Consider the following 54,066-nt stretch of genomic DNA (forward strand, 5'->3'; position numbering starts at 1 on the left):
GCCCAAGGTGACGCTCTTTAAAGAAGCTAAACGCAGGGTCCGCTGGCTGACACCCGAACAAGCCCGGAAGCTGTTGGAGTTGTTGCAACCCCATGCGCGTGAGTTAGTGCTGTTCTCACTGGCAACAGGGTTGCGCCAGTCCAACGTGCTGAAGCTGGAGTGGGCGCAGGTGGATTTGGAGCGCCGCGTTGTTTGGTTTCATGGCGATCAGATGAAGAACAAGGCTGATCATCATGTGAGCTTGAATGATACGGCCTACGAGGTGTTACTGCGCCAACGGGACAAGCATCCAGTTCGAGTGTTCACTTGCAACGGCAAACCCGTAGCTAACGCCAATACCCGAGCATGGCGAAAGGCGCTCCAGGAAGCCGGCATCGAGAACTTCCGTTGGCACGATCTGCGCCACTGCTGGGCATCGTGGCTGGTGCAGAACGGCACACCGTTGTATGTGGTGCAGGAAATGGGCGGGTGGAAGTCGGTGCAGATGGTGCAGCGTTATGCGCATCTGAGTCCAGCGAATCTGGCTGACCATGCGCGGACCATTGACGTGGTGATGGGGCTCGGCACAAATACGCCACAAGCCTGAAACGGAAAAGGGGTTAGCCGAAGCTAACCCCTTGTAATCCTTGGTGGCGAATCAGGGACTCGAACCCCGGACCTGCGGATTATGATTCCGTCGCTCTAACCGACTGAGCTAATTCGCCGTACTTGCTGCGCTTGGCGCTGCGAAGTGGAGCGAACTATACGTAGCGGGCTTCTCGCTGTCAACACCCCGTGCCGAAAAATTTTCATTTCAGCGAAATGTCATGGTGCTACAGGGTGTGGCAGCGGTCGCCTTGGGTGAAGCCGACCCAGTCGATCGGCACGCCGCGGCCGAAGCCGATCGCCTTGAACAGCTCACCCATCTCGGCCGGGTTGGTCAGCTTCTGCACCGCGCTGGCGGTGGGCAGGTAGCGGGCGTGGTCGTTCGGGTCGAGCGCGGCGAGTTCGGCGGCGAGGCCGGCGTTGACCAGGAACTGCGCCTGGGTGGTGTAGCCGATCAGGTCGAGGCCGGCGTCGAGGCCGGCTTCGGCGACGGCGGTGAAGTCGACGTGGCAGGTCAGGTCCATCAGGCCGGGCAGGTAGAACGGGTCGTCGATGGTGTGATGGCGGTAGTGGCCGATCAGCGTGCCCATGTGGCGCTGCGGGTGGTAGTACTCGCGCGCCGGGAAGCCGTAATCGAACAACAGGATCGCGCCGCGGGTGAGCCGTTCGGCCAGCGCGCCGATGAAGCCGCGGTTGGCCAGGCTGATTTCGGACACGTAGCCCGGCAGCGGCGGCAGCAGCGCGTCGGCCAATGCCTGGAGCGCCGCGTCGGCGATCGGCTGGTCTTCCCAGGCGAAGGCGCCGTCGCGCACGGTGACACCGCGCTGCAGCGGCGCGTCGTCCCAATGCAGCAACTCGCACGGCATCGCGTCGAGCACCTCGTTGCCGATCACCACGCCGTCGAGCTCGGCCGGCAGCTCGGCCAGCCACTCGACCCGGTCCAGCCAGTGCGGCACCCGTTCGGCCAACGTCTGCTGCTGGCGTTCAATCAGCTCGGGCGACAGGTCGACGATGCAGTAGCGCGTCGGCGGCACGCCGAGCTCTTCGAGCGCGGCCAACAGGTCGGCCGCCAGCGCGCCGGTGCCGGCGCCGAACTCGTAGACGGTGCCGGCGGTGTGCGGCAGCAGTTCGGCGAGCTGGCGCGCGACGGTACGGGCGAACAGCGGGGTCATTTCCGGCGCGGTGACGAAGTCGCCGGCGCCGCCGAATTTGCGGCTGCCGCCGGCATAGTAGCCGAGGCCCGGCGCGTACAGCGCCAGTTCCATATAGCGCGAGAATGGCAGCCAGCCGTCGTGGGCGGCGATCTGGTCGGCGATGTGTTGTGCCAGCGCCTGGCTGGCGGCGAGGGCGTCGGCGGACGGGGCGGGAAGCGTGCTCATTGGGGGTAAACCGTTATACTCTGGCGCGATTGTCGGTGAATTTGTCGAGGATGAGAAGAAAATGAAGAAAATGCATCGTGTCCTGTTGGCGGGGGCCGCGCTATTGGCGGGTGCCGCGCACGCTGCCGATTGGCAGGTCAGTTCGCCGTACGCCGACAATCCGCTTAAAACGGCCTGGCTCAAGTCGGACAGCACCGAGGTGATCTGGTCGTGCCGGCCGGACGCCGGCCTGCCGAACCTGGCGCTGGAAGTGCCGGCCAAGTCGGGCAGCTTCAAGCTCGGTGCCTTCGAAGGGCCGGGCGCGGCCGGCGAGAAGAGCAAGCTCGCCGCGATCGGCATCGACGGCAAGTTCACCGCGATCAACGTCAGCGGCTGGCACGTCGACGGGGATCGTTTCCACTGGGTAGTGACGTTGCCGCCCGAGCTGCTGAAGGCGGCGATCAAGGCGCGGGCGCTCGGCCTCTCGGTGCGCGCCGCCGACGGCAAGGGAGCGCGCTACCGGCTGTGGATCAACCTGCCGGCCAAGCACGGCACGCTGCTCGAAGTATTGCAGCCCTGCCTCGACGCGAACAGCTAACCCACGATAAAGATCGCCCATGCACGACAAGGTGGTTCTGATTACCGGCGCGGCCCGCCGCGTCGGCGCCGGCATCGCCCGGCACCTGCACCAGCACGGCTGGCGCTTGGCGCTGCACTGCCGCGGCTCGCGTACCGAGGCCGAAACGTTGGCCGAACAGCTCAACGCGCAGCGCGGCGGCTCGGCGGTGGTGCTGCAGGCCGACCTGCTCGACACCGAGCGCTTGCTGGCGCTGGTCGACGCCAGTTTGGCGGCGTTCGGCCGGCTCGACGCGCTGGTCAACAATGCGTCGAGCTTCTTCCCGACCGAGGTCGGCGAGGTCAGCGAGGCGGCCTGGCACGACCTGATGGGCTCGAACCTGAAGGCGCCGCTGTTCCTCGCCCAGGCGGCCGCGCCGCACCTGAAGGCGAACGGTGGCGCGATCGTCGGCATCGTCGACATCCACGCCGAGCGGCCGATGAAGTCGCACCTGGTCTACAACCTCGCCAAGGCCGGCCACGCGCAGCTGATCCGCGCGCTGGCGATCGAGCTGGCGCCGCAGGTACGGGTCAACGGCGTGGCACCGGGCAGCAACGTCTGGCCGGAGGGCGATTCGTTCTTCGACCCGGTGCGCCGCGCGCAGATCGAGGCAAGCATACCGCTGGCGCGCACCGGCACGCCGGACGACATCGCCCGCACCGTGCGCTTCCTGCTCGACGACGCTCCGTACATCACCGGCCAGATCATCGCGGTGGACGGCGGGCGCAGCGTGGTGTTGTAACCGCCGCTTCGGCCAGGCTTGCTAGATGCGCCGCCCGTGCTTCACCGCCGGGCGGCGCTTTTGCGTGCAAGGCGCTGAAATCGACGCCGCTTTGCGCTAAAATCGCCTGTTTTTCAAATTCTTAGCCGCACCCCATGCACGATACCGACCAAGGCCTTGATCCCAAGGCCAAAAAGGAACTCTTCGAGGCGAACAAGCTCGCCAAGCGGCTGCGCCACCATGTCGGCGACGCCATCAACGATTTCAATATGATCGAGCAGGGCGACCGCATCATGGTCTGCCTGTCCGGCGGCAAGGACAGCTACGCCTTGCTCGACATCCTGCTCGGCCTGCAGAAGTCCGCGCCGATCGACTTCTCGATCGTGGCGGTGAACCTGGACCAGAAGCAGCCGGGCTTCCCCGAGCATGTGCTGCCGACCTATTTGACCGAGCTGGGCGTCGAGTACCGCATCGTCGAGGAAGACACCTACAGCATCGTCAAGCGCGTGGTGCAGGAGGGCAAGACCACCTGCGCGCTGTGCTCGCGGCTGCGTCGCGGCATCCTGTACCGCGTCGCCGACGAGCTCGGCGCGACCAAGATCGCGCTCGGCCACCACCGCGACGACATCCTGCAGACGCTGTTCCTGAACATGTTCTACGGCGGCAAGCTCAAGGGCATGCCGCCGAAGCTGGTGTCGGACGACGGCCGGCATATGGTGATCCGTCCGCTCGCCTACTGCCGCGAGAAAGACCTGGAAAAATATGCGGTCCTGAAGCAGTTCCCGATCATCCCGTGCAATCTGTGCGGCTCGCAGCCGAACCTGCAGCGCCAGGTGATCAAGGAGATGATCAACGATTGGGACAAGCGCTTCCCGGGCCGGGTCGAGACGATGTTCCGCGCGATGCAGAATGTCGTCCCGTCGCATCTGGCCGATACCGCGCTGTTCGACTTCGCAGGCCTTGCGACCGGTGCGGTGCCGGCGGCCGGCGGCGATACGGCGTTCGACAAGGAAGAGTTCCGCGATCCGCCGCCGGAAGGCGAGGGCGCGGCCGGCCTGCGCGGCATCAGCATTCTGGATTCGCGCAAGCCGTCGATGACCGTTGGGGAGAGCTCCTGTGGCGGGTAAGGCAAGACATCCGTTCCGCCGCCGGGTGCGCCAGGCGCAGGACGAACTGCCCGAGGTGGAGATTTCCGAGGTCGACAACATCCGCTCGCTGCACCTGGGCAGCGAGACGGTGCAAAGCTCGATGGACATCGACGACCCGGAGCGGCTGGTGCTGTCGTACAGCCGCTCGATGATGGGCTGGCTGCTGTTCAACGACGCGCCTCGCCACATCCTGCAGATCGGCCTCGGCGGCGGCTCGTTCGCGCGCTGGATCGACTTCTACCTGCGCGATGCGAAGAGCGTGGCGGTCGACATCAACCCGCAGGTGATCGCGGTGGCGCGGGCGTTCTTCGAGCTGCCGGACGAGGGCGAGCGCTTCGAGATCGTCGAGGGCGACGGCGCCGACTACGTGAAGGTGCTGCGCGAATCGACCGACGCGATCCTGGTCGACGGCTTCGACGGCTTCCAGATCGTCGACGCGCTGACCACCGAGGAGTTCTTCGAGGACTGCAGGCGCGCGCTGACGCCGAACGGCGTGTTCGTCACCAACTGGTGGAGCGGCGATATCCGTTATGTCAGCTTCCTCGAGCGGCTGCTGTCGGTGTTCGAGGGCCGGGTGCTCGAGCTGCCGGCGTCGACGCACGGCAATGTGGCGGTGATGGCGTTCAAAGAGTCGCCGACGCCGGCACGGCTCGACGCGCTCGCCAAGCGCGCCGAACAGCTCGAGCCGCGCTTCGGCCTGGAGTTCGGCGACTTCGTCGGCAAGCTCAAGTCGAACAACCTGCATTCGGCCAACCGCCTGACGGTGTAACGATTCGTACACGGGCGTCGCGGCGGGCGGCCCGCGGCGTATAATCGCCGTCAACCGCGCGGCGGTGCGGCGGTTTGCGGCCGATCAGCGAAGCCGAAACCACCCCACTTGCCGCCAGCAACGACATCCGGCAGCGGGCGTAATGCGCGCTGCCACGACATTCTCAGGCTTTGGATCGTTATCGTGATCAAACAGCAACTGCTCCAGAAGGTGGCGGACAAGTCCGCCGTGATCGGTATCGTCGGCCTCGGCTACGTCGGCCTGCCGCTGATGCTGCGCTTCGCCGAAGTCGGCTACAAGGTGCTCGGTTTCGACATCGACACGAGCAAGGTCGACGCGCTGAACAATGGCCGCTCGTACATCGAGCACATCAGCGCCGACAGCATCGCCGAGGCGCGCACGCGCGGCTTCGAGGCGACCACCGACTTCGCGCGCGCGCCGGAAGCCGACACGCTGATCCTGTGCGTGCCGACCCCGCTGAACAAGTACCGCGAGCCGGACCTGTCGTTCGTGCTCGACACCATGGACAGCCTGGTGCCGTACCTGCGTGAAGGCCAGCTGGTGTCGCTCGAGTCGACCACCTACCCGGGCACCACCGACGAGGAACTGTTGCCGCGCATCGAATCGCGCGGCTTCAAGGTCGGCGACAACGCCTTCCTGGTGTTCTCACCGGAGCGCGAAGACCCGGGCAACCCGAACTTCACCACCCGCACCATCCCTAAGGTGTGCGGCGGCGTCACCGAGGCCTGCCAGGAAATCGGCGTGGCGCTCTACAGCGCGGTGATCGACCGGGTGGTGCCGGTGTCGTCGACCCGCGCCGCCGAGATGACCAAGCTGCTGGAAAATATCCACCGCGCGGTGAACATCGGTCTGGTCAACGAGATGAAGATCGTCGCCGACAAGATGGGCATCGACATCCACGAAGTGATCCGCGCCGCGGCGACCAAGCCGTTCGGCTTCGTGCCGTACTACCCGGGCCCGGGCCTCGGCGGCCACTGCATCCCGATCGACCCGTTCTATCTGACCTGGAAGGCGCGCGAATACGGGGTGAACACCCGCTTCATCGAGCTGGCCGGCGAGGTGAACAGCACGATGCCGGACTGGGTGGTCGGCAAGATCGCCGCGGCGCTGAACCAGCGCAAGAAGGCGATCAACGGCAGCAAGATTCTGGTGCTCGGCATCGCGTACAAGAAGAACGTCGACGACATGCGCGAGAGCCCGTCGGTGATGCTGATGGAGAAGCTGCGCGACCTGGGCGCCGAGGTGGCGTACAGCGACCCGCACGTGCCGGTGTTCCCGAAGATGCGCGAGCACCACTTCGATCTGGCTAGCGTCGCGCTCTCCGCCGAGAACATCGCCGGCTACGACTGCGTGCTGCTCGCCACCGACCACGACAAGTTCGACTATGCGCTGTTGGCCGAACACGCCAGCCTGATCGTCGACAGCCGCGGGCGCTACCTGGCGCCGCGCGCCAACGTGGTCAAGGCGTGATCGCCGTAGCCGACTGATTGATTAGCCACAGAACCCACAGAAAACGAGCCATAGGCGAAGTTTCTGTGGGTTCTGTGGCTAAGTACAAGGATCCTCGACATGCTCGTCCCCCAACATCCCCCGATCACCGACCGCAAGATCCGCTTCGCGCTGGTCGGCTGCGGTCGCATCGCCAACAACCACTTCGGCGCGCTGGAAAAGCACGCCGACCGCGTAGAGCTCACCGACGTCTGCGACATCGACCCGGCGGCGCTGAAGGCCGCGGTGGAACGCACCGGCGCGCGCGGCCACAGTAATCTCGCCGAGCTGCTCGAGCACAGCAACGCCGACATCGTGATCCTGACCACGCCGTCCGGCCTGCACCCGGCGCAGTCGGTGGCTTGCTCGGAAGCCGGCTTCCATGTGATGACCGAGAAGCCGATGGCGACCCGCTGGCAGGACGGCCTGAAGATGGTCGAAGCCGCCGACCGCGCCGGCAAACGGCTGTTCGTCGTCAAGCAGAACCGCCGCAACGACACGCTGCAGTTGCTCAAGCGCGCGATGGAAGCGGGCCGCTTCGGCCGACTCTATATGGTCAACGTCAACGTGTTCTGGACCCGCCCGCAGGAGTACTACGATGCGGCCGACTGGCGCGGCACCTGGGAATTCGACGGCGGCGCGTTCATGAACCAGGCGAGCCACTACGTCGACCTGCTGGACTGGCTGATCGGCCCGGTCGAGAGCGTGCAGGCGTACACCGCCACCCTGGCGCGCAATATCGAGGTGGAAGACACCGGCGTGGTCAGCGTCAAGTGGCGCTCCGGCGCGCTCGGCAGCATGAACGTGACGATGCTGACCTACCCGAAGAACCTGGAAGGCTCGATCACCATCCTCGGCGAGAAGGGCTCGGTGCGGGTTGGCGGCATGGCGGTCAACGAGATCCAGCACTGGGAGTTCGCCGAGCCGCACGCGATGGACGAGGAGATCAAGGGCGCCAGCTACGCGACCACCAGCGTCTACGGCTTCGGCCACCCGCTCTACTACGACAATGTGATCAAGGTGATGCGCGGCGAAGCCGACCCGGAAACCGACGGCCGCGAGGGCCTGAAGTCGCTGGAGCTGCTGATCGCGATGTATTTGTCGGCACGCGACGGCCGTCGTGTCAGCCTGCCGCTGGACTACTGAGCCCCTTGTGTGTTGCCCGGCCTGGCCGGGCGGTGAGACCAACTACTGTGACCCTGCCATGACCGATATCACGATTCACCCCACCGCCATCGTCGACGACGGCGCGCAACTCGGCGAAGGCACTCGCGTCTGGCACTGGGTGCACATCAGCGCCGGCGCCAAGATCGGCGAGCGCTGCTCGTTCGGCCAGAACGTCTACGTCGGCAACGACGTGCTGATCGGCAACAACGTCAAGGTGCAGAACAATGTGTCGATCTACGACGCGGTGACGCTCGAGGACGACGTGTTCTGCGGCCCGTCGATGGTGTTCACCAACGTCAACAACCCGCGCAGCCACGTGGTGCGCAAGAACGAGTACCGCCGCACCGTGGTCCGTCGTGGCGCGTCGATCGGTGCCAACGCGACCATCGTCTGCGGCCACGAGATCGGCGAATACGCCTTCATCGGCGCCGGCGCGGTGATCACCCGCAACGTGCCGGCGTACGCGCTGATGGCCGGCACACCGGCGCGCCGGATCGGCTGGATGTGCGCCTGCGGCGAGCGGCTGCCCGAGCAGATCGACGAGCACGCCTGCCAGGCCTGCGGCCAGCGCTACGAGATCGGCGGCTATCACTGCACGCCGCTCGGCCCGCTCGAACAGGCCGAGTAAGCGTTGCACCGGGCGGCTTGTCCGGGCTGAACTGGGGGCGGCATGGCTCGAATGGCGGTGGTCGGCGGCGGCATCAACGGCGTGATGATCGCCTGGACCCTGGCCGAACGCGGGCATGCGGTCAGCCTGTTCGAGCGCGGAGAGCTGATGTCGGCGACCAGCCGCGCCTCGTCCAAGCTATTGCACGGCGGCGTGCGCTACCTGGAAAACGGCGAATTCGGGCTGGTGAAGAAGGCGCTCGCCGATCGCGCCTGGTGGATAGACCACGCGCCCGACGCGGCGCTGGCGCAACCCTTGCCCATCGTCTGGCCGGTCTATAGCGGTGCGCGGCGCGGCCGCTGGCTGATGAAGGCCGGCTTCGCGCTGTACGACCTGTTGGCCGGTTCGCACAGCCTGGGCCGGCACCGCTGGCTCAGCCGGGCGACGCTGCTCGCCGGCTCCGACGGCCTGCGCGGCGACGATCTCAAGGGCGGCTACCGCTACATTGATGGCCAGATGGACGACTACCGGCTCGGCCTGTGGGCGGCCGGTGAGGCGCAGAAGGCCGGCGTGACGGTGCGCGAACACTGCGCGGTCAGCCGCGTCGACGTGGCCGGCACGCTGGTAGTGAACGGCGCCGAGCAGCGTTTCGACGCGATCGTCAACGCCGCCGGGCCGTGGGCCGAGAGCCTGCTGAAGGCCAGCGGCTTGTCCGCCAGCGTCGCGCTCGACACGGTGCGCGGCAGCCACATCCTGCTCGATCGGCCGCTGTCGCAGGGTTATCTGCTGGAAGTGCCCGGCGAGCGCCGTGTGGTGTTCGTGCTGCCGTACCAGCATCAAACGCTGATCGGCACCACCGAGCTGCGCCAGGACCCGGACGCGCCGGTCGAATGCAGCGCCGCGGAAGAGACTTATCTGCTGGTGCTCTACAACCATTACTTCTGCACAAGGGCGACATCGGCCGACGTGGTCGGCCGCTTTGCCGGCATCCGCCCGCTGATCCGCTCGGCGGACGACCCCAATCGCGCGTTGCGCGATTACCAATTCGACGCCCACGGCCGGATTCTGACCGTGTTCGGGGGCAAATGGACAACAGCGCCGAGCCTGGCGCGCGAAGCGGCCAGGTTGGCCGAAAGGTGTGTTGCACAATGAATTTCATCGACCTGAAGACCCAGTACCAGCATCTGAAAGCCGACATCGACGCGCGGATCCACGCGGTGCTCGACCACGGCCAGTACATCATGGGCCCGGAAGTGGCCGAGCTGGAGGCCCAGCTTGCCGCCTACGTCGGCGTCAAGCACGCGATCGGCGTGTCAGACGGCACCACCGCCTTGCAGATCGCGCTGATGGCGATCGGCATTGAGCCGGGCGACGAGGTGATCACCACCCCGTTCACCTTCATCGCCACCGGCGAGATGATCGCGCTCCTCGGCGCGAAGCCGGTGTTCGTCGACATCGACCCGGCCACCTACAACCTCGACCCGGCGCTGATCGAAGCGGCGATCACCGCCAAGACCCGCGCGATCATGCCGGTCAGCCTGTACGGGCAAGTAGCGGACATGGACGCGATCAACGCGATCGCCGCCAAGCATGGCCTGGCGGTGATCGAGGACGGCGCGCAGAGCTTCGGCGCGAGTTACAAGGGCAGGAAGTCCGGCGCGCTGTCGACGATAGGCAGCACCAGCTTCTTCCCGAGCAAGCCGCTGGGCTGCTACGGCGACGGCGGCGCGCTGTTCACCGACGACGACGAGCTGGCGAAGAAAATCCGTCAGATCCGCAGCCACGGGCAGGACCGCCGCTACCACCACCCGATCATCGGCCTGAACGGCCGTCTCGACACCCTCCAGGCCGCGGTGCTGCTGGCGAAGATGCCGAGCTTCGCCGCCGAGGTCGATGCGCGCGAACGGATCGGCGCGCGCTATTCCGAACTGCTGAAGGACATCGCCCGCGTGCCGGTGCTGGCCGACGGCGCGAGCAGCGTCTACGCCCAGTACACGATCGAGATCGACAGCCGCGAAGCGGTGCAGGCGGCGTTGAAGGAGCAGGGCGTGCCGACCGCGGTGCACTACCCGGTGCCGCTGAACCTGCAGCCGGCGTTCGCTCATCTGAACCAGCCGGCAGGCAGCTTCCCACACGCCGAGGCGGCCGCGCGCCGGGTGATGAGCCTGCCGATGCACCCCTTCCTCGACGAGGCGACGCAGGATGCGGTCGTCGCGGCGGTGAAGAAGGCGCTGGCCTGATCGCAGGTGCTGCTTCGTCTGAAAAACCTGGCCGCCAGCGGCTTCGCCCGTAACGTCGCGACGCTGGCCGGCGGGGCGGCGCTCGCGCAGTTTCTGCCGCTGCTCGCGGCGCCGCTGCTGACCCGGCTGTATACGCCGGCCGAGTTCGGCGTGCTGGCGGTGTACGTCGCCTGGCTGTCGAACCTGGCGGTGCTCGCCACCGGCCGCTACGAGATGGCGATCGTGCTGCCCGACGACGACAAGCGTTCGGCCAACCTGATGGGGCTGTCGCTGACGATCTCGCTGGGTCTGTCGCTTGCGTGCGCCTTGCTGTTCTGGCCCGGCCACCAGTGGCTGGCCGACAAGGCCGGCGCGCCGACGCTCGCGCCGTGGCTGCTGTTGCTGCCGCTGTCGGTATTGCTCGCAGGCTTTATGCAGGCGTGGACCAACTGGAACAACCGGCTGCAGCGCTACCAGGCTAACGCCGGCGGTCGGATCGCGCAGGCGATCGGCATGACCGGCGTGCAGCTCGGCCTCGGCTTTGCCGGCGCCGGCGCGGGCGGGCTGGTGTTCGGACAGCTGGCCGGGCAGGTGGCGTCGCTCGCGGCGCAGGCCTGGCAGGACGTGAAGCAGCGCTGCGGCTGGCGCCGCGACGTCAGCCGTGCCGGCATGGCCGCCGAGGCGCGCGCCTATGTCGAGTTTCCGCGCGTCAACGCGCCGCACGCCTTCGTCGCCGCGCTGCTCGACACGCTGACGCTGACGCTGCTGACGATGCTGTCCGGCTCGGTGACGGTCGGCCTGTACGGCCTGATGATGCGGGTGCTGAAGCTGCCGGCGGCGCTGGTCGGCCAGGCGGTCGGCCAGGTGGCGTACCGCGACTTCGCCGCGGCGAAGAATGCCGGCCAGTCGCTGCTGCCGCTGTATCGCAAGACGCTGGTGGTGCTGCTCGCCCTGGCCTTGCCGCCGTTCGTGGTGATCCTGCTCTGGGGGGACACCCTGTTCGGCCTGGTGTTCGGCGTCGCCTGGCGTCCGGCTGGCGAGATGGCGGCGATGCTCTCGCCGTACATCCTCTGTCATTTCGTCGCTTCGCCCTTGGGGATGATCCCGCTGGTGATCCAGCGCCAGCGCACCGCGTTTGCGTTCGCCGTCGCCGGCAACGCGCTGTTTCTCGGCAGCCTGTGGGCCGGTTTCACGCTGTGGGGCAGCGTCACCGCGGCGTTCGGCCTCGTCTCGGCGGTGATGGTGCCGCACTTTATCGTGTACTTCTATTGGCTTTACCGGGCGGTGCAACGCGCATGAGTCTCTGGAACAAGATCACCCACCGCCTGTCCGGGCTGATCGGCCCGCGCATGGTGGTCGGCTTCACCCGCCATGACGGCGTGCGCCTGCATCGGGTGCGCGTCAGCAATATGACCCGGATCGAGACGCCGCTGCGGCTCGACATCGACGACAACGTCTACATCGGCCACTTCAGCCTGATCGACGCGTCGGGCGGGCTGACCATCGGCGAAGGCTGCCAGATCACCAACTACGTGTCGCTGCTGACCCACTCGAGCCACGTGGCGATCCGCCTGTACGGCGATGCCTACCTCGAGCACAGCGACCATACCGGCTACCTGCGTAAGCCCAGCGTGATCGGCCGCTACAGCTTCATCGGCCCGCACTCGGTGCTGATGCCGGGCGTCGCGATCGGCAAGGGCAGCGTGGTCGCCGCGTACAGCTTCGTCGAGGCGGGCAGCTACCCGGACTTCGCGATCATCGCCGGCAACCCGGCCAAGGTGGTCGGCGATACCCGTCAGGGAGATGCCAAATGGTTGGCCGAACACCCTGAACTCCAATCCCATTACCAAGAGTGGGCCGATCATGACTGACGCCGTGGTCGATAAGCTCCTGATCGTCGGTTCGGCGTCGGTGCACACCTGGCGCTACCTCGCCGGCATCGCGCCGTACGCGCGAGAACTCTATCTGGCGTGCAACGGCGAGGTGCCGGACAAGTATCGACCGGCCAATCTAGTCGCGACCCGTCGGGTCGATTTCCGGCTGTCGGCGCTGGCCGGTTCCGGCAAGCTGCGCGGCTGGATCAGGCAGATCCGGCCGGACCTCGTGCACGTCCATCAGGCCAACAGCGTCGCCTGGCACGCCAGCCGAGCCGTACGCGGCCTGGGCATTCCGCTCGCGCTGACCGCCTGGGGCTCGGACGTGCTGCTGTTGCCCGGCCAGAATGCGCTGATGGCGCGGATGGTGAAGAGCAATCTGGCCGCCGCCGACCTGATCACCTCCGATTCGCTGTATATGGCGGCGCGCATCCGCGAGCTCGCGCCGGTGAAGCGTCTCGCGGTGCTCAACTACGGCATCGACAGCTTGCCGCCGGAGCCCGACATCGCCGCCAAGCCGAAGCAGGTGCTGTCCTGCCGGCTGCACAAGAAGCTCTACCGCATCGATGCGATTGTGCGCGCCTGGGCGGAAATCGAGGCGCAGCCGGAGTTCGCCGACTGGTCGTTGAATGTGGCGGCGAGCGGCGACGAAACCGACGCGCTGAAAACCTTGGCCGAACGGTTGGGCCTTTCCCGGGTCGAATTCAGCGGCTTCGTCGCGAGCGACGTGCTCGGCCGGCTCTACCGCGACAGCCGGGTGTTCGTCAGCGTGCCGAGCTCGGACGCGACCAGCATCAGCCTGCTCGAAGCGATGGGGCACGGCTGCCTGCCGCTGCTGTCGAACCTGCCGGCCAATCTGGAGTGGGTGATCGACGGCCTGAACGGCCGCATCGCCGAGGACGTGGGCCGGCTCGCCGACGATCTGGCACGGTCGATCCGCGACGGCGGCGACGATGCGCGCCTGGCCCGCGTCGCGGCGCTGAACCGGAGTCTGGTAGCCGACAAGGCGCTGCACGTCGACAATATGGCGAAGTTCGCCGCTCTTTATACAGAATTGCTGCAAAAACAATGAAAATCGCCCACCTGACCAGCGCGCATCCGCGCCACGATATCCGCATCTTCGTCAAGGAATGCGCCTCGCTCGCCGCCGTGGGTCACGACGTCACGCTGATCGTCGCCGACGGCCTGGGCAACGAGATCAACCGCGGCGTGCGCATCCACGACGTCGGCCCGAAAAGCGGCGGGCGCCTTTCGCGGATGACCGGCACGGTGCGCCGGGTGATGGACGCGGCGCTGGCGCTGAAGCCTGATGTGGCGCACTTTCACGACCCGGAGCTGATCCCGGCAGCGCTGCGGCTGAAGAAGGCCGGCATCAAGGTGGTGTACGACGTGCACGAGGATGTGCCGCGCCAGATCTTGGCTAAGCACTGGATCCCCGGCGCGCTGCGGCCGACCGTGTCAGGCACCTTCGAGAAGCTGGAGGACTTCGCGGTCCGCCGCTTCGACGCCATCGTCACCTCCACCCCGCATATCCGCGAACGCTTCCGGCCGCTCAATAACCGGGTGGTCGATATCTGCAACTTCCCGATCCTGGAAGAGCTGGTGCGCGACACGCCGTGGGACGCGCGCCGCAACGAGGTGTGCTACATCGGCGGCATCTCGCGCATCCGCGGCATCGAGCCCATCGTCGCGGCACTGCCGGATTCCGGCGCGCGGCTGAACTTGGCGGGGCCGTGGAGCGAGGGGGACCTGAAGGCCAAGCTCTTGCCGAGCGAGGGTTGGGCGCGGGTGAACGATCTGGGCGTGCTCGACCGCGCCGGCGTCGCCGAGGTGCTGGCACGCTCCAAGGTGGGGCTGGTGACGCTGTTCCCGACGCCGAACTATGTCGACGCGCTGCCGATCAAACTGTTCGAATACATGGCGGCCGGCATGCCGGTGATCGCCAGCGACTTCCCGGTGTGGCGCGCTATCGTCGACGACGCCGGCTGCGGCCTCTTGGTCGACCCGCAGGACCCGGCAGCGATCGCGGCGGCGATCCGCGAACTGTTGGCCGACGAGGAACGCGCACACGCGATGGGCGAGGCCGGCAAGCGGGCTGTACTGAACAAGTATTCGTGGGCGGCCGAGGCGGACAAGCTGGCCCGGCTCTATACCGAGCTGCAATGACAAAGCGCCTGCTCGGCAATCTGCCTGGAGCAGGCGACAAGGTTGGCCGAACGGCCGGCTCTAAACAAATAACGACATCAGGCCGCCAGCGGCGGCACAAGGGATACGGCATCATGGCCAAGGAAACCTCCGGCGCGTTCTGGGCGCGCTGGCGCGAGCAACGCAAGAAGGGCCCGCTCGCCTTCATCATTCGCAAGGCGCTGGTCTACGCGCTGCTGGCGCTGCCGGTCGGCTATCTGTACGACTGGGCGCGCGGCAAGCCGATCAACCCCGATCCGCTTTACCACCTGCTCAACCTCTTGGCGCTGCTGCTGCTGCTCGGCGTGCTCGGCTATATCGGCTGGCGCTTCAACGAGGCGCGCTTCAAGGGCCTGGATGACGAGGCGAAACGCCGCGGTTTCACCGAACGATGAAGATCCTCTACATCAACCACTACGCCGGCAGCCCGCGCCACGGCATGGAGTTTCGCCCCTACTACCTGGCGCGCGAATGGGTGCGCGCCGGCCACCAGGTGATGATGGTGGCGGCCGACACCTCGCACCTGCGCCAGCGCAACCCGCGCATGAACGGCAAGTACCGCGACGAGGACATCGACGGCATCCACTATCTGTGGTGCCGTACCCGTCCGTACCAGGGCAACGGCGTCGGCCGAGTTCTGAACATCTTCAGCTTCCTGTCGCGGCTGATGGGGCTGTCCGGCAAGATTCAGGCGTGGCGCCCGGACGTGGTGATCGCGTCGAGCACCTATCCGCTCGACACCGTGCCGGCGGCATGGATCGCTGCCAGGACCGGCGCGCGGCTGGTCTACGAGGTGCACGACCTGTGGCCGCTCACTCCGGTAGAGGTCGGCGGCATGTCGACTAAGCATCCGTTTATCCGGCTGATGCAGTGGGCAGAGGACTTCGGCTACCGCAAGGCCGATACGGTGATCTCGATGCTGCCGTGTGCGCGCGACTACATGGTCGAGCACGGCATGGACCCGGCCAAGTACGCGGTGATCCCGAACGGCGTCGACGTCGCCGAGTGGCAGGGCGAGACGCAGCCGCTGCCCGACGAGCATGTGGCCAAGCTGGCCGAACTGAAGGCGGCCGGCCGCTTCCTGATCGGCTACGCCGGCGGGCACGGCCTCGCCAACGCGCTCGACTACCTGCTCGACGCGGCGGCCAAGCTTTCCGACAAGCCGGTAACCTTCGTGCTGGTCGGCGACGGCCCGGACAAGGCGGCGCTGCAGGCACGCGCCGCCGAGATGAAGCTCGCCAACGTGGTGTTCCTGCCGGCGATCGCCAAGCACGCGGTGCCGGAGTTCCTGAACCATATGGACGCGCTGTTCATCGGCTGGCGCAAGCTGCCCATCTACCGCTTCGGCATCAACCCGAACAAGCTGTTCGACTACCTGATGGCCGGCAAGCCGGTGATCCATTCGGTCGAGGCCGGCAACGACATGGTCGCCGAGGCGGACGCCGGCATTTCGGTGGCGGCGGAAGACCCCACCTCGATCGCGATGGCGGTCCGGCAGATGCTGCTGACCTCGCCGGCCGAACGCGCCGCGATGGGCGAGCGCGGCCGGGCTTTCGTGCTGGAAAAGCACGACTATCGCGGCCTCGCCGAACGCTTCCTGGCGGCCGTGAAGCTGCGCTGAGGCTTCGGCCAACCTATCAAACGAGCACACGATGACCACGCCCCTGCCGATCCGCCCCGCCACCTGCGCCGACGCCGCCGCGATCGCGGCGATCTACGCGCACTACGTACAGCACACCACCATCTCGTTCGAGGAGGTCGTCCCGTCCGAGCTGGAGATGGCGCGCCGGATCGCCGACGTGCTGGCGCACGGCCTGCCGTGGCTGGTGCTGGAAGAGGACGGCCGCGTGCTCGGCTACGCCTACGGCGGTGTGTGGAAGGGCCGCAGCGCCTACCGGCACACCGTCGAGGGCTCGGTCTACCTCGATCCGGCGGCGGCCGGGCGCGGCCTCGGCTCGGCGCTGTACGACGCGCTGTTCGCCATGCTGCGCGAGCAGGGCGTACACACGGTGATCGCCAGCATCGCCTTGCCCAACCCGGCGAGCATCGCGCTGCACGAGCGCTTCGGTTTCGAGCCGGTCGGCTGTTTTCGCGAGGTCGGCTGCAAGTTCGGCCGCTGGCTCGACGTTGGCTACTGGCAGAAACTACTGACGCCGGCGACGGCGCCGCTTGCTAACCAAGAAAGGGGAACACGATGATTCTGGAAGTCGCGATGTTGCAGGTGAAGCCGGGTCAGGAGGCCGCCTTCGAGGCGGCGTTCGCCGAGGCGTCGGCGATCATTTCGAGCATGGCCGGTTACGTGTCGCACCAGTTGCAGCGCTGCCTCGAGTCGCGCAGCCGCTACGTGCTGCTGGTGAACTGGCGCACGCTGGAAGACCACACCGAGGGCTTCCGCGGTTCGGCCGAGTACCAGGATTGGAAACGCCTGCTGCACCACTTCTACGAGCCGTTCCCGACCGTCGAACACTTCGAACTGGTGTCGGGCAAGACCGGGGGCGCTGCATGGGGCGCTGCATGAAGCTGTACCGCTACCTGACCGGCCCCGACGACAAGAGCTTCTGCCTGCGCGTCAGCGAGGCGTTGAACCGCGGCTGGCAGCTGTACGGCAACCCGACGCTGGCGTTCGACAGCAACAGCGGCCGCGCCATCGCCGGCCAGGCGATCGTCAAGGAGGTCGACGGCGAATTCAGCGCCGAGCTGCCGCTCGCCGACCTGTAACCAAGCTTGGCCGGCTTGGTGGCGACGCCTTGGCTGACCATACTGCTTGCAGTGTCGTCGATCAGGGAGTCGTCATGAAGCCGAAGCGGAGGCCGTGGGTGTTGGGGGCGCTGTTGCTGGCCGGCTGTGCCGGCTTGGGCGGTTCATCGGGCGAACTGCCCCGTGTCGGCGAGGGCGCGCGCTATTCGATCGTGTCGCTGCAGGTCACCGAGCTGGCGGCGCAGCCGTATATCGACGGCTCGGAGCTCGCCCGGCTGGCCGGGCGCCGCGACCAGCTGGCCGAACTGTGCAATAAGCAGGGCGGCCGCTGGGACTACGTCGACCTGCCGCTGAGCCAGACGGTGTTTCTCGGCGAGGCAAAGCCGGACCCGCTGCCCGCCGTGGCGTCGGCCACGGCGCTGACCAGCATGGATCTGAGCAGCGAGCCGCCGGCGAACGAGGCGGCCGCGCCCGCCGACCCGCTGGTGGTCGACGCGATAAAATACGCGCAGAAGCGCCAGTGGTTCGGCCGCTTCGTCTGCCAGGGCAAGCCCGGTTGGCTCGCCAACATCGCCTACGAGCGCGCCGCCTCGCGCCGCGCCGGCGGGCGGCTCTACAAGGACCTGACGCTGTCGGTGGCGTTGAAGCCGCGCACGCCGTAAATGTGCCCCCGTCGAGCCCGGCCCCGAATGGATTGGCGACGCGGTCATCGACCGCTTCGCTGGATTAGAATAGCGAGCGCCGCGCCGGCTTGTCCGGCGCCCGCGCGTCGTGCTGAACGATCTTGGCGGCCCATGCCGCTGCAACCAGGTTTGTAACGATGACTGATAAATTCCTGCCCTTCGCGCTGCCGGACATCGGCGAAGAAGAAATCAACGAAGTGGTCGACGCGCTGCGCTCCGGCTGGGTGACCACCGGGCCGAAGACCAAGCAATTCGAGGCCGACTTCGCCGACTTCCTCGGCGGCGGCGTCGAGGCGATCGCGGTCAACTCCGCCACCGCCGGCCTGCACCTGGCGCTCGAAGCGGTGGGCATCGGCCCGGGCGACGAGGTGATCGTGCCGACCTACACCTTTACCTCCACTGCCGAGGTGGTGCGCTACCTCGGCGCCGACCCGGTGTTCGTCGACGTCGACCCGGTCACCTTCAATATCGACCCGGCGGCGATCCGCGCGGCGATCACCGCCAAGACCCGTGCGATCATGCCGGTGCACTTCGCCGGCCTCGCCTGCGAGATGGACGAGATCCTGGCGATCGCGCGCGAGCATGATCTCAAGGTGATCGAGGACGCCGCGCACGCGCTGCCGACCAGCTACAAGGGCACCACGATCGGCAAGCTGGCGTCGGACGTGACGGTGTTCAGCTTCTACGCCAACAAGACGATGACCACCGGCGAAGGCGGCATGGTGGTGTCGGCCAACCCGGACATCATCAAGCGCTGCAAGGTGATGCGCCTGCACGGCATCAGCCGCGACGCGTTCGACCGCTACGTGTCGAAGACCCCGGCCTGGTTCTACGAGGTGGTCGAGCCGGGCTTCAAGTACAACATGCCGGACATCGCCGCAGCGATGGGCATCCACCAGCTCAAGAAGATCCGTCGCTTCCACGAGCAGCGCGAGGCGATGGCCAAACGCTACGACCGCGAACTCGCCGACCTGCCGCTGATCCTGCCGGCCCGCCCTGCGCACGCCGGCGACCTGCACGCCTGGCACCTCTACCCGGTGCGGTTGAAGCCGGAAGCCGGCATCGCCCGCAATGACTTCATCCAGGCGATGGCCGACAAGGGCATCGGCTGCTCGGTGCACTTCATCCCGCTGCACCTGCACCCGGTATGGCGCGATGGCTATTCGCTGAAGCCCGAGCAGTTCCCGGTGGCGCAGGCGGCCTTCGAGGCCGAGGTGACGATTCCGCTCTACACCAAGATGAGCGACGCCGACCAGACCCGCGTGATCGCGGCGATCCGGGAGATTCTCGGCGCATGAGCCTGCCTGCTGTCTCCGCCGGCCGCCCGGGTTCGGACGCGGCTAAGCGCGCGTTCGACCTGGTCGCCGCCGGCGCCGGCCTGCTCGTGCTGTCGCCCTTGCTCTTGGCGCTGGCGCTGTGGATCAAGCTCGACTCCCCGGGGCCGGTGTTCTTCCGCCAGACCCGGGTCGGCCGCTTCGGCCAACCGTTCGGCATCCACAAGTTCCGCACCATGGAGGTCGACGCCGAGCGGCAGGGCCAGCTCACCGTCGGCGCCGACGCGCGGGTGACCCGCGCCGGGCGCTTCCTGCGCAAGAGCAAGTGCGACGAGCTGCCGCAGCTGATCGACGTGCTGCAGGGCACGATGAGCCTGGTCGGCCCGCGCCCCGAGGTGCCCAAGTACGTCGCCCACTACCCGGCCGAGCTGCGCGACAAGGTGCTGGCGCTGCGCCCCGGCATCACCGACTGGGCGTCGATCCGGATGATCGACGAAAACGAAATCCTCGGCGCCGCGGCCGACCCGGAACGTGCGTATATCGAACAGGTGCTGCCGGAAAAGCTCGGCTACTATGCGCGCTACGCCGACAGCCACACGCTGGCCGAAGACCTCCGAATCATCTTTGCGACGCTCGCCAGGATCGTTGCCCGTTAAGCCATGTTTGCAAACCTGTTGAATTTTTCCCGCCACAATAAGATGGCGCTGTTGATGCTGCTCGACGCGCTGTTGCTGCCGTTCGCTCTGTGGTGCGCGGTCTACCTACGCCTCGGCGGCGTCTGGGACCCGAAGCTGACCCCGTATCTGTGGATCTTCGCGGTGCCGCCCTTGTGGGTGGTCCCGATCTTCATCAAGCTGGGCCTCTATCGCGCGGTGATCCGCTTCCTCGACGACAAGGTGGTGCTCACCGTGTTCTACGGGGTGACGCTGGCGGTGCTGGTGTTGACCGCGGTGATCGTGATGGCGCGGATCAGCCCGTTCCCGAGGAGCGCGATCATCATCTTCTGGATGTTCGCGATGGCGTATATCGGCGGCAGCCGCTTCCTGCTCAGGGGACTGGTGCGCACGCTCGACGCGGCCGACTCGCCGAACAAGCCGGTGGCGATCTACGGTGCCGGCCGCGCCGGCCTGCAGCTGATGATGGCCCTGCAGGCCGCCCGCGAGTACCGGGTGGTGGCGTTCTTCGACGACAATCCGGCGTTGTGGGGGCGCACCTACGGCGGCATCGCGGTGAACAACCCGGCGCGGGTCGCCGAGGTGATGCAGGCGAGGAAGGCAGGCGAGTTGCTGCTGGCGATGCCGTCGGCGAGCCGTTCGCGCCACCGCGAAATCCTCGAGGCTCTCGAGCCGCTGCGCCTGCCGATCCGTCGCCTGCCGGGCCTGGCCGACCTGGTGTCGGGCGAGGTGCGCGTCGACGAACTCAAAGAGGTCGATATCGAGGACCTGCTCGGCCGCGACCCGGTGCCGCCGAAGCAGGAACTGCTGGCGCGCAATATCGAGGGCCGGGTGGTGATTGTCACCGGCGCCGGCGGCTCGATCGGCTCGGAGCTGTGCCGGCAGATCGTCAAGAACCGTCCGGCCCGGATCGTGCTGTTCGAGCTGACCGAGTACGCGCTGTACGCGATCGACCACGAGCTGGCGCAGCTGGCGCCGCAGGTGCCGCGCGTCGCGCTGCTCGGTTCGGTGCTCGACTACCCGCGGCTGAAGAGCGTGATGCAGGCGTTCGGCGTCGAGACCGTCTACCACGCCGCCGCGTACAAGCACGTGCCGATGGTCGAGCACAATCCGGTCGCCGGCATCCTCAACAACGCCTTCGGCACCGACACCTGCGCGCGCGCGGCCGAGGACTGCGGCGTCGACACCTTCGTGCTGATCTCGACCGACAAGGCGGTGCGCCCGACCAATGTGATGGGCGCGACCAAAAGGTTGGCCGAACTGACCCTGCAGGCCCGCCACGCGAGCCGTGAACAAACGGGCAGCCGCACCCGCTTCGTGATGGTGCGCTTCGGCAATGTGCTCGGCAGTTCCGGCTCGGTGGTGCCGCTGTTCAAGAAGCAGATCAAGCAGGGCGGGCCGGTGACGGTGACGCACCCGGACATCACCCGCTACTTCATGACCATCCCCGAGGCGGCGCAGCTGGTGATCCAGGCCGGCGCGATGGGCGAGGGCGGCGACGTGTTCGTGCTCGACATGGGCGAGCCGGTGAAGATCGCCGATCTCGCGCGGCGGATGGTGCACCTGTCCGGCCTCGAGGTGAAGGACGACGCGCATCCGCACGGCGACATCGAGATCCGCTATGACGGCTTACGCCCGGGCGAGAAACTGTACGAGGAACTGCTGATCGGTGCCGACGTGCTGCCGACCGAGCACGCCCGGATCCTGCGCGCTCAGGAGTACTGCCTGAGCCGCACCGAGCTCGACGGCTACCTCGCCGGGCTCGCCGGTGCCTGCCAGGCGCTCGACGCGGCGCGCGCCTTCGCGCTGCTGCAGCAGGTGGTGCACGAGTTCCAGGCGGCCGACGCGACGGTCGACTGGGTCAGCCGCGCCTCCTAAGCAGCCCTGCGTCAACAAAACAGCCCCGCGCCGTGAACCGGCCGGGGCTGTTGTTGTGTGCTGCTGTCTTGGCCGAATCGAGAACGTTCGGCCAAGACAGGCGCGTCAGTTGATGCTCACGGTCTTCTCCGGCGATACGCTGCCGTTGGCCTTCACCACCAGTTTCAGCGTGACGCCCGAGGTCGGCACCTTGTCGAGCTTGGCGGTGTACTGGAAGCGGATGCCGGTCAGGATGTTCTGGTACAGGCCGGTGATCTGTTCGTTCTCGACGCGCTGGTATTCACCGCCGGTCTGGCTGGCGATGTCCTTCATGCTCTTCTCGTCGACGTCGCTCGCCGCACCGAAGCCGATGGTCTGCACCGGAATCCCCTGCTGCTTGGCGTAGGCGATCAGGTCGCCGCTGGTGCGGTATTTGCTCGAAGAGTTTTCCCATCCATCAGTCATGCTGATGACCATCTTGCGGCCGCTAACGTTGGCCAACAGCTCCAGGCCCTTGGCGGTGGCATCGAAGAACGCGGTAGAGCTACCCCAAGGGTAAGAGCCGCTGCCGACGCTGGTGGCGCCCGTTTTCGGATGAGGCGCAAATTTGTTGTAGAGCGTCTTGCCGTACAGCTGCGAGGTGGGAGCGTACAGGTCGGCTACCAGGTGCAGTGCGGCGACGTTGCTGGTCAGCCCGCTCGTCGGCAGGCCGGCTTTCACCGGGCTGCCGTTGTTGTTCAGCATTGGGAACTGCTGATCCAGCCAAGGCCGATTGATCTCGGTGACCTTGTAGTCAAAGATCACCATGCCAACCTGGTCGCCGGCAGCGCGCTTTTCCACTTCGTCCAGGAAGTTGTGCGTCGCCAGGCTCACCAGCTCGAACGAGGTATGGGAGACGCCGTTGGCATCTCGATGGTTGAGCGTCATCGAACCACTGGCATCCATGACTAATGCGATCGAGGTTGGGGTCGCAACGCTGGCGCTGCCGCCCTGAATGGTCGGGGTATAGCTGACATTGCTGTTGTCGCTGACGACCAGGTGCTGAGCGTTCAGACCGATCACCGCCTTGCGGCTGACCGAGTCGACCACGCTGTAGGCAATCTGACCCTGACCCAGATACTGCACCGAGCTGATCAGATAGCTCGCGTTCAGCGGCAGCACCGAGGCGAGCACCGGAGTGCCCTTGCTGCTGCCGGCCTTACTCAGGGCATCGAAGTCGAGCACCAGCGGCTGGTGGGTCGTCAGGTTGGCTTGGGCGCTGCTGCCGGCCACGTTGCCGCTGAATTCACCGCAGCTGCTACTAGTCAGAGTATCGACGGTCTTGCCGCTGCTGTCCTTGAACTCTACCGTCACGCCGCTCAGCGGCGCATAGCCGGACGGCACGTCAGGGCAGCTCTGCGTCAGCGCCTGGATGCCGGAAAGCCGGCGCTGTTCCTGCAGCAGGATGCGGCTGCTAGTGGTGGTGGTGTTCTCCGGTGCGACCAGACGACCGGCTACCGCCTGTTTCGGCGGTGCGGTGCTGCCGCTGCTCTGGGTCGTGCCGGAGCCGCCGCCACCGCCACAGGCGCTCAGCAGCAATGCCGACAGGGTGATGGTTGTCAGTTTCTTGCGTTGTAGGTACATCCACGTCCCTCTTTGTCATGTTGTTATGAGAGTCGCGATCATAGGGACAATAATGATAAATGCAATTAGCATTTATACGTAGTTTAAATAATTTCTTTGGTCTTTTTTGTCGGTGCTTGAATGCAAAGGGACCTTGCGCAATGACAAGAACGTGTCGCCGCGGCAATCGGGCGTGGCAGACGGGGGAGCCGGACTGTAGCTAGGCTCGGACCGAGCGGCGCGAGTCGGCTCGGCCCGGTCCGGGGGAGGGGGTTACAGCGTCGGCCGCGCGCTCAGGCTGACCTTCTGGCGCTGGCGCACCGCGTTCAGTTCGATCTCGGCGACCACCTCGACCGGCTGGCCGAGGGCGTTGGCGCAGTCTTCGCCGATCGCCTGGGTGAAGAACTCGATGTCGCGCACGACCCTATGCCCGACGAAGCCGTCGATGTACTGGTCGAGCGAGAACAGCTCCAGCAGCCGGGCGCCGGCTTCGTAGCGTACCGTCACGCTCGAACCGGGCTTGGGGTTCTTGCTCGCCGGGCACAGCTCCGGCAGCAGCAGCACGTGCTCGACGGTCATCGTCATCTGCGGGCGCTGGTTGCCGATGGTCTTGATCAGACGGCCGTTGTGCGGCGAGGTGTAGTCGTTCATGCGGCGGCTCCTTGCAGCGCGGTGGCGCGGCGACGTTTGCGCAGGTTGATCACCAACAGCGAGGCGATCGCGAATTTCACCACCACGTCGGCCCAGACGATCTCCATCATCTGCGACATGGTCATGGTGCCGGCGAAGGCGATCAGCGTGAACGACACCGAGTCGAGCGGGATACCGATCGCGTTGCTCGACAGCGCGCGCATCGGCCAGGAGCGGTGCTTCAGGCGCTGGAACACCGCGGTCTCGGACAGTTCGCCCAGCAGGATCGCCATGAACGACGCGGCGATGAAGCGCGGCGGGGTATGGGTGAGCAGCGCGGCGATGGTGGTGATGGTCAGCGCCAAGGCGATCGCGACGTACACCGCCTTCAGGCTGATCAGGTTGATCCGGTCGCGCAGCGTGAACACCGCGGCGAAGAAGATCGTGCCGATGCTTAACAGGCCGTAGCCGGGCAGCGGGATGAAATGGTCGAGGGTCAGGTTGGCCAATAGCACGGCCAGGGCGTACAGGCCCATGTAGACGACTAGCATGTGGTCTCCGGCGACTCGCAAAACAGGCGAGCGGAATTGATCGGTCGGCTGCGCGGCAGATATCCGCGGCCGGGCGCGACTATAACAGACCGATCGCTCGACCGGAAGCGAGTGGCGCCGCTTGCCGCCGCTACGGGGCTGCGTTAAAGCCCGATGAGCAGCGGGCTTTCCTTGCCGCGGCGCTAGCGCTATATTGACGCGTTCATATCCCTAACCGCCCACCGCTTGCAGGTCCTCCCATGCCGCGCCTCGTTGTCCGCCTGCTCAAACCCGCTTTCCACCCGATCGACGCCCGCGACGTCGAGCGCGGCTTTCATCTGGCGCTGGTCGACTACTTCGGCACGGAAGACAGCGCCAGCTTCGCCAAGTGGGCTCACGACTACACGATGGGCCAGTTCGGCCGCTATCCGACCGGGATGGACGAGGCCGACCAGGTGATCCGCAACTGGCGCGAGGCGCTGACCCATGCGCAGTGCGGCGCGTTTTCCGAATGGATGCGCTGCGCGCCGGCGCCGCAGTTCGAGATCGAACTGATCGGCTGATATCCCCAGTCGCTCCACCGCCTATCTACCGCTTGCCCACATAGTTATCCACAGGGTGGGATGCTCGGCCGAAACCGGGGCATGCCGGCAGGGATCTTTGCCTCGAAAGGGCCACTACCACCCGAGAGGCTTACCAACACCTTAGCTGGTCGGCCGTGTGGCCTGTTTTTACCCCTTCTTTACGGCGGCTTGTCTAGCATCAGGGTGAGGGGGCATTCGACCCCTCCCGAGGAGTTGGCCATGCACAGGTCCCATCGTCTTAGCACCGGTCATTCGGTGCCGTTCAGCCACCATCTGATGCATGTGCTGCACCGCGACTGGCGTCGGCTCTGCTACTGGCTGGCCCAGCTGGGCAGCGAGAGCGAGAGCTGCCCGCGCTGCGCCGCCTACCATCATTACCCGCCGCGTTCCGCACGTCACCAGCGCAGTTGATCCAGAGGTGGGCAAAGTCGCCAGCCTGATCGACAATGACGTGGAACTGCCATTGGAGATAAGACCATGCGCTGGAACGACATGCGCCAGAGCGACAACGTCGAAGACCGTCGCGGCGGTGGGGGCGGCGTGGGAATCCGCCTGGGCGGCCTCGGGATCGGCGGCATCGTCGCGGTGGTGGTGATCAGCCTGCTGCTCGGCAAGAACCCGATCGAGATGCTCGGCGTGGTCGGCAACCTGACCGGTCCGGCGCCGACCCAGCAGCGCGCGCCGGCCGCTCCGCCGGCCAACGACGAGGGCGCTCGTTTCGTCCGCGCGGTGCTCGGCGACACCGAGGACGTCTGGGGCAAACAGTTTCCCGACCAGCTCGGCAAGCCGTATCAGCCGCCCAAGCTGGTGCTGTTCCGCCAGCAGGTGGCATCGGCCTGCGGCCAGGCCAGCGCCGCGGTCGGGCCGTTCTACTGCCCGGGCGACCGCAAGGTCTACATCGACCTGGGCTTCTTCGACGAATTGTCCGGCCGCTTCGGCGCGCCGGGCGAGTTCGCCCGCGCCTACGTGATCGCTCACGAGGTCGGCCATCACGTACAGTCGCTGCTCGGCGTCCCGCAACAGGTCGACGCCGCCGGACGCGGCAAGCCGCAGAGCTACCGCAACGCCTTGTCGGTGCGGCAGGAGTTACAGGCCGACTGCCTGGCCGGGGTGTGGGGCAACCACGCGGCCGAGCGCGATCTGCTGGAGCAGGGCGATGCCGAGCAGGCGTTCGCGGCGGCGCAGGCGATCGGTGACGACCGCTTGCAGCAGCAGGCGCAGGGCCGGGTGGTGCCCGACTCGTTCACCCACGGCAGCTCGGCACAGCGGCTGAAGTGGTTCCGCGCCGGCCTGCAATCGGGTCGGATCGACAGTTGCAACACCTTTGCCGTCGCCAGCCTGTAAGCCATGACTCCGGTGTCGCGCCGCACTGTCGTGTTTTGACGACAGGCGCCGGCTGGCGTATTTTCTAGCGGTAACGACGGTCGGCCATGAGCCGGCCGTATCGTTGTCGATCAGAATGCCGGCGGTGCCCGTCACCGACCGAGAACTCGGGCACAGAATGCCTGTCTGCCACGATTGCGATCGTGGCCGCTTTGGGATGCAGAGGGGATGAAGATCAAACGGGCCAGCACCTGGCGCTGGTTCATCAACGGCGTGGCGGTCAGCCTGCTGTTGGTGCTGCTGGGCGCGGGCTATACCGCCTGGCAGATCTATGAATACAGCGAGCGGCACGGCGACCAGGCCGCCGACGCGGCGCTGGTGCTCGGTGCGGCCGCCTGGGGCGGCCGGCCGTCGCCGGTGTTCCGCGAGCGGATCAACCATGCGCTGTCGCTCTACCAGGCGCGGCGGGTGCGGATGCTGGTGTTCACCGGCGGCACCCCGGAGCCGGGCTACCCGACCGAGGCGGCGGTGGGGCGGCGCTACGCGATCGAGCGCGGCGTGCCGCCCGAAGACATCCTGATCGAGACCGAATCGCGCACCACCTACGACAACCTGAAGAACGCCGGACGCGAGGCCCACGCGATCGGCCTCGATTCCTTCCTGATCGTCAGCGACCCGTACCACATGCGCCGGGCGATGCTGATGGCGCACGACCTGGGGCTGAAGGCCTACCCGGCGCCGACGCCATCGAGCCGTTACCAGACGGTCGGCTCGCAACTGCGCTTCCTGTTCAAGGAGACGCAGAACTACCTTGCGTATCGGCTGTTCCGCAAGTTGTCCTGAGCACAGCGCGCCCATCAATGGAAAACGCCCGGTCGTCGTGACCGGGCGTTTTGTCTTGAGCGGGTGGCTCAGTTGGATCCGACGTTGAACCAAAGTGCTGCTATTGCGCGTATCGGTCGTTCCCGCCGCGCAGTCTGCGCTTAGCGGCCACCCGATACTCAATTGGTCTTCTCTGTCTAAACCGCAACTCCCTAGACTTGTCGCAGCTACTTTGAACGACATTGAAGGTAGAAGGCTTAATTGCAACTGGAGTCTTTATCTCGACATTGAAATTGTATTGGCATTTTTAATGACAAAAGTATAAAATCGCGGGCTTTTTAAAGGCCTTCCGGTTTTTTGATGCCGTTCCCCAAGTCCTCTGCCGTCATGGCGACGGTCGCGATGCTGCTCTCTGTGGCTTCATTGGCGGCTGAGCCCCCTGATCAAATCCTTCGCAATCAGCAGCAGCAACTCGACCAGCAACGGGAAGAGCTGCTCAAGCGTCCCGACGTCTTCCTTCCGCCGCCCACGCTGCAGCCGGAGCGCCCCGCCGGGGCCCAGAAACCCGATGTCGTGTGCTTCAACGTCGCCACGGTTCTGCTCGACGGGGCGCCGGCGACGTGGCTTGCGTGGCTGTTGCCGCTGGCGCAGGCGGAGCAGGGGAAGTGCCTGGGTCTCAGCCAAGCCAATGCACTGGTGGTCGCGCTGACCAATGCCATTGTCGAGCGGGGCTATGTCACCAGCCGCGTCTATCTGCCCGAGCAAGACTTGTCTTCGGGCACGCTGCGGCTGGTGGTCGTACCCGGCAAGGTGCGCGAAATCCGGCTCAAAGACGGCGGGAGCGATCGGTCGCTCCGCTCGGCCTTCCCGACCGGACCCGGCGACATCCTCAGTGTTCGTGACCTGGAGCAAGGGCTGGAGCAGCTGTCCCGGCCGCGCTCGCAGCGTGCCACGATGGAGATCGTCCCGGCGGAGCAGCCGGGCGAATCGGATGTCGTGGTGCTGCGGGAGCGTACCCGTCCGGTGGCGGCGCTCCTGTCGGTGGACGACTCGGGACAGAAGCCGACCGGCAAGCTGCAGGGCTCAACGGCGGTCACGGTCGATAACCTGGCAGGGCTGAACGACGTGCTGTCGATTCTCTGGAGCCAGGACGCCCAGCACATCTCGCATCCTCTTAGCCAGTCCGACACCGTGTCGTGGCTGTTCCCGTTTGGCAATTGGACGGCGTTTGCCAGCTATAGCGAATTCTCGTTTTCACAGACCGTCGAGGGGAACAACCAGAACTTCACCTCGAGGGGGCACAGCCGCAACACCTTGTTGTCGCTCTCGCGCCTGCTGCACCGCAATCAAGACAGCAAGACCGAGCTGGCCCTTCAGCTGACCCGCAAGGCATCGCGCAACTTCATCGAAGACACCGAAATCCAGCAGCAACGCCGCGACCTGACCAATGTCGGGCTCGATCTGTCGCATCGGCATTACTTTGGCTCGACCGTGCTGGATGCGGGGCTCGGCTACACCCGTGGTGTGGGCTGGTGGGGTGCGCAGGACGACTCGCTCGCGGCCGCGGGCGGCCCGACGTCCCGGCAAGAAGTGTTCACCGGCAGGCTGAGCCTGACTGCACCATTTCGGCTGGGCAAAGAGAACCTGCGCTGGAGCAGCGAACTGCGCGGCCAGTACAGCCCGAATCTGCTGTACTCCTCCGAGCAGTTCAGCATCGGCAGCCGCTATACGGTACGGGGCTTCGACACTTACAGCCTGACCGGGCAGAGCGGCTTCTACCTGCGCAACGAGTTGAGCTGGTCACTCGTGCCGCCAATGGAAAGTGGCACTTCTCTTGAAACCTATGCGGGGCTGGATGCTGGCCAAGTCTCACACATGGTCAATGCCGACGCTGGCGCGCATAGCTTGTCGGGTTGGGCTGTCGGTCTCCGAGGCGCCCTTTCCGGTTGGCTGACAGCCGAATTGAGCCACGAGCAGGCACTCCATCAGCCTGCCGGCCTGTCCCGTCCTTCCATCACCCATTTCCGCCTTGCCCTGCAGTGGTAATCCCCGCGGGCCCTCATTGACTGCCAGACACCATGAACAAGTCTCTCTATCGGATCGTTTTCAACCAAGCACGCGGCATTCTGATGCCGGTACAAGAAACGGCGTAGGGGCAAGGCAAGGGCGGGCGGGACTCGTCCGGCGAGCGCGGTCCAGAGGCGCCCGGCGTCCAACCGTTCAGCCTGAAGCTGGCTGCCTTTCTGACCTTGCTCGGGCTCGGTGGCGCGGCCTTTGCCGCGGACATCATCGCGGATCCGACTGCCACCGCCGGCAAGCGCCCGACCATTGATCAAAGCGCCAATGGCCTGCCGGTCGTGCAGATTGCCACGCCGAGCGCGGCCGGGGTGTCGCATAACCAGTATCAACAGTTCAATGTGTCGGGCTCCGGCGCGGTGCTCAACAACGCGCAGCAGATCACCAATACCCAGCTGGCCGGCTACATCGACGGCAACCGGAACCTTGCCAACGGAACGGCCAGGATCATCCTCAACGAGGTGACGCGGCCCAACCCTTCGCTGCTGAACGGCTACCTCGAAGTGGCCGGCCGGCGCGCCGAGGTCGTCATCGCGAACCCGTGGGGCATTACCTGCAGCGGCTGCGGCTTCATCAACACCCCGCGCGCCACGCTGACCACCGGCGTGCCGCAGCTCGATGGCCAAGGCAACCTCACCGGCTACCGGGTCGACAACGGCACGGTGAGCTTCGTCGGCAACGGCCTGAACGCCAGCAACCTCGACAGCTTCTCCATCATCGCGCGCGCGGTCAGCATGAATGCGGCGCTGTACGCGAACAAGCTCGACCTCGTACTCGGGCGCAACCAGGTCAGCGCCGACACGAGCCAGGTCACACCGCTGGCCGACACGCCGGACAGCAAACCGGCGTTCGCGCTGGATGTCTCGCAGCTGGGGGGCATGTACGCCAACGTGATTCGGCTGGTCGGCACGGAGAAGGGGGTCGGCGTCAACCAGCAGGGCATGCTGATGGCCAATGCGGGCGACATGCAGCTGACCAGCGCCGGCAAGATCGTGCTGGGCGGCACGACCCGCGCGACCGGCAACCTCAGCCTCGCGGCGCAAGACGACATCGACAACCGCGGCGTGACCAGCGCCGGTAACGACCTCACCGCCTGGAGCGGCCAGCGCCTGTCCAACGCCGGCAGCCTGGTCGCGCAGGGCAACCTCACCGGCGCCGCCACCTCGCTGACGAGCACCGGCCAACTCGTCGCCGGCAGCCTGCCCGACGGCACGCTCGGCGCCACCGGGAACCTGGCCTTGACGGTCCAGGGCCAGCTGCAGGCGTCCGGCTCGTTGCTGGCCGGCGGCTACAGCAGCCTAACGGCCGGCCGCATCGACCTCAGCCAGGCTAGGGTCAGCAACGCGCACGGCGATCTGCTCATCGCCAGCCAAGGGGATTTGCTCACCCGCGGCGCCAACCTCACCACGGCCGGGTTGTTCGGCGCTAGCGTCGGTGGAACGTTCGACAACACCGGCGGTGTGCTCAGTGCCGCCCGACTCGCCGTCAACACCGGGTCCTTGATCAACGACCAAGGCGTACTGCTGCTGAGTGGCGGTGCCGATACCGTCATCAACGCCGCACAAGGCTTCTCTAACCGCCAAGGGAAACTGGCGACCGCTGGGCAGAATCTGTCCATTTCCTCCCTGTCCTTCGACAATACCGCCGGGCTGGTCAGCCATACCGGTAGCGGGGAGGCGGCGCTGACGACGGGGACTCTCGGAAATAGTCAGGGTGGGCAGATTTTTTCGGCGGGCAGTCGCCTGACCGTCGTCGCCGCCGATATCGACAACATCGCAGGCTCCCTGGTCGGCAAAGGGGACGTGAGCCTGGCGGTCGGCAGCCTGCAGAACGCCCAGGGGCAGATCGGCGCCGATCGCACTGTGTCCCTGTCTGGACAGAATCTCGATAACGGCGATGGCAGCATCCAGGCCGGCACCAGCCTGACGTTGACGAGCGGCCAGCTGAGCAACGCGGGCGGCTCTCTATTAGCGCTGGGCAGTGGCACCAGCCAGCTGAACGTCACCGGCACGCTCGCCAACAGCGGCCAGATCGCCGGCAACGGCAACCTGACCGTCAACGCCGGCGTACTCGACAACAGCCATGGCAACCTGCAGAGCGCCGGGCAACTGACTGCGACCCAGCAGACCACACTGCTGAATGACCAAGGCCACCTCATCGGCCAGGGTCTCACGCTGGCGGCCGACAACGTCAGCAACCGCGGCGGCGAACTGCGCCAGGCGGGGAGCGGCCCGGCCAGCGTCAGCGTGCGCCAGCAGTTCGACAACAGCCAGGGCCAGCTGCTCGGCAACGGACCGCTGGCGCTGAGCGCCGGCGACCTCACTAACAGCGGCGGCACCATCGCCAGCCACGGCGACCTCAGCCTGGTCACCCAGCACGGCGTCAGCAACGCCGCAGGCACGCTCGGCAGCGACCAGCAGCTGACCGTCACCAGCCAGAGCTTCGCCAACGGCGACGGCACGGTGCAGGCCGGGTCGACCCTGACGCTGACGAGCGGCGCGCTCAGCAGCAGCGGCAGCATCCTGGCGCTCGGCAGCGGCGCCAGCCGCGTCACGGTCGACGGTCTGCTCGCCAACAGCGGCAAGCTCGCCGGCAACGGCGACCTGAGCATCGCCGCCGGCGCGCTCGACAACAGCAACGGCACCGTGCAGAGCGCCGGCCAGCTCAGCGTCACCAGCCAGGGCCGGCTCACCAACGATCAAGGCAAGCTCACCGCCCTGACCCTCGCGCTGCAGGCGGCCGGCTTCAGCAACCTCGGCGGCAGCGTAGCTAGCCAAGGGCTACTGAACGCCAAAGCCGCTTGGCTCGACAACCGCTACGGCCGCGTGATCGGCGGCCAGGGGCTGACGCTGGGCGTCGACCAGGGGCTCAGCAACGACCAGGGCCAGCTCGGCAGCGATGGCCAGCTGAGTCTGAGCGCCCAGTCCGTCGACAACGGCGCCGGCCACGTCCAGGCCGGCTCGACCCTCACGCTGACCAGTGGCCAGCTCAGCAACGTGGGTGGCTCCATTCTGGCGCTCGGCCAGGGCGCCAGCACCCTCACCGTCGCCGGCGCCTTGAGCAACAGCGGCCAGATCGCCGGCAACGGCGACCTGACCGTCAACGCCGGCGTGTTCGACAACACCAAGGGCACCTTGCAAAGCGCCGGCCAGCTGACCGCCACCCAGCAGGCCACCCTGACCAATGACCAGGGCCATATCGTCGCCCAAGGGTTGAACCTGCAAGCCGACAACCTCAGTAACCGGAGCGGCGAGATCCGCCAGGCCGGCAACGGCCAGGCGCAGCTCACCGTTACCCAGCAGTTCGACAACAGCCAGGGCCAGCTGCTCAGCAACGGCCCGCTGGCGCTCAGCGCCGGCGACCTCACCAACACCGGCGGCACCGTCGCCAGCCAGGGCGACCTCAGCCTGGCCGTCCAGCACAGCGTCAGCAACGCCGCAGGCACTCTCGGCAGCGCCCACGGGCTCAGCCTCACCAGCCAGAGCTTCGCCAACGGCGATGGCACGGTGCAGGCCGGGTCGACCTTGACGCTGACGAGCGGCCAGTTGAGCAACGCCGGTGGGACCATCCTGGCGCTGGGCAACGGCGCCAGCCAGCTGAACGTCACCGGCGCGCTCGCCAACAGCGGCAAGATCGCCGGCAACGGCGATCTGAGCCTGCAGGCCGACAGCGTCGACAACGGCGGCGGCACCGTGCAGAGCGCTGGCCAGCTGACCGCGACCGTCAACGGCGCGCTGAGCAACGGCCTGGGCAAGATTGCCGCCGTGGGGCTCACTCTGAAGAGCGGCAGTCTGAGCAACACCGGCAGCATCCAGCAGGTCGGCACCGGGCAGGCGACACTCAGCACCGGCCAGTTCACCAACAGCGGCAGCATCTCCAGTCAGGGCGGCCTGTCGGTCTGGACCGCGCAGCTGAACAACCAGCAAGGCTCGCTGATCGGCAAGACCGGGCTAGATGTCACCGCCAGCGGCGATCTCAGCAACCACCAGGGCACGCTCGGCAGCGACGGCGCGGTCAAGGTGCAGAGCGGCGGCGCCTTTGACAACAGCGCCGGCCTGCTGCAGGCCGGACAAAGCCTGACGCTGAGCGCGGTGAGCCTGAACAACAGCGGCGGCTCGGTGCTGGCGCTCGGCAGCGGCGCGAGCCAGGTCGCCCTGACCGATGCGTTGACTAATACCGGCAAAGGTTCGCTGGCGAGTAACGGCGCCCTGAGCCTACAGGCCGATAGCGTCGACAACGGCGACGGCACCTTGCAGAGCGCCGGGCAGCTGACCGCGACCGTCACCGGTGCGCTGAACAACGGCCTGGGCAAGATCGCCGCGGCCGGACTCACCGTCCAGGCCGGCAGCCTGAACAACGCCGGCGGCAGCGTCTACCAAGCCGGCACCGGCCTGGCGTCGCTCACCACCGCAGGCCAGTTCACCAACAGCGGCAGCGTGTCCAGCCAGGGAACCCTGTCGGTCTGGGCAGCTCAGCTGAACAACCAGCAGGGCTCGCTGATCGGCAAAACCGGCCTCGCCGTCACCGCCAGCGGCGACCTCAACAACCACCAGGGCACGCTCGGCAGCAGCGATGGCGCAGTGAGCCTAAAGAGCGGCGGCACCGCCGACAACAGCGCCGGCCTGCTGCAGGCCGGATCGACGCTGACGCTGAGCGCGGCAAGCCTGAACAACGGCGGCGGCTCGGTGCTCGCGCTCGGCAGCGGCGCGAGCCAAGTCACCCTGACCGGCGCGTTCAGCAATGGCGGCAACGGCTCGCTGGCCAGCAACGGCGACCTGAACCTGCAGGCCGACAGCGTCGACAACGGCAACGGCACCCTGCAGAGCGCCGGGGCACTGACCGCCACCGTCAACAAGGCATTGAACAATGCGCAGGGCAAGATCGCCGCGGCCGGGCTCGCCGTCAACGCCGCGAGCCTGAACAACGCCGGCGGCAGCGTCCGCCAGGCCGGCGGCGGCAGTGGAACGTTGCGCTTTACCGGGGCGGTCGACAACAGCCAAGGGCAGATCGTCTCGAACGGCGGCCTCGCCGTGTCGGGCAGCGCGCTGACCAATAGCCGCGGCACGCTGACGAGCCAGACCGGCCTCGATGTCGCCGTGGCCAATCAGCTCGGCAACAACCAGGGCACGCTCGGCAGCGTCGGCGCCTTGACGCTCAGCGCGGCCAGCGTCGACAACTCGGCCGGGCTGATTCAGAGCGGCGCGACGCTCACGATGAGCGCGGGCAGCCTGAACAACCGCGCAGGCTCATTGCTCGCGCTGGGCAACGGCGCCAGCACGGTGACCATTCGCGGCGCGTTCGACAACAGCCAGCAGGGCACGCTGGCGACGAACGGAGACTGGACGCTGCAGGCGCAAACGCTGGACAACCTGGCCGGCAAGGTGACCGCGCTGGGCAGCCTAGCGCTGTCGGCGAACCAGCTGGCCAACCCGGGCACGCTGCAGGCCGGTCAGGACCTGCAGCTGACGCTGAACGGCAGCTTCACCAACCCGGCCGGCAGCCTGATCCAGGCCAACCATGACCTGCGGCTCAACATCGCCGGCACCCTCTACAATGCCGGCGCCTTGCAGGCGGTCCATGCGTTCACCGTCAACGTGCAGGGGCTGAACAACGCGGCGGGCGGGGTATTGGCCGGGCAGCTGCTGACGACCAATGTGGCCGGCGACCTGAATAACCAGGGCGCGATCAACGGCGACACGGTGTCGTTGAACGCAGCGAACATCAACAACACCGGTTTGATCGTCGGCGGCGACGTCTCCGCGGTGGCCACCAACCTGAGCAATGCCGGCGCCAACGCGGTGATCGCGTCGACGAACTCGCTGAATCTGGACGTGGCCGGCCAGCTCACCAATAGCGGCAAGGCGTGGCTCTACTCGATGGGGGACATGAAGCTCGGCAGCACAGCCCGGCCGACGCAACTGCTGCTGAACGATACCGCGACGATCGAAGCGGAGGGGAATCTGACGGTGAATGCCGGGACGGTGATCAACCAGTCGAGTCCAGTCTCGGTCAGCCAGACGACAACTTCTAGTTCTGTTGTTCGGGATACGTATCTTCCAGATTATTGCCCAGTTTATTATGGTCACTCATGTGCAAATGTGGGGTTCAATACAATTCATGCAGGGTTGAATGGTTTACCTGACTATGATGATTTTAGAATGGGCGGCACGGCTTTTAATGTTGAAATTCTTAATGACGATGCTGCTAGTCATATTTTAACTGTCAAAATAACTAGTGGGCGATATGGTATCGGCACTGAAACTTCTATTCCTAGCGGAATAATTAGTGTTCCATATTTCGGTAGAATGGATGGCTATCCTGCATGGGGAGCCGTAGGTGCAACATATCTAGGGAGCTTTTCAAGTAGCTCCGCTGCAACTGCTTCTTACGCGGTTTTAGGCTTCAGATATGGTCAGGCCCCCTATGATCCAAATAAGAATATTCTTTCATCGAACTATGCAAGCTACGCTATCCCTGGTCGAGATGACGTAGCCCAGCCGGGGCAAACGGCGCAAAGTAGCTTCATTACCAAGGTAACCGATATCGCGAGCGGGACACCCGACCCAGCCAAGCTATTAGCCGGCGGCAATATCACCATCAATGCCCAATCGGTGACCAACCGCTACAGCACGTTCGCGGCCGGACAGGCCATCACGATGGTGGCCGGGAATCAAATCCAGAATGTCGGGCAGGATTTGAATGAAACAGTTGCTACTGTAAATACGAATTACTTCGGCCCTGTTCAGTTTAATTTCAATGGTAAATTATCTCCTGCGAAATGCTATGATTTTTATGTTAATGGCTGTTACTCTACGCAATCTACCTCCACCGAAGTCCATAAAATCGGCAGCCTCGACGCGATCGTCTCGGCCGGCACCCGGTTGTCGCTGACCGCGCCGAATATCCAGAACACTACGGTAAACCCGACCAGCACCGCCGCCGCAATGGGCCAGGCCTTGTCGTCATCCGGTTCATTGACCGGCAGCCAGGGCCAGGCGCTGGCGTCGGCCGGCTCGCTGAGCGGCGTCGAGGGCAAGGGCTTCAGCGTCAACGACAGCGGCGTCCTCGCGGCGGGCGATGCGCTGGTGAATCAGATCTTCGATAAGCTTGCGGGGGTGAGCAAGGTGGACGGCAATGCCGTCGCGGGCGCTGCTCTGACGGCCGAAACCGGCAAGGCTTTGCCGCGCGGGGCCTGGACCACGGTGCCGGCGAACGGGGTGGTGCTGCAGGCGGCCGGCGCGCAGGCCGGCAACCCGGTCGCCGGTTCTTACACCGTACCTACCGGCGGCCTGTTCAAGGTGAAGTCGGCGCCGGATCAACACTACCTGATCGAAACCGATCCGCGCTTCACCCAGTACAGCAACTTCATCTCGTCGGACTACCTGCTGTCGCGGCTCGGCTATGACGCCGGCACGGTGCAGAAGCGCCTCGGCGACGGCTTCTACGAGCAAAAGCTGGTCACCGACACCATCACCCAGCTGACCGGCCGCCGCTACCTGGCCGGCTACGATAGCAGTCTCACTCAGTACCAGGCACTGCTCGACAACGGCGTGAAATACGCCAACGACTTCCACCTGAGCGCCGGTGTCGCCTTGAGCGCCGAGCAAATGGCGCGGCTGACCAGCGACATGGTCTGGCTGGTCTCGCAGCATGTGGACGGCCAGGACGTGCTGGTGCCGGTGGTCTACCTCGCCAACGCCAAGAACGGCAGCCTCACCGGCCAGGGCGCGGTGATGGCCGGCAACGATATCGCCATCGCATCGACAGGCACGGTGAGCAACAGCGGCAGCCTGCTGGCCAAGAATTCCCTGCAAGTGTCGGCCAATAGCATCGACAACGCCGGCGGCCTCGTCGCCGCCGGTGGCGACGTCATCCTGAAGGCGGTGCAGGACCTGTCGCTGACCACCGACAGCACGCATAGGCTCCGGACCGCCAGCGTCAGCGGCGACAACGTGCAGCTGAGCGCCGGCCGCGACCTGTCGCTGAGTGCGGCCAACGTCCAGGCCAACGGCGACGCGCTGCTGTCGGCGGGCCGCAACCTGAGCCTCGCCAGTACCGAAACCCAGCAGGGCATCGGCTCGTCGTGGCGCAACGGCGGCTTCAGCACCAGCGAAGTCAAGCACCAGGCCAGCAGCGTCGCGGCCGCCGGCAGCTTGGCGCTGCAAGCCGGCAACGACTTGACCATCACCGGCTCGCAGGCCAAGGCCGGCGGCAGCCTGTTGGCCCAAGCAGGCCACGACCTGACCGTGACCGCCACCGTGGACACCAAACAGACCAGCCTGAACACCAACCGCTTCGGCAACAGCTCGCGCACCGACACCGTGAATGCGGGTTCCTTAATCAGCGGCGGCGATCAGAAGCTGGTCGCCGGGCACGACCTGGCGCTGACCGGCTCGCAGGCCAAGTCCGACAATGGCGCACTGACCGTCGCTGCCGGCAACGACGTCACGCTCAACACCGTCGCGACCCGCTCCGACAGCACTAGCTGGCGCAGCAGCGACCGCGACGAAGTCCATGATCTGAAACAGCAGGGCTCGGCCTTGGCGAGCAAAGGCGACCTCACCGTGGCGGCCGGGCGCGATCTGTCGGCCTCGGCCGCCTACCTGACCTCGGACGGCCAAGCGGCGCTGGTGGCCGGCCGCGACGTCACGCTCGGCACCGCGCAGGACACGCACAGCGACTACAAAGAGCGACACACCTCGTCGGGCGGCATGTTCAAGCGCAAGTCGACCACCGATATCGTCGCGCACAACAGCACCACCGAAGTCGGCACTACCGTGTCGGCCGGCAGTGTCGCGGTGCAGAGCGGTCGCGATCTGACCATCAAGGCTGGGCAGGTTGTCGGTAATGACGACGTAACCTTGAAGGCCGGACAAGATATCAATATCACCACCGCCGACAACATCTCGGAGTCGTACCATCACAGGGAAGAGCGCACGAGCGGGATGTTCTCCAGCGGCACCTCAGCTCGTCCGCGCGTCACCATCGGCAAGCAGACACAGGGGCTGGATGAAAAACAAACCAGTCTCGAGCACCAGGTCACCACCATCGGCAGTGTCAACGGCAATGTCGCCGTCAATGCGGCGCGTGACATCGACCTTAAAGGTACCCAGCTCCAGGCTGACAAGAACATCGATATCACCGGGCGCAACGTCAACGTCACCGCGGTAGTCGATACGCTGGATAGCCGCACGCTCAGCTACACCGAAAGCACCGGTGTGCGCATCGGCGCCAAGAGCAACGTGGCCGACGCCGTCGCCAGCATCCAGCAGGCGGCCGAACGAGGTACTCAAGTCAACGATCCGAGGCTGAAGGCGCTGTACGCGGCCAAGGCCGCCTATGCGGCCAAAGACCTGGCGCAGCTGCTCGAGAAGGTGCAGAAGAAGGACAGTAAAGAGGGCGCCAGCGGCCGGGTCTCGATCGGCATCGGTTACAGCCGCCAGGAAAGCGAGAGCAAGGCGCATGTCGATATGGTCAAGAAGGCCGGCGCCGCTGCCGGCGGCAACCTTACCGTTACCGCACGTGGCGATACCACCCCGGAGCAGGGCGACATCCGCCTGACCGGCGTGGCACTGAAGGGCGACACGGTCACGCTCGACGCCGCCCGCGACCTGATCACCCGCAGCCAGGCAGCGATCAGCAGCCAGGAGAGCACCAGCCGCAAGATCGACGCCGAAGTGGGCGTGTACGCCGGCGGTAGTGTCGGCAGCGGCGGCGGCAAAGGCGGCTTCGGCCTCTACGGCGCGCTGGCGTACGATCAGAGCAGCACCCAGATCAGCAGCCTGACGCACGAAGAAACCACGCTCGACGCCGCCAAGACCCTCACCGTCAAGACCGGCCGCGACGCGACGCTGACCGGCACCGTCGCCCGCGCCGACACCATCAAGCTCGACGTCGGCCGCGACCTGACGCTGACCAGCGAGCAGGACCGCGACCAGTACAAGCAGAAGAGCTTCTCCGGTCAGATCGAAGGCCGCTACGCCTTCGGCAACGACAGCGGCGTGGACGGCAGCCTCAGCTTCAGCCAGACCAAGAGCGACTGGCACAGCGTGCAGGAGCAGACTGGCCTGTTTGCCGGCAAGGGGGGCTTCGACGTCAACGTCGGCAACCATACTCAGCTCAACGGCGCCGTCATCGCCAGCGACGCCGACCCGGGCAAGAACCGCCTCAGCACCAACAGCCTCGGGCACAGCAACCTGAGCAATCACGCCGAGTACGAGGCGGTCAGCGCCAGTGTCAGCTTCAGCAGCGGCGGCAACGGCATGGGCGGTGACCCGACCAAATTCGCTCTCATACCGGGGCTGGGCGTCCCGGTCAGCGACAAGGCCGACAGCACCACCCGCAGCGCCATCGCGCCGGGCACCATCACCGTCAAGCAGGACAAGGTCACCGGCCAGGACAGCACCGCCGGCCTCAGCCGCGATACGGCCAACGCCAACGCCAAGCTGGACCGGATCTTCGATGCGCAGAAGGTGGCCGAGCAGCAGGAATTCAGCCGCGTGCTGGGCGAGGTGGGCTTCCGGGCGGTCGGCGATCTGGCACAGAAAATGGGTTGGAAAGACGGCAGCCCGGAAAAGATCGCGCTGCATGCGCTGATGGGTGCCTTGCAAGCCAAGGCCGGCGGCGGCAATGCGCTCGCAGGCCTGGCGGCGGCCGGCGCCAACGAGTGGATCGGCACCCAGGTCGCCGACTACCTGCAAAACCATACCCAACTGAGCGAGACGGAACGCAAGGCGATCCAGCAGTGGGCAGCGGTCGCGAGCGGGGGCATCGTCGGCGGCCTGGTCGGCGGCGGGACGACGGGCGCGCTGTCGGGCGGTGCGGTGGCGCTGGATGGGGAGAAGTACAACCGGCAGCTGCACCCTAAAGAGGTTGAATGGCTCAAACAGAACGCTAAGCGATTTGCACGGCAACAGGGAATTAGCGAGGAAGAGGCTGAAAAACGCCTTTCACAACAGGCCGCTAAGCAAACTGACTTAATTTGGAACCTCACGCTCAAATCGGGCGAAGACGTGGGAGCGAAAGCATTCTTAGCCAGCAATCAAGGCTCATTTGTAAACGAGTTGGGCCAGACACAGAAGCTCTTCACCGCTACCCAAAATCAATTCACACGGCCAGAGATGTACGCTCCGGAAGCATCCCTCAACCAAGAGTTCATCAATAAGAATCTTAAACCTGGTGTCATTCGCACACCAGGCCAAGGAGCAATGGACAAGGCCAAGTCGGCCTGGCAGTCCGTTAAAAATGACCCGGTTGGCACAGCCAAGAAGGCCGGCACTACGGCACTTGATATTGCCGGAAATCTGGCTGGAGCCGCAATGGATTGCGCCAGCAGTCCTCTTTCTTGTGGCAAGTCTATTGTCACCAATACCAAAGATGGCTTCATTTCTACGGGTAATGCCATTGGCGAAGGGATGGCGGTCAGTCTCAACAAAGACCTGCAAGCACAGCTCAATCGTATCTATGGACAGGATGTGAGCGGAGCCCAGCAACTACTGACGGTAGTGCGTACCGGTGGAGCAGTTGCCGGGGCCTTAGGGGCTGGGCGCTCTGCCGAGGTGATCGTTGATACTGCCCAGGCCGGTACCAAGAAGGCTATTGTCAAGGTAGAGGAGGCGATAGAAAAGAAAAAAGCCGCCCAAGCACAAGCCGAGGCGGCCAAGAAAGCAAAAGTCGAGGGTAACTTCTATCGTGATAATGAAGGGTTCATGCAATCGGCTCAGCGAGACTTCCAGCCAGGAACAACACATCGGGCCGAAAACATCAATGCGGGACAAGTAACTGACCGTGATGGATTGCCGAGAATCGATGATCAAAAGAAAGCTAATGAAGAAGTTCTAGCGAACAGCAGACCCCAAAGTGACAAGCTCCCCCGCTGGGACACGCAGCGTCCGGCGTGGAAAGAAGTTACAGAGGTGACTGATCGGATTGCAACACGGCCTGAGACATATCGAATGGCGATTAATGAAAGCCAATATGAGGACATTAAAAAGGCATTTAAAGATGGCAATCCGGAGGCTGCCAATAGAGCCTTGGGTAGTTGGGCTACCACAAGCCCTGTAAAATCGGTAGCTGACGTCCGTAATGTGCTTGCAGTGCCCGAGGAGTGGAAGAGTGGAAAACTTTATACAATCGAATTCACTGCGAAACCAGGGGTAGGTATTCGAGAGGGGACGGTGGGGCCTATGTGGGATAGCATGAACAAAGTGGAGCTTCCAGGTGGTGGGCATCAGGTGAACTTTGTGCAAAACTCCCCATACAGTCGGCCCGACTTGTATCAAATAAACCTGGGGTCTGTGAAGGATTTGCAATGAGTGCATTAATTAGACAAGTTATTGGCTTATATCAAGGTGCAAATGGGGTGCAGGCGGAAGTTATTCATGAAGGAAGTGACGATGGAGGGGTTGAGCGCTGGAAAGCCGTTGATAGCCTGCCGGAACCTTGCAAGAATATTTCTGTTTCGTTACTATTGGAAAATGGAACCAAGGTGAGTTTACCGATTAAGCAGCTTGCACATATCCTGCCAGATCGAACCGGCGTTCTTGTTACATTTCCAGTAGAGGGGTTGGGGTCATCATCTCCCCCTGACTTCCCTGATGTCTCAGCCCCTCACAATGCGGTAATCTTCAATGCTGATGGAAGCTTGCGTTTTAGGTTAATTAATCCTGAAGGACAAGGAACCTACATCGGTGCTATGCACAATTACCCTGACAATAGATTCGGGGTATTGGTGGGAGATGTAAATTACCCCCCTGAATGGTTTTATGAAGTAGATGGAAAGTCGCCAACACTAAAAGCAACAGGTAAATGGGTACGCTATTAGCGTGTAGCAGTGGTGTTGCATAACTTCTAACAGGCTCGTCGAGCATCATCGACAACTACCCGACTTGACCTAGTTGTCGCATCTCGGACGATCCTCACCGTCACCGCCCGGGGCGACGCCACGCCGGATCAGGGCGACCTCCGGCTGACCGGCGTGGCGCTGAAGGGCGACACCGTCACGCTGGACGCCGCCCGCGACCTGATCACCCGCAGCCAAGCCTCGATCAGCAGCCAGAAACAGTGCCAGCCGCAAGTTCGAACAACATATCATTGGGTTGTGCTTTTAATTAACAACCCACACCTAACACATTGGCAATGAAAAATTTTCTACTCTTTCTACTTTCTACTATTTTGAGCGGCTGTGCCTCATACAATTATGTCGCGCCAACTTCCGGGCCGGTTGCTACGATCAACGTCATCGATAAAACCTATGCGGGCAGGAATTACTACTTAAAAGTTAATTATGCTTACGCGGACTGCAAAATATTTAGTGGTCCGAGCGACTGCCAGCAAAGATACATTTACCCCTCCGGGAAGAATCGGACAATAAGCGCCAAAGTGGCCGCTCCGGGACGATTGGCCAATGTACTCGTGTATTGGTATGACGGGGGTCAAGAGGCGCGCTGCGAATGGCTTACCGAAATTACGCCGAAGGAGGGTGATATCTATCGGCTTGAAGTGGAAAACTATCGAGGATCGGGGTTTTCTGGTTGGCTAAGTGGTACAGACTGCAATATTCATTTCGTCAATGAAACTGATCCTGCTAGTCCTAAGACGCTATGGCCACGCCCAGATAAGCAATAGTGCTGCTTCAATGCGCAAGAAAAACGCCCGGTCGCAGGACCGGGCGTTTTGTCTTTGAAGCGGGCGACTCAGTTGTACCAGACGTCGATCAGCTCGCCGGCGTCCAGTTGCGCCACTTCCGGGCGTGCCTTCAGCCAGGCGACCAGCTGTTCGCGGGTGCCGGCGTCGACGCCGCCACGGCCGACCGGGAACACCATGCCGTTCAGCTGCGACGGTTTGCCGGCGGCGAAGTGGCCGCCGAAGCTGACGTCGTGGCGTTCGACTTCGCCCAGCCACTCGTCGAGCAGGATGTCCTCGGCGGTCACGTCGACGCTGTCGCTCAGCGTGGCGAGCAGGCGGAAGCCCAGTTCCTGGAACTCGCCGACGCGCAGCTTCTTCTTCTGGCGCTCGCTCAGGCGGTTCAGGCGGCGGCGGGAATTCGGGTTACGCAAAGTGCTCATGGCAGGTCTCCGGTCAAAATCGCAGCAAGGATAACAGCTTGGCCGAACGGCAGGGGTGGCAATGTGACGCCGTGGCGCGGCGCTGTATCGCTTTGTCCTGTTTCCTATCCAGATCGGTTGAGTTTTAGCAAAAACCCGAGATAATCATCCAGACCATTTTCAATCCATATGGGATGCATGATGAACAAACGGGGCCTGGCGATAGTCGTGTTGACGGCGGTGGTGCTGACCGCCTGCGGCGGTGGGGGAGGGGGAGGTGGCGGCAGTTCCGGCGGCGCGGCGCCTTCGGCCGGCAGCAGCCTCGTTGCCAGCGGGCTGTCGTGCAACGGCGGTGCGTGTTCGATGCCGGCCGGCGCGTCCACCCAGACGGCCGGCTCTGTGCTGTACGTCGCCAATACCTCCGGCTCCGCGCAGAGCGTGACGCTGACGGCGGCCGCCGCAGGCAACTGGCAGGGTGTGGTGAGCAGCATCGATAACCCGGGCGGCGGGGGCACGGCGTTGACGGTCGGCGGGGCGTACCGCAACGATGGCGCCGGGTCGGCGGCCGAGCAGCGGCTGCAAGCGCTGGAGCAACAGCTGCAGCGCTTCCAAAGCGTGCCGGCGCAGGCGGCCGCGGCCGGCGTGCTGCTGCGCACCGCCGCGTATAACAAGGTGTACAACGTCGGCGATAGCGACAGCTGGTACGACCATGCCAACCAGCGCGCGGTGACTGCGACGGTGCTCGGTAAAGTGCCGCTGACCAGCGATCCGAACGGCCCGCAGCTGTACGTGTGGGCGGACAGCAGCCAGAGCAGCAAGGTGACCACGCCCATGGTCAGCTTCCTGACCACCAATTTCACCCAATACGTGTCGCCGCTGGAGACCCAGCTGATCAGCGCGCCGTGGGGCGCGACCAACAGCCGTTTCGGCAGCGGCGTGCTGCTGCCGTCCACGGTGGCCGACGTGCACCTGGTGCTCGCCAGCCTGAACAATCCGGCCAGCATCAGCGGCCTGCAGGGCTTCGTCAACACGGTCAATGTCTACCGCAAGAGCTATGCCGACACGCTGAACGCGTCGAGCGGCTGCGCGAGCGACGCGTCCTGCCAGGCGACGGTTAGCGCGATCCGCAACAGCAACGAGGCGCTGGTCACCTTCCTCAACCTCGACACGCTGATCTACTCGGGCGGCGCGGTGTGGGGCGACAATGTGTTGGGCGCCAAGCAGACCTTCTTCACGCTGTCGCACGAGTACCAGCATCTGCTCTACGCTTACAACAAGCTGTTCAGCCCGAGCTCGGCGGCGAATGCGACGCCGACCACCTGGGAGAACGAGCTGTCGTCGCAGACCATGGCTTATCTGGTGTCGGCGGCGCTGTACCCGGATGCGCAGGGCGGGGCGCGCGAGCACCCGGAGCTGGTCAGCGGCGGCGAGTTCGAGCAGTTCCTGGCGCAGCCGTCCTGCGATATGAAGAGCTGGGGCAACGGCTCGGATTGCTATTACCCGAAGGCGGTCGTGGCCGGCATGCTGATGCTGCACCAGTACGGCACCGGGATCTTCAAGCAGTGGGCGACCACCCCGACCGTCGGCGAGGCGGCGCTCAACGCGGGTCTTGCGAGCGTCGGTGGCGGCAATTACAGCCGGGTGATGCAGCGGCTGGGGGCGACATTGGCGATGACCAATACCACCAGCTACCCTTCGAACTACGGCTTCCCGGCCAGGAGCTACACGGTGGGCAATATCACCATCAAGCTACCGGCGGTCGCGGTGTCGTCGCAGAAGCTGAAGTTGCCCGCCAGCGGCGAGACCTATGCGCAGGCGCTGGACTTCAGTCACGACGTCACGCTGACCTTGCCGGCCTATAGCTATCTATCGATCGTCAAACAGCCATGAAACGTTTCGGAATTGCCCTGATGGGCCTGCTGCTGTTGACTGGCATGGGCGGCAAACCCTGGCAGGCCGGCCGCCTGATCAGCGTCGGCAACGTGCCGTTCACCCGTCTCGCGATCGAGCAGAGCGACGGCCGCATCGTGCCTATCCACCCGCAAGCCGCCGGGCGCGGCGTCGACGCGGCACGCTTGAAGGCGCTGCAAACGGCGGCGGGCCAGCCGGTGCGCTACCGGCTGGCCCGCGAGGTGACTACGCCGCTCGGCCCGGAACTCGAGCTCGATGCGCTCGAGTTGGCCGAACCGGCGAAGTGACTTAGAGCCCTAAGTCGCGCCAGATCGCGTCGACCCTCTGCTTCACCGCACCGTCCATCTCGATGGTGCGGCCCCACTCCCTATTAGTCTCGCCCGGCCATTTATTGGTCGCGTCGAGGCCCATCTTGCCGCCCAGGCCCGACACCGGGCTCGCGAAGTCCAGGTAATCGATCGGTGTGTGGTCGATCAGGGTGGTGTCGCGCACCGGGTCCATCCTTGTCGTGATCGCCCAGATCACCTCCTGCCACGAGCGGGTGTCGACGTCGTCGTCGACCACCACGATGAACTTGGTGTACATGAACTGGCGCAGGAAGCTCCATACGCCGAGCATCACCCGCTTGGCGTGGCCCGGGTACTGCTTCTTGATCGATACCACCGCCATCCGGTAGCTGCAGCCCTCCGGCGGCAGGTAGAAGTCGACGATCTCCGGGAACTGCTTCTGCAGGATCGGCACGAACACCTCGTTCAGCGCCACGCCGAGTATGGCCGGCTCGTCCGGCGGCTTGCCGGTGTAGGTGCTGTGGTAGATCGGGTCGGGGCGGTGGGTGATGCGCTCGACGGTGAACACCGGGAACCAGTCTTGCTCGTTGTAGTAGCCGGTGTGGTCGCCGTACGGGCCTTCCAGCGCGTAGAGAAACCCGTCTACTTCCTTCACCGGCACGCCGTGCTCCGACACGCCCTCGAAGCCGCCCGCGCACGGCGTCAGCACCCCTTCGAGCACGATCTCGGCCGAGGCTGGCACCTGCAGGTCGTTGCCGATGCTCCTCACCAGCTCGGTCTTGCTGCCGCGCAGCAGGCCGGCGAACTGGTATTCGGACAGCGTGTCCGGCACCGGCGTCACCGCGCCGAGTATCGTCGCCGGGTCGCAGCCGAGCACCACCGACACCGGGAACGGCGTGCCGGGAAACGCCCGCCGATGCTCGCGAAAGTCCAGCGCGCCGCCGCGGTGCGCCAGCCAGCGCATGATCAGCTGGTTACGGCCGATCAGCTGCTGGCGGTAGATGCCGAGGTTCTGGCGCTTCTTGTGCGGGCCGCGCGTCACCGTCAGCCCCCAGGTGACCAGCGGCGCGATGTCGCCCGGCCAGCAGTGCTGGATCGGCAGCGTGGTCAGGTCGACGTCGCCGCCCTCGATCACCACGTCCTGGCAGGCGGCCTTCTTCACCTCCTTCGGCGCCATCGACAGCACCTGCTTCAACAGCGGCAGCTTGTCCCAGGCGTCGCGGAAGCCCTTCGGCGGCTCCGGCTCCTTCAGGTAGGCGAGCGTCTTGCCGATCTCGCGCAGCTGCATCACCTCGTCGGCGCCCATGCCGAGCGCGACGCGGCGCGGCGTGCCGAACAGGTTGGCGAGCACCGGGATGTCGTAGCGGTGGCCGTCGGTCTCGGGGGCCTCGAACAGCAGCGCCGGGCCGCCGGCTTTCAGTACCCGGTCGCCGATCTCGGTCATCTCCAGCCGGGGGGAGACTGGATGGGTAATTCGTTTCAGCTCGCCCTGTTTTTCGAGTTGGGCGACGAAGTCTCGCAAATCGGTGTATCGCATGACGTACTCATGATCTAGCGCAAGATTGGCAAGCGCGCGATTGCGTACGCTTTGCCCCGGTTGCCGCACGCTACTGCCGGCGCGCTCCGGCGTCAACGCGTGCGACAGGGATTCTGTCAAAGCCGTGGAGCATACAACTAATGAAGAAGGTACTCACTCTGGCCGTGTTGGCCGCGCTCGGTTCCAGCAGCGTATTCGCCGGGCAGGGGGATCTATTGGCGCGCTTTCGCGTCATCAACGTCAAGCCGGACGTCGAGGCGCCTGTCGGCGCGTCAAACCGCCGCGGCGCGCCGTTTTGGATTCGACCGGGCTACAATCGGTAGACATTATCCAATACCGATTGGGGAGAGACGCATGAAAAGCTGGGTATCCCAGGCGATCCGCAAGATCGAAGCCGACTTCAACCGTTCCAGCGATACCCATTTGATCCCGCTCGCGATCCCGGCGCTGCCGCAGATCCAGCTCTACTTCAAGGACGAATCGACCCATCCGACCGGCAGCCTCAAGCACCGGCTGGCGCGTTCCTTGTTCCTGTACGGCCTGTGCAACGGCTGGATCGCCGAGGGCACCACCGTCATCGAGGCCAGCAGCGGCAGCACCGCGGTGTCCGAGGCCTACTTCGCGCGGCTGCTCGGCCTGCCCTTCGTCGCGGTGATGCCGCGCGGTACGTCGGCCGAAAAGATCCGTTCGATCGAGTTCTACGGCGGCCGCTGCCATCTGGTCGACGACCCGGCGACGATCTACGACGAGTCGGCGCGGCTGGCCCGTGAAACGAACGGCCACTACATGGACCAGTTCACCTATGCAGAAAGAGCGACCGACTGGCGCGGCAACAACAATATCGCCGACACCATCTTCAAGCAGATGGCGTTCGAACCGAACCCGGAACCGACGTGGATCGTCTGCGGCGCCGGCACCGGCGGCACCAGCGCGACCTTCGGCCGCTACGTGCGCTATCAGCAGCTAGCCACCAAGATCTGCGTGGTCGACCCGGACAACTCGGTGTTCTATGAAAGCTATTACAGCGGCAAGACCGATTGCCAGTGCGAGGGCGGCTCCGGCGTCGAGGGCATCGGCCGGCCGCGCGTCGAGCCGTCGTTCATCCCGTCGGTGATCGACAAGGTGATCCGCGTGCCGAACGTCGCCAGCTACGCGGCGATCCATTTCCTCGAGGAGGCGCTCGGCCGCAAGTGCGGCGGCTCGACCGGCACCAATCTGTACGGCGTCTGCGAGCTGGCCAGCGAGATGGTGAGCCGCGGCGAGGAGGGCGCGATCGTCACGCTGATCTGCGACGACGGCAACCGCTACCTGAACAGCTACTACGACCCGCGCTGGTTGGCCGAACAGGGCCACGACATCGCGCCGTGGCTGGAGCGCTACCGGCGCTTCTTCAACGAGGGGCGCTGGTCGACCGGCGACTGAACGCTGTTGCCAAACCACGTCATTGTTTGACCGAAAACAAATCGCCGCCGCCCTTGGGGTCGTGGCGATTTTTTCAACGAAAAGAGCCACTTACCGCCCGGAAGTCTTCTCCGCAGTTGCCATTGCCATAAAGTGCGCTGAGGTCTTGAATCTGAAGGCATTTTTCGGCTTACCTTGCAGAGGGTTTTTTACTACAATGGCGCCCTTTTAAAAGGGCGGGGAAGATCGTGGCTCTTCTTGAAATCAACAATGTCGTGAAACGGTTCGGCGACTTCACCGCCGTGAACAACGTCAGCCTGTCGGTCGAAGCGGGCGAGTTCTTCACGCTGCTCGGCCCGTCCGGTTGCGGCAAGACCACGCTGCTGCGCATGCTGGCCGGCTTCGAACAGCCGGATTCCGGCGCGATCCTGCTCGACGGCCAGGACGTGTCGCAGGTGCCGCCGGAGAAGCGCCCGGTGCACACCGTGTTCCAGAGCTACGCGCTGTTCCCGCACATGACGGTGCGCCAGAACATCGCCTTCCCGCTGCAGATGGCAGGCTGGGACGCCAAGAAGATCGAGTCGCAGGTCAACGAGCTGCTCGAGGACGTGCGCCTCACCCCGTTCGGCCAACGTTTCCCGCACGAGTTGTCCGGCGGCCAGCGCCAGCGCGTCGCGATTGCCCGCGCGCTGGTCGACCGGCCGCGCGTGCTGCTTCTCGACGAGCCGCTGTCGGCGCTCGACGCCAAGCTGCGCGAGCAGATGCAGATCGAGCTGATCAATCTGCAGAAGGAGGTCGGCATCACCTTCGTCTACGTGACCCACGACCAGGGCGAGGCGCTGGCGCTGTCGCACCGCATCGCGGTGATGAGCCACGGTCAGGTCGAGCAGCTCGACATCCCGGAACGGATCTACAGCCACCCGAAGAACCGTTTCGTCGCCGACTTCATCGGCCAGTGCAATGTGCTCGAGGGCATGGTCAAGGCGGTCGACGGCGCGACGATGAGCGTCGAGCTGAAGGGCTGCGGCGAGGTGAAGTGCCAGAGCGTCGCCGGAGCCCGTCCGGGCCAGAACGGCTGGCTGGCGCTGCGCCCGGAGAAGATCAAGCTCGACAAGGAACTCGGCCGTCATCCCGACGACGCGCACTTCAAGGGCCGGGTGAACGACTGCCTGTACCTGGGCGACGTGACGATCTACATGGTCGAGGTCGCCGAGGGGGTGATCATCGAGGCGATGCTGCCGAACAGTATCCCGGGCATCGCGAAGTTCTTCGACGACAACGACGTGGTCGAAGTGGCCTGGCGCTTCGACGCCGGCAGCTTCCTCACGGAGTAAGCCGATATGCTGCGCAACCGATTCGGCAAGTGGCTGCTCTCGTGGCCGCCGCTCGTCTACCTGACCCTGTTCTTCCTGATCCCGACCGCGATCATGTTCGTCGCGGCGTTCCGCAACCCGGGTGACTACGGCGGCCTGGCGCCGATGTACAACCTCGAGGACGGCAAGCTCGTCTGGGACCTGACGCTCGACAACTTCAGCCGCCTCATCGAGGAGCCGCTGTACTTCGAGCTGTTCGTCAAGTCGGTCGGCTACGCCGGCCTGACCACGCTGTTGTGCGTGCTGTTGGCGTACCCGCTCGCCTGGCTGATCGCCACCAGCCACAAGAAGTGGCGCGACCTGTTACTGCTGATGGTGATCCTGCCGTTCTGGTCGAACTTCCTGATCCGCATCTACGCCTGGATGATCATCCTCGGCCCGCAGTCGGCGTTCAGCCGTGCGGTCAACTGGGTGGTGACCGGGATGGGCTTCGAGCCGATCCAGCTGTTGTTCACGCCGATCGCGGTGATGATCGGCATGGTCTATGTGCACCTGCCGTTCATGGTGCTGCCGCTGTACGCCAACCTCGAGAAGCACGACATGGCGCTGCTCGACGCGGCGCAGGACCTCGGCGCCAGTGCCTGGCAGCGCTTCTGGCGGATCACCTGGCCGCTGAGCCTGCCCGGCGTGTTCGCCGGCTCGGCGCTGGTGTTCATCCCGGCGCTCGGCATGTTCGCGATCCCGGACATCCTCGGCGGCACCGACTCGATCCTGATCGGCAACCTGATCAAGCAGCAGATTCTCGACACCCGCGACTGGCCGTTCGGTTCGGTGCTGTCGATCGTGCTGACCGGCGGCGTGCTGCTGATCGCCGCGCTCGGCGCCATGGTGGCCAGAAGGGGGGCGAAGCGTGGCTAAGAAGAAATCCTGGTGGCTGAAGGCGTCGGCGGTCCTCACCTATCTGTTCCTGTACCTGCCGCTGTTCATCGTGGTGCTGTACTCGTTCAACGACTCCAAGCTCAACGCGGAGTGGGTCGGCTTCACGCTCGACTGGTACACCAAGCTGTTCAACAACCAGAAGATGCTGACCGCGGCCGGCCACTCGCTGCTGATCGGCGTGGTGGCGAGCCTGTTCGCCACCGTGTTCGGCACCCTGGCCGGCATCGCGCTGCACAAGTACAAGCTGCGCATCCTGCCGTTCCTGGTGCTGACACCGATCGCGATCCCGGAGCTGCTGATGGGCGTGTCCTTGGTGATCTTCTTCGTCATCGTCAACCAGCTGATCGGCATCCTCGAGTTGGGCCTTATCACCATCATCCTGTCGCACATCGCGTTCTGCATCGGCTTCGTCGCGATCGTGGTGCGCGCGCGGATGCAGGGGATGGACGAGAGTCTGGTCGAGGCGGCGCGCGACCTCGGCGCCAGCCCGCTGCAGGCGTTCCGGCTGGTGACCTTGCCGGTGATCATGCCCGGCATCATCGCCGGCGCCTTGATGGCGTTCACCCTGTCGATCGACGACTTCGTGATCACCTTCTTCACCGCCGGCGCCGGCGCGTCGACGCTGCCGCTCGAGATCTACTCGATGATCAAGATCGCGGTGACGCCGGAGGTGAACGCGGTATCCAGCTTGCTGATGCTGCTCACCTTGGCGCTGATCGTGATCGCATCCAAGGTGTCGCCGAGCGCATTGCGCGGAGGCAACTAAGAGCCGCGAACAAAACCCTCCCGGCGTTGTTGCGCTGCCTTGCCGTACTAATCGTACTGTCTGCGGCAGCGCGCCTAGCCGGGACCACTTCGCTGAGTTTTGTTCGCGACTCAAAGCCCAGCGTTCGGCCAACGTTGGCCGAACCCGTTTTCTTTCGCCGTACCACGCCAATAAAAAGGGGATTGTCATGAAGAAACTGCTGCTGGGCCTCGCGCTCGCTGCATCGGCCAGCGCCTACGCCGCCGACACGCTGCATCTCTACAACTGGAACAACTACCTGTCCGACGCCGCCGCCAAGCGCTTCGAAGCGTACTGCAAGTGCAAGCTGGTGCAGGACTACTACGGCGACAACGAAGAAATGCTCGCCAAGCTCGCCGCCGGCGCCAAGGGCTACGACATCGTCGTGCCGACCGGCTTCGCGGTGCAGACGCTGATCGGCCAGGGCAAGGCGCAGCCGCTCGACAAGGCGCAGCTGTCGAACTTCAAGAACATGAACGCGGCCTACCTGAACAGCTTCTTCGACAAGGGCAACCAGTACTCGGTACCGTACGCGTTCACCACCACCTTGCTCGGCTACAACGAGACCAAGCTGAAAGAACTGGGCATCCTCGACAAGTCCAACAGCTGGGCGCTGATCTTCGATCCGGCCATCCTCGCCAAGATCAAGGGCAAGGTCACCGTGCTCGACTCGCAGCGCGAACTGATGTCGGCGGCGCTGATGTACCTCGGCAAGCCGGCCAACAGCACCAACCCGACCGATTGGAAAGCCGCCCGCGACGTGATCCTGAAGGCCAAGCCGTTCTGGGCCGCGTTCAACAACCAGAGCTATATCAAGGAGCTGACCGTCGGCAACATCTATGTCGCGTTCGGCTACTCCAACGACATGTACCAGGCCCAGCAGGACGCCAAGAAGGCCGGTCGCAAGTTCGCGATCAACTTCAACCTGCAGAAGGAAGGCAACACCCTGTCGATCGACAACTTGGTGGTGCTGAAGGACGCGCCGCGCAAGGACCTAGCGTACAAGTTCGTCAACTTCATGATGGATGGCCAGAACGCCGCCGACATGACCAACCAGATGGGTTCGGGCAACCCGAACGCCGCCGCGGTGAAGTACGTCAAACCGGAGATCGCCAAGACCCCGGCGATCTTCCCGGCCAAGGCCGACGTCACCCGGCTGCAGCAGCTGCAGGACCTGAAGGCCAAGGACCGTCGCGAACTGAACCGCGTCTGGTCCGAAGTGAAGCTGAAGTAAGCGTCGCTCCGACGTGATAACGCCCGGGTTGGCCGAACAGGCTACCCGGGCGTTTTGCTATCTATATATAGTGGCAATCAGAACAGCGTCAGGCGGCGCAGCTCGCCGATCGTCGTGATGTGCGCATCGACGTGCGCCGGCCGCTTCGGCTCGGCGCTGATCCACACCGTCTTCATCCCCAGTTCCTTGGCGGTCTTCAGGTTCAGCAGCGAATCTTCCACCATGATGCAGTGCTTCGGGTCCAGCTCGTGTTTCACCAGCACGGTGCGGAACGCGTGCGGAGCGGGCTTCGGCTGGTAGTCGACCTGCTCGACACCGTACACCGCGTCGAAATGGCGGGTAATGCCGATCGCGTCGAGCACCTTGACCACATAGAGGATCGGCCCGTTCGACAGCAGCAGCTTGCGACCCGGCAGCGCCGCCAGCGTCTCGTCGACGCAGGCGTCCCAGCTCAGCATCGCCAGCAGCTCGTCGAGCGGATGAGTCTGCTCCAGAAAGTGCCGGGCATCGACACCGTGATGCGCGACCAGGCCATGCAGCGTCGCACCGTAACGCGTCCAGTACTCCTTGCGCAGCTCGTTCGCCTGCTGCTCGGTCAGCTTCAGCTCGCGCATCATGTACGCGGTCATCGACCGGTTGATGTGCGGGAACACCGCACGGCTCGCGTCGTGCAGGGTGTCGTCGAGGTCGAAAATCCAGGTCGGCTTCACAGGTGGTCTCATCTAGTGCAAAACGGAATGGCGCATTATCTCTCTCCCGGGCCGCGAGCACTGCACCAGGTGGCTGTGGATTTTCTATAATTATTTTAGAGCCAGACCGGCGTCTGGCAGGGCGGTGCGGCCTGCCTTCAGGTTGGCCGAACCGCAGGGAAGGTGTCCCAGCGAGAAGTTCGCTAGGGTCGCTTCCTGACGAATCAATGACTTAGCATTTTCTTCGATTTTCTTCGTCGTCAGGTGTTGACGAGGTGAGGGTCGGGGGGTATAGTTCGCCTCCTCTGCTGCTGACACAGCGAAACGAAGCGGTCAGCCAGCAACTGCTCTTTAACAGAACGAACAACCGATAGGTGTGAGTGCCTGGTCTGATCAGGTGCTCATGCCGCAAGCTTC

47 protein-coding genes and 1 tRNA gene are annotated in these 54,066 nt (G+C 64.9%); 40 read left to right on the plus strand and 8 right to left on the minus strand.

Translation table 11 applies throughout. From position 1 onward, the window contains the following. On the plus strand, window positions 1-586 hold a 586-nt coding region (locus ACZ2IA_RS17845; RefSeq protein ID WP_470293943.1), incomplete at its 5' end, for a site-specific integrase. Window positions 587-627: 41 nt separating this feature from the next. Here ACZ2IA_RS17845 and ACZ2IA_RS17850 read toward each other — a convergent pair. Further along, a tRNA-Met gene (locus tag ACZ2IA_RS17850) sits at window positions 628-704 on the minus strand. Between the two features lie 108 nt (window positions 705-812). Further along, window positions 813-1,964, minus strand: a complete 1,152-nt coding sequence (locus tag ACZ2IA_RS17855) for a class I SAM-dependent methyltransferase (RefSeq protein WP_470293944.1) — start codon at window positions 1,962-1,964, stop codon at window positions 813-815. A gap of 61 nt (window positions 1,965-2,025) precedes the next feature. Here ACZ2IA_RS17855 and ACZ2IA_RS17860 point away from each other — a divergent pair, with 61 nt between their 5' ends. The 22 genes from ACZ2IA_RS17860 to ACZ2IA_RS17965 all read left to right on the plus strand — a co-directional run bounded on the left by ACZ2IA_RS17860 (window position 2,026) and on the right by ACZ2IA_RS17965 (window position 21,963). Next, a complete protein-coding gene (locus tag ACZ2IA_RS17860; RefSeq protein ID WP_470293945.1) occupies window positions 2,026-2,541 on the plus strand; it encodes a hypothetical protein in 516 nt (171 codons plus the stop codon). Window positions 2,542-2,560: 19 nt separating this feature from the next. Further along, a complete protein-coding gene (locus ACZ2IA_RS17865; RefSeq protein ID WP_470293946.1) occupies window positions 2,561-3,301 on the plus strand; it encodes a pteridine reductase in 741 nt (246 codons plus the stop codon). Window positions 3,302-3,435: 134 nt separating this feature from the next. Further along, entirely contained in the window at window positions 3,436-4,407 is a 972-nt protein-coding gene (ttcA, locus tag ACZ2IA_RS17870; protein WP_470293947.1) for a tRNA 2-thiocytidine(32) synthetase TtcA, read from the plus strand. Continuing rightward, window positions 4,397-5,197, plus strand: coding sequence for a polyamine aminopropyltransferase (locus tag ACZ2IA_RS17875; RefSeq protein ID WP_470293948.1), 801 nt, complete (start codon window positions 4,397-4,399; stop codon window positions 5,195-5,197). Before ttcA ends, ACZ2IA_RS17875 begins: the two co-directional genes overlap by 11 nt. Window positions 5,198-5,383: 186 nt before the next feature. Beyond that, window positions 5,384-6,688: a nucleotide sugar dehydrogenase gene (locus tag ACZ2IA_RS17880; RefSeq protein ID WP_470293988.1), complete on the plus strand. Its 1,305-nt coding sequence runs from the start codon at window positions 5,384-5,386 to the stop codon at window positions 6,686-6,688. A gap of 99 nt (window positions 6,689-6,787) precedes the next feature. After that, a complete protein-coding gene (locus ACZ2IA_RS17885) occupies window positions 6,788-7,852 on the plus strand; it encodes a Gfo/Idh/MocA family protein (RefSeq protein WP_470293949.1) in 1,065 nt (354 codons plus the stop codon). Between the two features lie 58 nt (window positions 7,853-7,910). Next, complete coding sequence (locus ACZ2IA_RS17890) at window positions 7,911-8,501, plus strand: acyltransferase (protein ID WP_470293950.1); 591 nt, start codon at window positions 7,911-7,913, stop codon at window positions 8,499-8,501. Window positions 8,502-8,543: 42 nt separating this feature from the next. Beyond that, window positions 8,544-9,632 (plus strand): glycerol-3-phosphate dehydrogenase/oxidase, encoded by a 1,089-nt coding sequence (locus ACZ2IA_RS17895; protein WP_470293951.1) that lies wholly within the window; start codon window positions 8,544-8,546, stop codon window positions 9,630-9,632. Next, window positions 9,629-10,720, plus strand: a complete 1,092-nt coding sequence (locus ACZ2IA_RS17900; protein ID WP_470293952.1) for a DegT/DnrJ/EryC1/StrS family aminotransferase — start codon at window positions 9,629-9,631, stop codon at window positions 10,718-10,720. Before ACZ2IA_RS17895 ends, ACZ2IA_RS17900 begins: the two co-directional genes overlap by 4 nt. Window positions 10,721-10,726: 6 nt before the next feature. After that, on the plus strand, window positions 10,727-11,998 hold the full coding sequence (locus ACZ2IA_RS17905) for a lipopolysaccharide biosynthesis protein (RefSeq protein WP_470293953.1): 1,272 nt from the start codon (window positions 10,727-10,729) through the stop codon (window positions 11,996-11,998). Continuing rightward, the gene (locus ACZ2IA_RS17910; RefSeq protein ID WP_470293954.1) at window positions 11,995-12,570 is read left to right on the plus strand and encodes an acyltransferase; all 576 of its coding nucleotides are present in this window, start codon (window positions 11,995-11,997) and stop codon (window positions 12,568-12,570) included. Before ACZ2IA_RS17905 ends, ACZ2IA_RS17910 begins: the two co-directional genes overlap by 4 nt. Next, complete coding sequence (locus ACZ2IA_RS17915) at window positions 12,563-13,645, plus strand: glycosyltransferase family 4 protein (RefSeq protein ID WP_470293955.1); 1,083 nt, start codon at window positions 12,563-12,565, stop codon at window positions 13,643-13,645. The genes ACZ2IA_RS17910 and ACZ2IA_RS17915 overlap by 8 nt, the downstream gene beginning before the upstream one ends. Then, window positions 13,642-14,739, plus strand: coding sequence for a glycosyltransferase family 4 protein (locus tag ACZ2IA_RS17920; RefSeq protein ID WP_470293956.1), 1,098 nt, complete (start codon window positions 13,642-13,644; stop codon window positions 14,737-14,739). Before ACZ2IA_RS17915 ends, ACZ2IA_RS17920 begins: the two co-directional genes overlap by 4 nt. Before the next feature lie 113 nt (window positions 14,740-14,852). After that, complete coding sequence (locus ACZ2IA_RS17925; RefSeq protein ID WP_470293957.1) at window positions 14,853-15,152, plus strand: hypothetical protein; 300 nt, start codon at window positions 14,853-14,855, stop codon at window positions 15,150-15,152. Then, window positions 15,149-16,378 (plus strand): glycosyltransferase family 4 protein, encoded by a 1,230-nt coding sequence (locus ACZ2IA_RS17930; protein WP_470293958.1) that lies wholly within the window; start codon window positions 15,149-15,151, stop codon window positions 16,376-16,378. The genes ACZ2IA_RS17925 and ACZ2IA_RS17930 overlap by 4 nt, the downstream gene beginning before the upstream one ends. Before the next feature lie 31 nt (window positions 16,379-16,409). Continuing rightward, window positions 16,410-16,955 carry an arsinothricin resistance N-acetyltransferase ArsN1 family B gene (locus ACZ2IA_RS17935; protein WP_470293959.1) on the plus strand — a complete coding sequence of 182 codons (546 nt, stop codon included), beginning with the start codon at window positions 16,410-16,412 and terminating at the stop codon, window positions 16,953-16,955. Further along, window positions 16,952-17,275, plus strand: coding sequence for an antibiotic biosynthesis monooxygenase family protein (locus ACZ2IA_RS17940; protein ID WP_470293960.1), 324 nt, complete (start codon window positions 16,952-16,954; stop codon window positions 17,273-17,275). Before ACZ2IA_RS17935 ends, ACZ2IA_RS17940 begins: the two co-directional genes overlap by 4 nt. Further along, complete coding sequence (locus ACZ2IA_RS17945) at window positions 17,272-17,475, plus strand: DUF1737 domain-containing protein (RefSeq protein ID WP_470293961.1); 204 nt, start codon at window positions 17,272-17,274, stop codon at window positions 17,473-17,475. The genes ACZ2IA_RS17940 and ACZ2IA_RS17945 overlap by 4 nt, the downstream gene beginning before the upstream one ends. Before the next feature lie 74 nt (window positions 17,476-17,549). Further along, on the plus strand, window positions 17,550-18,116 hold the full coding sequence (locus ACZ2IA_RS17950; RefSeq protein ID WP_470293962.1) for a hypothetical protein: 567 nt from the start codon (window positions 17,550-17,552) through the stop codon (window positions 18,114-18,116). 158 nt (window positions 18,117-18,274) lie between these two features. Then, window positions 18,275-19,435: a DegT/DnrJ/EryC1/StrS family aminotransferase gene (locus ACZ2IA_RS17955; RefSeq protein ID WP_470293963.1), complete on the plus strand. Its 1,161-nt coding sequence runs from the start codon at window positions 18,275-18,277 to the stop codon at window positions 19,433-19,435. Then, a complete protein-coding gene (locus ACZ2IA_RS17960; RefSeq protein ID WP_470293964.1) occupies window positions 19,432-20,067 on the plus strand; it encodes a sugar transferase in 636 nt (211 codons plus the stop codon). The genes ACZ2IA_RS17955 and ACZ2IA_RS17960 overlap by 4 nt, the downstream gene beginning before the upstream one ends. A 3-nt stretch (window positions 20,068-20,070) precedes the next feature. Continuing rightward, complete coding sequence (locus tag ACZ2IA_RS17965; RefSeq protein WP_470293965.1) at window positions 20,071-21,963, plus strand: polysaccharide biosynthesis protein; 1,893 nt, start codon at window positions 20,071-20,073, stop codon at window positions 21,961-21,963. A gap of 105 nt (window positions 21,964-22,068) precedes the next feature. Here ACZ2IA_RS17965 and ACZ2IA_RS17970 read toward each other — a convergent pair whose 3' ends face one another. The 3 genes from ACZ2IA_RS17970 to ACZ2IA_RS17980 form a co-directional block, all read right to left on the minus strand. Next, the gene (locus tag ACZ2IA_RS17970) at window positions 22,069-23,565 is read right to left on the minus strand and encodes a vWA domain-containing protein (RefSeq protein WP_470293966.1); all 1,497 of its coding nucleotides are present in this window, start codon (window positions 23,563-23,565) and stop codon (window positions 22,069-22,071) included. A 252-nt stretch (window positions 23,566-23,817) separates the two neighbouring features. After that, window positions 23,818-24,195, minus strand: a complete 378-nt coding sequence (locus ACZ2IA_RS17975; protein WP_470293967.1) for a hypothetical protein — start codon at window positions 24,193-24,195, stop codon at window positions 23,818-23,820. Next, entirely contained in the window at window positions 24,192-24,725 is a 534-nt protein-coding gene (locus tag ACZ2IA_RS17980) for a VUT family protein (protein ID WP_470293968.1), read from the minus strand. The genes ACZ2IA_RS17975 and ACZ2IA_RS17980 overlap by 4 nt, the downstream gene beginning before the upstream one ends. 239 nt (window positions 24,726-24,964) lie before the next feature. Between ACZ2IA_RS17980 and ACZ2IA_RS17985 the strand changes: the two genes are divergently transcribed. The 9 genes from ACZ2IA_RS17985 to ACZ2IA_RS18025 all read left to right on the plus strand — a co-directional run bounded on the left by ACZ2IA_RS17985 (window position 24,965) and on the right by ACZ2IA_RS18025 (window position 43,135). After that, the gene (locus ACZ2IA_RS17985) at window positions 24,965-25,267 is read left to right on the plus strand and encodes a hypothetical protein (RefSeq protein ID WP_470293969.1); all 303 of its coding nucleotides are present in this window, start codon (window positions 24,965-24,967) and stop codon (window positions 25,265-25,267) included. Between the two features lie 240 nt (window positions 25,268-25,507). Then, a complete protein-coding gene (locus ACZ2IA_RS17990; protein ID WP_470293970.1) occupies window positions 25,508-25,699 on the plus strand; it encodes a hypothetical protein in 192 nt (63 codons plus the stop codon). A gap of 66 nt (window positions 25,700-25,765) precedes the next feature. Further along, complete coding sequence (ypfJ, locus tag ACZ2IA_RS17995) at window positions 25,766-26,632, plus strand: KPN_02809 family neutral zinc metallopeptidase (RefSeq protein WP_470293971.1); 867 nt, start codon at window positions 25,766-25,768, stop codon at window positions 26,630-26,632. A 207-nt stretch (window positions 26,633-26,839) separates the two neighbouring features. Then, entirely contained in the window at window positions 26,840-27,454 is a 615-nt protein-coding gene (locus tag ACZ2IA_RS18000; RefSeq protein WP_470293972.1) for a YdcF family protein, read from the plus strand. A 339-nt stretch (window positions 27,455-27,793) separates the two neighbouring features. Then, window positions 27,794-29,479 carry a ShlB/FhaC/HecB family hemolysin secretion/activation protein gene (locus ACZ2IA_RS18005; RefSeq protein ID WP_470293973.1) on the plus strand — a complete coding sequence of 562 codons (1,686 nt, stop codon included), beginning with the start codon at window positions 27,794-27,796 and terminating at the stop codon, window positions 29,477-29,479. A 32-nt stretch (window positions 29,480-29,511) separates the two neighbouring features. Further along, window positions 29,512-29,586, plus strand: a complete 75-nt coding sequence (locus ACZ2IA_RS18010) for an ESPR-type extended signal peptide-containing protein (RefSeq protein WP_470293989.1) — start codon at window positions 29,512-29,514, stop codon at window positions 29,584-29,586. 96 nt (window positions 29,587-29,682) lie between these two features. Next, the gene (locus ACZ2IA_RS18015; protein ID WP_470293974.1) at window positions 29,683-41,823 is read left to right on the plus strand and encodes a hemagglutinin repeat-containing protein; all 12,141 of its coding nucleotides are present in this window, start codon (window positions 29,683-29,685) and stop codon (window positions 41,821-41,823) included. Further along, window positions 41,820-42,332, plus strand: a complete 513-nt coding sequence (locus ACZ2IA_RS18020) for a hypothetical protein (RefSeq protein ID WP_470293975.1) — start codon at window positions 41,820-41,822, stop codon at window positions 42,330-42,332. The genes ACZ2IA_RS18015 and ACZ2IA_RS18020 overlap by 4 nt, the downstream gene beginning before the upstream one ends. Before the next feature lie 314 nt (window positions 42,333-42,646). Further along, window positions 42,647-43,135 carry a hypothetical protein gene (locus ACZ2IA_RS18025; protein WP_470293976.1) on the plus strand — a complete coding sequence of 163 codons (489 nt, stop codon included), beginning with the start codon at window positions 42,647-42,649 and terminating at the stop codon, window positions 43,133-43,135. A gap of 68 nt (window positions 43,136-43,203) precedes the next feature. Here ACZ2IA_RS18025 and ACZ2IA_RS18030 read toward each other — a convergent pair whose 3' ends face one another. Further along, on the minus strand, window positions 43,204-43,575 hold the full coding sequence (locus ACZ2IA_RS18030; RefSeq protein ID WP_470293977.1) for a 50S ribosome-binding protein YggL: 372 nt from the start codon (window positions 43,573-43,575) through the stop codon (window positions 43,204-43,206). Between the two features lie 177 nt (window positions 43,576-43,752). Here ACZ2IA_RS18030 and ACZ2IA_RS18035 point away from each other — a divergent pair, with 177 nt between their 5' ends. Together ACZ2IA_RS18035 and ACZ2IA_RS18040 are read left to right on the plus strand one after the other, a co-directional pair. Further along, window positions 43,753-45,444, plus strand: coding sequence for a M30 family metallopeptidase (locus ACZ2IA_RS18035; protein ID WP_470293978.1), 1,692 nt, complete (start codon window positions 43,753-43,755; stop codon window positions 45,442-45,444). Beyond that, on the plus strand, window positions 45,441-45,752 hold the full coding sequence (locus tag ACZ2IA_RS18040) for a hypothetical protein (protein WP_470293979.1): 312 nt from the start codon (window positions 45,441-45,443) through the stop codon (window positions 45,750-45,752). The genes ACZ2IA_RS18035 and ACZ2IA_RS18040 overlap by 4 nt, the downstream gene beginning before the upstream one ends. A gap of 1 nt (window position 45,753) precedes the next feature. Here the strand turns inward: ACZ2IA_RS18040 and ubiD are convergent, their stop codons facing one another. Next, window positions 45,754-47,289: a 4-hydroxy-3-polyprenylbenzoate decarboxylase gene (gene ubiD, locus ACZ2IA_RS18045; RefSeq protein WP_470293980.1), complete on the minus strand. Its 1,536-nt coding sequence runs from the start codon at window positions 47,287-47,289 to the stop codon at window positions 45,754-45,756. A 140-nt stretch (window positions 47,290-47,429) separates the two neighbouring features. On the opposite strand from ubiD, the gene ACZ2IA_RS18050 reads away from it, so the two are divergent. The 6 genes from ACZ2IA_RS18050 (at window position 47,430) to ACZ2IA_RS18075 (ending at window position 52,960) form a co-directional block, all read left to right on the plus strand. Then, complete coding sequence (locus ACZ2IA_RS18050; RefSeq protein ID WP_470293981.1) at window positions 47,430-47,612, plus strand: hypothetical protein; 183 nt, start codon at window positions 47,430-47,432, stop codon at window positions 47,610-47,612. A 31-nt stretch (window positions 47,613-47,643) separates the two neighbouring features. Beyond that, a complete protein-coding gene (locus ACZ2IA_RS18055; RefSeq protein WP_470293982.1) occupies window positions 47,644-48,711 on the plus strand; it encodes a PLP-dependent cysteine synthase family protein in 1,068 nt (355 codons plus the stop codon). 227 nt (window positions 48,712-48,938) lie between these two features. Next, window positions 48,939-50,024 carry an ABC transporter ATP-binding protein gene (locus ACZ2IA_RS18060; RefSeq protein WP_470293983.1) on the plus strand — a complete coding sequence of 362 codons (1,086 nt, stop codon included), beginning with the start codon at window positions 48,939-48,941 and terminating at the stop codon, window positions 50,022-50,024. A gap of 6 nt (window positions 50,025-50,030) precedes the next feature. Then, complete coding sequence (locus ACZ2IA_RS18065) at window positions 50,031-50,921, plus strand: ABC transporter permease (RefSeq protein ID WP_470293984.1); 891 nt, start codon at window positions 50,031-50,033, stop codon at window positions 50,919-50,921. Continuing rightward, window positions 50,914-51,708 carry an ABC transporter permease gene (locus ACZ2IA_RS18070; protein ID WP_470293985.1) on the plus strand — a complete coding sequence of 265 codons (795 nt, stop codon included), beginning with the start codon at window positions 50,914-50,916 and terminating at the stop codon, window positions 51,706-51,708. The genes ACZ2IA_RS18065 and ACZ2IA_RS18070 overlap by 8 nt, the downstream gene beginning before the upstream one ends. Before the next feature lie 187 nt (window positions 51,709-51,895). Beyond that, window positions 51,896-52,960, plus strand: coding sequence for an ABC transporter substrate-binding protein (locus tag ACZ2IA_RS18075; protein WP_470293986.1), 1,065 nt, complete (start codon window positions 51,896-51,898; stop codon window positions 52,958-52,960). A 77-nt stretch (window positions 52,961-53,037) separates the two neighbouring features. Here ACZ2IA_RS18075 and ACZ2IA_RS18080 read toward each other — a convergent pair whose 3' ends face one another. After that, window positions 53,038-53,670 (minus strand): pyrimidine 5'-nucleotidase, encoded by a 633-nt coding sequence (locus ACZ2IA_RS18080; protein WP_470293987.1) that lies wholly within the window; start codon window positions 53,668-53,670, stop codon window positions 53,038-53,040. Between the last annotated feature and the right edge of the window lie 396 nt (window positions 53,671-54,066).

The organism is Crenobacter sp. CS_VA4 (genome assembly GCF_055597485.1).

Bases quoted from the DNA above. Each gene is read 5' to 3' on its own strand.
- ACZ2IA_RS17890 (WP_470293950.1), top strand. From the start codon at position 7,911: ATGACCGATATCACGATTCACCCCACCGCCATCGTCGACGACGGCGCG.
- ACZ2IA_RS18050 (WP_470293981.1), top strand. From the start codon at position 47,430: ATGAAGAAGGTACTCACTCTGGCCGTGTTGGCCGCGCTCGGTTCCAGC.
- ACZ2IA_RS17975 (WP_470293967.1), bottom strand. From the start codon at position 24,195: ATGAACGACTACACCTCGCCGCACAACGGCCGTCTGATCAAGACCATC.
- ACZ2IA_RS18065 (WP_470293984.1), top strand. From the start codon at position 50,031: ATGCTGCGCAACCGATTCGGCAAGTGGCTGCTCTCGTGGCCGCCGCTC.
- ACZ2IA_RS17940 (WP_470293960.1), top strand. From the start codon at position 16,952: ATGATTCTGGAAGTCGCGATGTTGCAGGTGAAGCCGGGTCAGGAGGCC.
- ACZ2IA_RS17925 (WP_470293957.1), top strand. From the start codon at position 14,853: ATGGCCAAGGAAACCTCCGGCGCGTTCTGGGCGCGCTGGCGCGAGCAA.
- ACZ2IA_RS17900 (WP_470293952.1), top strand. From the start codon at position 9,629: ATGAATTTCATCGACCTGAAGACCCAGTACCAGCATCTGAAAGCCGAC.
- ACZ2IA_RS18020 (WP_470293975.1), top strand. From the start codon at position 41,820: ATGAGTGCATTAATTAGACAAGTTATTGGCTTATATCAAGGTGCAAAT.
- ACZ2IA_RS18025 (WP_470293976.1), top strand. From the start codon at position 42,647: ATGAAAAATTTTCTACTCTTTCTACTTTCTACTATTTTGAGCGGCTGT.
- ACZ2IA_RS18040 (WP_470293979.1), top strand. From the start codon at position 45,441: ATGAAACGTTTCGGAATTGCCCTGATGGGCCTGCTGCTGTTGACTGGC.
- ACZ2IA_RS17970 (WP_470293966.1), bottom strand. From the start codon at position 23,565: ATGTACCTACAACGCAAGAAACTGACAACCATCACCCTGTCGGCATTG.
- ACZ2IA_RS17945 (WP_470293961.1), top strand. From the start codon at position 17,272: ATGAAGCTGTACCGCTACCTGACCGGCCCCGACGACAAGAGCTTCTGC.
- ACZ2IA_RS17935 (WP_470293959.1), top strand. From the start codon at position 16,410: ATGACCACGCCCCTGCCGATCCGCCCCGCCACCTGCGCCGACGCCGCC.
- ypfJ (WP_470293971.1), top strand. From the start codon at position 25,766: ATGCGCTGGAACGACATGCGCCAGAGCGACAACGTCGAAGACCGTCGC.
- ACZ2IA_RS17990 (WP_470293970.1), top strand. From the start codon at position 25,508: ATGCACAGGTCCCATCGTCTTAGCACCGGTCATTCGGTGCCGTTCAGC.
- ACZ2IA_RS17920 (WP_470293956.1), top strand. From the start codon at position 13,642: ATGAAAATCGCCCACCTGACCAGCGCGCATCCGCGCCACGATATCCGC.
- ACZ2IA_RS17965 (WP_470293965.1), top strand. From the start codon at position 20,071: ATGTTTGCAAACCTGTTGAATTTTTCCCGCCACAATAAGATGGCGCTG.
- ACZ2IA_RS17915 (WP_470293955.1), top strand. From the start codon at position 12,563: ATGACTGACGCCGTGGTCGATAAGCTCCTGATCGTCGGTTCGGCGTCG.
- ACZ2IA_RS17895 (WP_470293951.1), top strand. From the start codon at position 8,544: ATGGCTCGAATGGCGGTGGTCGGCGGCGGCATCAACGGCGTGATGATC.
- ACZ2IA_RS17885 (WP_470293949.1), top strand. From the start codon at position 6,788: ATGCTCGTCCCCCAACATCCCCCGATCACCGACCGCAAGATCCGCTTC.
- ACZ2IA_RS17860 (WP_470293945.1), top strand. From the start codon at position 2,026: ATGAAGAAAATGCATCGTGTCCTGTTGGCGGGGGCCGCGCTATTGGCG.
- ACZ2IA_RS17910 (WP_470293954.1), top strand. From the start codon at position 11,995: ATGAGTCTCTGGAACAAGATCACCCACCGCCTGTCCGGGCTGATCGGC.
- ACZ2IA_RS18005 (WP_470293973.1), top strand. From the start codon at position 27,794: ATGCCGTTCCCCAAGTCCTCTGCCGTCATGGCGACGGTCGCGATGCTG.
- ACZ2IA_RS17930 (WP_470293958.1), top strand. From the start codon at position 15,149: ATGAAGATCCTCTACATCAACCACTACGCCGGCAGCCCGCGCCACGGC.
- ACZ2IA_RS18030 (WP_470293977.1), bottom strand. From the start codon at position 43,575: ATGAGCACTTTGCGTAACCCGAATTCCCGCCGCCGCCTGAACCGCCTG.
- ACZ2IA_RS17985 (WP_470293969.1), top strand. From the start codon at position 24,965: ATGCCGCGCCTCGTTGTCCGCCTGCTCAAACCCGCTTTCCACCCGATC.
- ACZ2IA_RS17955 (WP_470293963.1), top strand. From the start codon at position 18,275: ATGACTGATAAATTCCTGCCCTTCGCGCTGCCGGACATCGGCGAAGAA.
- ACZ2IA_RS17950 (WP_470293962.1), top strand. From the start codon at position 17,550: ATGAAGCCGAAGCGGAGGCCGTGGGTGTTGGGGGCGCTGTTGCTGGCC.
- ttcA (WP_470293947.1), top strand. From the start codon at position 3,436: ATGCACGATACCGACCAAGGCCTTGATCCCAAGGCCAAAAAGGAACTC.
- ACZ2IA_RS17865 (WP_470293946.1), top strand. From the start codon at position 2,561: ATGCACGACAAGGTGGTTCTGATTACCGGCGCGGCCCGCCGCGTCGGC.
- ACZ2IA_RS17855 (WP_470293944.1), bottom strand. From the start codon at position 1,964: ATGAGCACGCTTCCCGCCCCGTCCGCCGACGCCCTCGCCGCCAGCCAG.
- ACZ2IA_RS17960 (WP_470293964.1), top strand. From the start codon at position 19,432: ATGAGCCTGCCTGCTGTCTCCGCCGGCCGCCCGGGTTCGGACGCGGCT.
- ubiD (WP_470293980.1), bottom strand. From the start codon at position 47,289: ATGCGATACACCGATTTGCGAGACTTCGTCGCCCAACTCGAAAAACAG.
- ACZ2IA_RS18000 (WP_470293972.1), top strand. From the start codon at position 26,840: ATGAAGATCAAACGGGCCAGCACCTGGCGCTGGTTCATCAACGGCGTG.
- ACZ2IA_RS18035 (WP_470293978.1), top strand. From the start codon at position 43,753: ATGATGAACAAACGGGGCCTGGCGATAGTCGTGTTGACGGCGGTGGTG.
- ACZ2IA_RS17980 (WP_470293968.1), bottom strand. From the start codon at position 24,725: ATGCTAGTCGTCTACATGGGCCTGTACGCCCTGGCCGTGCTATTGGCC.
- ACZ2IA_RS18075 (WP_470293986.1), top strand. From the start codon at position 51,896: ATGAAGAAACTGCTGCTGGGCCTCGCGCTCGCTGCATCGGCCAGCGCC.
- ACZ2IA_RS18055 (WP_470293982.1), top strand. From the start codon at position 47,644: ATGAAAAGCTGGGTATCCCAGGCGATCCGCAAGATCGAAGCCGACTTC.